We start from the raw sequence: 56,404 nt of genomic DNA on the forward strand, positions 1-56,404 counted from the left end.
CCCTGCTTGTGTCGGTTAGTGAAGGTTATCCCCGTGTGTCCCGCTTGAGCCTGACACTGAGGGCTTCGCTGTACATGGTGGCGGTGCGCTCGCTGCGACCGGCGGCGCGCAGGGTCAGGACGAAGGAGTCGACGCGGGGCTTCAGGGGTCCCGCGGCCATGTTCCGCGGTCCCCGGCGTACGCGCTTGGCGCCCGCAGGCGATTGCTCTCCAGGCGGCGAGGCTGTCAGCGGAGCGGTTCCGCCTAAAGACGTCCCAGGTCAGACATAGAAAGAGCCAGCGAGGGGACTTGAACCCCTAACCTATCGCTTACAAGGCGATTGCTCTGCCAATTGAGCTACGCTGGCGGGCGTCCGAGGCCGTCCGGCCTCGGAGCGTCCATCCGAATGGTACCGGTTCCTGAGCCGGGTGGCCTACTCGGCTTCGAGCCCGCGCCTGCGGGTGACCTCGTACAGCGACACTCCCGCCGCCACCGAGGCGTTGAGCGACTCCGCGCCGCCGATCGGGATGCTGGCCACCACGTCGCACGACTCGCGCACGAGCCGGGACAGGCCCTTGCCCTCGGACCCCACGACGACCACCAGCGGCCCCGTCGCCAGTTCCAGGTCCGGCAGCGGCGTGTCGCCCCCGGCGTCCAGGCCGACGACGAACAGCCCGGCCTTCTTGAAGCCCTCCAGCGCCCGGGTCAGGTTGGTGGCCTGCGCGACCGGGAGCCGGGCGAGGGTTCCCGCCGAGGTCTTCCACGCGGTCATGTTCACACCCGCCGACCGGCGCTCCGGAATCATCAGGCCGTGCGCGTCGAAGGCGGCCGCCGAACGCGCCACCGCCCCGAGGTTGTGCGGGTCGGTCACCCCGTCCAGCGCGACGATCAGCGGCGGCGTCTCCGACTCCAGCGCCCGCTCCAGCAGGTCCTCCGGCGCCCAGTAGCGGTATGGGCGCACCTGGAGCGCCATGCCCTGGTGGGCGGCGCCCGGCTGACCGTTGCTCTCACACCGCCGGTCCAGCTCGGCGCGGGTCACCTCGACGATCTCGACGCCCCGGTCTCCCGCGACGCGCGCGGCCTCGTTCACCCGCTCGTCCGGGTCCAGGCTGTTGACCAGGAAGAGGCGGCTGGCGGGCATGCCCGCGCGCAGCGCCTCCACGACCGGGTTGCGCCCCACCAGCAGATCGGAGTCGGCTGAGCGGCGCTGCGACCGGCCCCCCGCCTTCTGGTCACCGGTCGGCCGGGACCGCTTGGCCGCACGGGCCCGCTGCTTGCCCTCGTACCAGTGCCGCTGTTCGGCGGGCAGGGTGCCGCTCTTGCCCTCCAGCGCGCGCCGCCCCTTGCCGCCGCTGCCCTTGGTCGGGCCCTTCTTGCTCTTCTTCGCCGGCATGTCCGCCGCCTCCCCGTACGTTTCGCGAGCATGCCGGAAGCGCGTCGGCGTCCGGCGGATCGGCCACCAGCGGTGGCAAACCTCCAGACTAGCGCCGACGCGCCACCGTCCGGGTCATCCCCGCCTGAGGTCCCAGCGGGGCCCCTGCGGCGTGTCCTCCACCACGACGCCCGCCTCGGCGAGCCGGTCGCGGATCGCGTCGGCCGCCGCGTAGTCCTTCCGGCCCCGTGCCGCCTGCCGCTGTTCCAGTGCCACCGCCACCAGGGCGTCGACCACCTCGCGCAGCCCGCTGTCCCCGCCGGACCACTGCTCGCTGAGCGGGTCCACCCCGAGGACCTCCAGCATCGTGCGCAGCTCACCGGCGAGTTCGGCGACCTTGTCCGTGCCCCCGGCGGCCAGTGCCGTGTTGCCCTCGCGCACGTGCCCGTGCACGACGGCCAGCGCCTGGGGCACGCCGAGATCGTCGTCGAGCGCGGACGCGAACTCGGCGGGGACGGTGGCGGCGGGGACGATCTCGCCGACCACCTCGGCCGCGCGCGTCAGGAAGCCCTCGATCCGCTGGTAGGCGGCGGCCGCCTCCCGCAGCGCCTCCTCGGAGTAGTCGATCGCGGAGCGGTAGTGCGCCTGGCCGAGGTAGTAGCGCAGCTCCACCGGACGGACCTTCTGGACCATCTGCGGGATGAGGAGCGAGTTGCCGAGCGACTTGCTCATCTTCTCGCCACCGACCCGCAGCATCCCGTTGTGCAGCCAGTAGCGCGCGAACCCGTCGCCCGCGGCGCGGGACTGGGCGACCTCGTTCTCGTGGTGCGGGAAGATGAGGTCCAGCCCGCCGCCGTGGATGTCGAAGCTCGGGCCGAGGTACTTGGTGGCCATCGCCGAGCACTCCAGGTGCCAGCCCGGACGCCCGCGTCCCCACGGGGTCTCCCAGCTGGGCTCGCCCGGTTTGGCGCCCTTCCACAGCGCGAAGTCGCGCGGGTCGCGCTTGCCGCGGCCCTCCTCCGCGGAGTCCTCCATCTGGTCCGGCCGCTGGTTGGACAGCTCGCCGTAGGCGCCGTAGGAGGCCACGTCGAAGTACACGTCGCCGGAGCCGTCGTCGGCCGCGTAGGCGTGACCGGCGTCGATGAGGCGGCGCATGAGCTCGATCATCTCCGGCACATGGCCGGTCGCCCGCGGCTCGACGGTGGGCGGCAGGCAGCCGAGGATGTCGTAGGCATCGGTGAACGCCCGCTGGTTGCGCTCGCTCACCTTCCACCAGGGCACGCCCTCGGCGGCGGCGACGTTGATGATCTTGTCGTCGATGTCGGTGACGTTGCGGCAGAACGTGACGTCGTAGCCGAGGTAGGTCAGCCAGCGACGCAGGATGTCGAAGTTGAGGCCGGAGCGGATGTGGCCGATGTGCGGTGGTGCCTGCACCGTGGCACCACACAGGTACAGCGAGGCACACCCCTCGCGGAGGGGGACGAAGTCTCGGACCTGCCGGGCACTGGTGTCATAGAAGCGCAGACTCACGTTGTCAAGCGTAACCGCTTTCCCTTGGAGCGCGGATCACAAACCACCAACCACACCCCCGCTGGCTCTCCTCCCGGACAGACCCCAGAGCACATATGTGATGAGCCGTATTACGACCGCCCCGGTGTGAGATTTCCGGGCGCGGAAGCCCGTACCACACGGCGAACAGGGCGCCCGGGCGGCGTGTCCCCCACGCCACTCCGTCGGAGGGCGGCCGTGATCGGCCGGAATCTCGTGTTCGCGCCGGTTCCTCGACTACGCTGCGGTTGCGATGGCCCCTTACGACAAAGCCCCCGAGACAGGGACACGGAACGCCCGACCCGCGGGCCGCGGCGCGGGAGCCGGTGCTCTCGTCGGTGGCGCGCTGTTCGTCGGCCTCATCGCCGTCTGCGCCCTCGTCATCTCCTACCACGGTGTCTTCCGCTTCGCGGAGTACGGCGGACACCGGGGCAGCCTTCTGGCGCACGTGTTCCCGGTGACCTACACCCTGCTGCTGCTCATGGCGTTCTGGGTGAGCTACGTGCTGCGCGAGGCGCACCCCCGTGACCGGGTGTGGGTCGACCTCGTCCTCATCCCCCTGCTCATCCTCGTGGCGGCGACCGCCATGGTGCTGAGCAACCTCGGGCTGGTCGAGACCGTCCATCAGGGGGTCGCCAACGTCATCGTGGCGATCGCCCCGCTGGCGGCGCTGCTCATCGCCTTCCTGCTGTGGATGACCGTCCGCGCGCACATCCGCCGGCGCCGTCGCGCGACGCCCCCGCGCCCCCGGCCCTCGGCCGACCGGGCCACCGTGCTGCACGGTCGCGCGGTGTCACCGTCCGAGCTGGACGACACCGCAGCGGACGACGACCACCTCACGACCCGGCTGCTCGACTTCGGCCCCGCACCCGCCCGGAACAGCCGTGACGGAAGTGACGGCGCGCCGGGGCGCGACCGCACACCTCCGCCGCCGGAACCGGACGGTTCCGGGGACGAGGACCCCGAGTTCTCCGAGGTGCTCTCCGTCTCCCCCGCGGCGCCCGAGCCGGAACCGGAGGAGCCCTCCGCCGCCGACCGCCCCGGACCCGCCCCCGACCCGTTGCCCAGACGCACCCGGACCGGGACCAACCCGATCAAACGGGCGAGCGCCGAGGTCCCGGTCGTTCCGGGCGCCGCCGCGCCGCCGGTCGACCCCCGGGAGTCCGACGCCCCGGACGACGGGTTCGAGGACGACATCCCGACCGGGGACCCCGTCAGCGACGAGGCCGAGCCCCCGTCCACCACCGTGCGGGCGGCCGAACCGGGCATCCACGCGACGGGCGTCGTCCCGGACGTCCGGGACGACGCCCGGGACCGGGAAGCGACCGCTCCGGAGGCCGACTCCCCCCGACCGGAACCGGAACCCCTCCGCGCGGAACCCGAGGCCGGACCCCACGAACCCGAGGACTCCCCGATCCCGGACACCGCCCTGTGGGAACCGCCCGCCGACGACCCCGGCGGCGACGCGCTCACCGACTACGTCCCGCCGGTGTGGACCCCCCCGGAAGATGCCGGGCCGTCCCCGCTGGCCGAGGAGGTCGCGGAGGCGGACCCCGAACCCACCCCCGTGCTCGACCACGACACCGGCCCCGACGTCCGCGCGGCCTTCCGGGTCGGCTCCGTGCCCCCGGGCGCCGCCGCCCCCGAACCGGACGAGCCGGATCCGGAGTTCGCCCCGGACCCCGACCCGGAGTTCCCGCCGGAGCCCGCCCCGGACCCGGTTGCGGAACCCGAATCGGAGCCCGAGCCGGAGCCCGGCGCGGCGGAGCCGCCCGCCGATCCGGCCCCGACCGACGACGGACGCCGCCCGCCCCTGGCCAAGCGCCCGATGGTCCTCAAGCCGCGCCGACCGCCGATGCCCGATCTCACCGCCGGGCCGCCGTCGGGACGGGTGCGCAGCGAGCCGCTGCCTCCGGGGGACTGAGGGGCCGCCCGGAGGTCACACCCGCAGCCGTGCCGCGATCGGCAGGTGGTCGCTGTCCGTCCTGGGCAGCGCCCACGTCTCGGTCGGCGTCACCCCGCGGACCAGGACGTGGTCGATCCGCACCAGGGGGAACCCGGCGGGCCAGGTCGGACCCACCCCGTCGCCCCCGGCCCCCCGCACGGCGGCCAACCGTGAGGTGAGCGGCGTCATGGCCCGGTCGTCGGTGCTGCCGTTGAGGTCGCCCATCACCACGACCCGATCCAGCGGCTCCCGCGCGACCTCGTCCGCGAGTTCCACGATCCCCCGGTCCCGCAGTTCGGTGTCGAACCCGGTGCCGCCCATCCGGACCGACGCCAGGTGCACGACGTACACGGCGATCCCCCCGCCGGGCCCGTCCACCTCGGCGCGTATCGCCCGGTTCCACCCCAGCCCCAGGTCGAGCGAGCGCGCGTCCGTGATCGGGTACCGGCTCCACAGCCCGACGGTGCCCCACCGCTCGGAGTGCTCCAGTTCGGAGCCGAGGGCCCGGTCGTAGGACGCGCTCTTCTCCCAGGTGACCTCCTGGAGCGCGACCAGGTCGGGGTCGGCCGCGAGCACCCGCCGAACCGTCGCCCCCGGGTCGCCGTCGGCCGCGCCGATGTTGTGCGTGACGACCGTCAGGTTCGGTTCGACGTCCGAACCCGACGGCAGGTACAGGCGCCCGAACGACCCCGCCCACACGGCGGCGAGGAGCAGGACCGCCAGTCCGGCCGACGCCGAGCGCCGGAGCGCGGCGGCCACCGCGGTCACCGGGACCGCCAGTCCGAGCCACGGCAGGCCGGTCTCGAACAGGCTGCCCGCGTGACCGAGGGCGTTGGGCACCAGGGCGGGGACGGCCAGGAGGAGGGCGAGCAGTCCGGTGGCCCCGGCGAGGACCCGGCCGCGCCGCCAGGCCCCGGAGGCCCCGCGCGGCACCCCGATCCACCGGGGTCCGCCCGTCTCCCGTCCGGACCGTTCCGGTCGCGGTTCGGTCGGTCTCCGGTCGTCGACGTCCGTCATGGCCCTCCCCTGATCATGCCGCGGGTCGGTCCGCGCGGCGCTGGTCGTGGGGGATGGCCGCCGTGGCGGCGGGCGTGCCGGAGACTACCCGAGCCGGGGACGCTCCGTTCCGTGGGCCCGGTCCACCGGACACAGCACAGGGCCCGCGCCTCGGATCGGAGGCGCGGGCCCTGGGGCGGGCGTGGTTCAGTCCCGGGGCGCGCAGAGGGCCGTGGCCACGGCGGCGATGCCCTCGCCGCGCCCGGTCAGGCCCAGGCCGTCGGTCGTGGTGGCCGAGATGCTCACCGGCGCCCCGACGACCTCGGACAGCGTCTTCTCCGCCTCCTCGCGCCGCGGCGCGAACTTGGGGCGGTTGCTGATGATCTGGACGGACACGTTGCCGATCTCGAACCCGGCCGCGCGCACCCGCGCCACGGTCTCGGTGAGCAGGGCCGCGCCGGAGGCGCCGTGCCATCGGGGGTCGGAGGTGCCGAAGTTGGACCCGAGGTCCCCCAGGCCGCAGGCCGACAGCAGGGCGTCGCAGGCCGCGTGAGCGGCGACGTCACCGTCCGAATGACCGCTGACCCCGTCTTCTCCCGGCCATTCCAAACCGGCCAGGAAAAGTGTTCTTCCAGGAGAAAACGGATGGACGTCCGTTCCGACGCCCACCCGAGGCATATTCATCATGAATAAGGCGCTTCTTCGACCGGTGTCAGTTCGTCAGAACCTCGTCGAGGAGCGCTTCGGCCTTGTCCTCGTTGGTCTTTTCGGCCAGCGCGAGTTCACTGACGAGAATCTGTCGGGCCTTGGCGAGCATCCGCTTCTCACCGGCGGACAGCCCACGCTCCTTGTCCCGACGCCACAGGTCCCGGACCACCTCGGCGACCTTGTTGACGTCGCCGGACGCCAACTTCTCGAGGTTCGCCTTGTAACGCCTGGACCAGTTGGTGGGCTCCTCGGTGTGCGGCGCGCGCAGCACCTCGAAGACCTTGTCCAAGCCCTCCTGCCCCACCACGTCGCGAACGCCGACGTCCTCGGCGTTCTCAGCCGGCACACGCACCGTCAGATCGCCCTTGTCGACCCTCAGAACGAGGTAGGTTCTGTCCTCGCCCTTAATGGTGCGAGTCTCGATCGCTTCAATACGAGCAGCCCCATGATGGGGGTAGACAACAGTGTCGCCGACCTTGAAAGCCATGTGACAGGTACCCCTTCCGCTACCACAAGGATACCACGAATCTGTGACTTAACGTACCTATTAGGTTTGCGAACACGCAGGTCAAGCCACACTTTTCAGGGCTTGACAAAGTGTACCCGAGCCCTCTCGGGGGCCTGGTCAGGGCGTTCGCGAGGGCTCCCGAACCCCCACTGGCCAGGTGAACCACCGCCTCGCGCGCGGGGGGAGCGGGGAGGGACCGGAGGCCCCTCCCCGGGCCGTCCCGACGGCGCCGGAGCGACGGATGTCACGTTCCCGACACCGGTCGGCGCTCCCGGTCACCGCCGTCACCCGGGGTCACGACTCGGGGTCGTAGTCCTCGCGCTTCTCGCCGGTCACCATGTAGACGAGGTTGTCGGCGACGTGCACCGCGTGGTCACCGAACCGTTCGTAGAACCGCCCCACCAAGGTGACGTCCATGGTGGCCTCCACGCCGTACTCCCATCCCGGCGCGAGGATGCGCTGGAGGAGCTTGCGGCGCAGCCGGTCCATCCGGTCGTCGTCCTTGTCCAGCTCCAGCGCGGTGTCCGGGTCGCGCTCGGTGATGACCTCGCCCGCCTTGGTGACGAGCATCTCGGCCTGGTGACCCATCTCCAGCACGATCGACCGGACCGGCTTGGGGATGGCCGAGTCCGGGTGCCTGCGCCGCGCGATCTTGGCCAGGTGAACGGCGTGGTCGCCCATCCGCTCCAGGTCACCGCGCATGTACAGCGAGGTGATGATCGTCCGCAGGTCCGAGGCGACCGGCTGCTGCCGCGCCATCAGGCTGAAGGCGGTGTCCTCGATCTCCTGGTCCAGCCGGTTGATCTCCTCGTCACCGGAGATCACCTCCTGCGCGGCCGCGAGGTCGCTGTCCAGAAGGGCCGTCGTGGCGCGCGCGACCGCGTGTCTGGCCAGCCGCGTCATCTCGACGAGGCGTTCGCCCAGGCTGTCGAGGTCCTCGTGGTAGGTATCCCGCATATCGTCAATGCTCCCAGTGGTTTGTTGAAGAATCGGCCAAGTTTCGGTGAACGCTACGAGAAGCTCGGTTGTGTCTCCCACCCTGACCGGGTAAAGATCCGGTCCGCCCGTTTACGATCGAATCGTGCAAGGGGAACTTCTCGCCGCCGTGACCGGCATCGTCGGACTCGTGACGGGCGTCGTGGTCGGCGTCGTCGCCGGTCTCTACCTCCGTACCAGCTCATCCGAACGACGGGCTCCCGCGCCCGAGCGCCGCGACGGAGGCGCCCTCCCGCCCGGCATCGCCGAGGTCCTGGCGGCGCTCCCCTCGTCCGCGGTCATCCTGGACCCCGCCGACCGGGTCCTGCGCGCCTCGTCGGCCGCCCGGGCCTTCGGCATCGTCCGGGGCGAGGAGCTGGTGATAGGGGAACTCCTGGCCCTCGCCCGGCAGGTGCGCAGGGACGGGGTCATCCGGGAGACCGACATCGAGGTGGCCGTCCGCAAGTTCGGCCCCGACGCCACCTCCTTCGCCGTACGGGTGGCGCCACTGGGCGGTACCGGCCTCGTCCTGGTCCTGGCCGAGGACCAGACCGAACACCGCCGCGTCGAGGCGGTGCGCCGGGACTTCGTCGCGAACATCTCGCACGAGTTGAAGACCCCGGTGGGCGCTCTGTCCTTGTTGGCGGAAACCGTACAGGACGCCAGTGACGACCCCGATGCCGTCCGTCGCTTCACCGAGCGCATGCAGCAGGAGGCCGCCCGGTTGACGGCGGTCATCCAGGACCTGATCACGCTCTCCCGCATCCAGGGCGCCGAACCCATATCCGAACCCACCCAGGTGGACCTGGGCAACGTCGTGGAGGAGGCGCTCGACGCGGTGCGCATGCCCGCCGACGCCAAGGGGATCGAGCTGGTCGGCAGCGGCGCCGAGGGCGTCACCGTTCTGGGCGACGAGGGGCTGCTCGGCACCGCGCTGCGCAACCTGATCGCCAACGCCGTCGCCTACAGCCCGAAGAACACGCGGGTGGCGGTCTCGGTGGGGGTGTCCAGGTCGAGCGTGGACATCAGCGTCGCCGACCAGGGGATCGGCATCCCCCAGCAGGACCTGGAGAGGATCTTCGAGCGGTTCTACCGTGTGGACGCCGCTCGGAGCCGGGCCACCGGAGGTACCGGTCTGGGCCTGGCCATCGTCAAGCACATCATGACCCACCACCGTGGAGAAGTGACCGTGTGGAGCAAGGAGGGGTCGGGGTCGACGTTCACGCTGCGTCTGCCCAGACCCGAGAGCCGGGGGACCGAAGCCACCGGTAACACCGACCGTCAGGAGGCGGCACAGTGACGCGCGTACTCGTTGTCGAGGACGAGGAATCCTACAGCGACGCCCTCTCGTACATGCTGCGTAAGGAGGGTTTCGAGGTCGCGGTGGCCCCCACGGGCACCATCGCGCTGGAGACCTTCGACCGCACCGGAGCCGATCTGGTACTGCTCGACCTGATGCTGCCCGGTCTGTCGGGCACCGAGGTCTGCCGGACCCTGCGGCAGAAGTCGAGCGTTCCCGTGATCATGCTGACCGCCAAGGACTCCGAGATCGACAAGGTCGTCGGCCTGGAACTCGGCGCCGACGACTACGTGACCAAGCCCTTCTCCTCCCGGGAGCTGGTCGCGCGCATCCGGGCCGTCATCCGTCGTCACGAGACGAGCGACGGGACCGAGCCGCTGCCCGCGGCGCTGGAGGCCGGACCGGTCCGGATGGACGTCGAGCGCCACGTGGTGACCGTGCGCGGAGAGAACGTGCAGCTTCCGCTCAAGGAGTTCGAGCTGCTGGAGGTGCTCCTGCGCAACGCGGGTCGGGTCCTCACCCGGATGCAGCTCATCGACCGCGTCTGGGGCGCTGACTACGTCGGCGACACCAAGACCCTCGACGTGCACGTCAAGCGGCTGCGCGCCAAGATCGAGGAGGACCCCAGCAGCCCGCAGTACATCGTGACCGTGCGCGGTCTCGGGTACAAGTTCGAGCCGGTGACCGCGGGCGTCGAGTAGGGGCGCCCCGGGAGGGGCCGGCCGCGGGCGGGACCGTCACACGGACCGAAGCGCAGCGACGCCCCCGGGGGGCGTTCGGGCGCCGGCGGGGCTCTGCGGGACGAGTCGAGCCGCGGGCGAGGAACGAGCGGGGGCGCAGACGAAGAATCCCTGCCTTCGGGGCGCCCGAACACGGTCCGAACCGAAGCGGAGGACCGAAGGAAACACGGTCACCGGTCCCGGACCACGGTCGCCCCGCGGTCCGGGACCGCCTCGTGTTCGGTGCAGCCCACCCGGCAGCCGAGCAGCACCGAGGCGCCGCCCATCATCCCCAGTCCCACCAGGTGGCCGACGGTGTTGGCGCACAGGTCGGTCAGGCTCGCGCCGTGGCCCGCCGCGAGCGTGCACTGGAGCCCCTCGACGGTGGCGGAGACGATCGGCCCGAGGGCGACGCGGCCCCACGCCGAGATGAGGGTCGGGAAGGCCACCAGTCCGAGCGGGACGAAGAGCACGGCCTGGGCGAGGAGCCCGTCGGTGAGCGGGGTCGGCCGCTGCACGTGGCCGGGGTCGACGACCGCCACGTTGGCCGCGACCCCGTTCGAGGGCAGCGGGGCCTTGTCGAGGTGCTCCACCGCGGCCCACTCCCAGCCCGGTCCCAGGACGAGGACGGTGTAGGCGGACAGCACGGCGGCGACACCGAGGACACCCAGGGCCCGGGCGGCCCGGGGACGTACCAGCCAGAGCCAGGCGAGCGGCAGGGCGGGTATGGCGAGCGCCCCGAGGAGAAGAAGTGGGGCGGCACCCGTGTCGATATGCAGGACGGCATGCCAAACAGACGAGCCGTGCACTGTTCCCATCACCTTTCCGTGGCCTGTCGGCCCGTTTTCCGTCGACTTTCCCACCACCTCGGCGGGCGGTGCGGAACGGCCTTATCCGACACCGGGGGCCGTGCTGGCCGCCGTGCCGTTCAAACGTGTTCTCCGGGTATTGTCGGCGGAAAAGGAGAAGGTGACCACGACCGACCCTCCAGCCAGTCCCGAACGACCGTTCGTACTGCGGACACCCGTTCCGCGGTCACTCCCGGAGCGCCCGGGGGAACCGCCCCGACCAGGACGGAAATCGTCAACCACGGCACCATGCGAAGAGGAAACCGAAAACCGTGTAACAAATGACGACTCCCGCCATCAGAGGGCGATTCACAACGCAACTGTACGGACACCCTCTGCGATCGTCAATGTCCCACGGAAGTACTTTCTTCACTTCCCTGAAAAACGCACGTGAGCTGTGCTGAAAAACCCGGAGGAGAATCTTCCGGACGAACCCTCAGACCTCGACGATGACGGTGAAGGGCCCCTCGTTGGTCAGCGCCACCGACATCATGGCGCCGAACTGGCCCGTGGCCACCTCGGCGCCCAGGTCGCGCAGCTCCTTGACCACCGCGTCGACCAGCGGCTCGGCGACCGGCCCGGGGGCGGCCGCCTGCCACGTGGGGCGGCGGCCCTTGCGGGCGTCGCCGTAGAGCGTGAACTGGCTGACCACCAGGAGCGGGGCACCCACGTCCGAGCAGGACCGCTCCTGAGACAGGATCCGCAGCGTCCACAGCTTCTTCGCGAGCTTGCGCGCCTCCGCCTCGGTGTCGGTGTGGGTGACCCCCACCAGCGCCATCAGCCCGGGACGCGTGATCTCCCCGACCACCTCGCCGTCCACCGTCACCGACGCGTGCGACACCCGCTGCACGACCGCGCGCATGTTCCCTCCTCCTGACTCCTCGCCGCGGAGCCGCTCCCCCGCCGACGGACAGCCCCGACGATACGGCAGGCGCGGACCGGAACCGGCCCCGAGCGCTCCCCGCCCGGGGCCTCAGCGCCTGCGCTGGAACTGGTTGACCAGCCGCATCCGGCGGGCGTTGGTGATGATGCCGGTGAGGGTGACGGCGAACGTCCTGATGGAGTCGGAGAAGTCCTCGATCCGCCACTCGCGCGGCCCCGTGTACCACGCCAGACCGTCCCCGGTGAGCTCCTCGTCCGTCAGGTCGGTCAGCGCGGCCGAGGCCAGGATGTTGGCCCAGCGGTCGACGTCGTCGAAGATGACCGCGTACGGCAGGTAGCGCGAGTAGATCTCCACCCGCTCCCCCGGCCGCTCCGTCGCCGACCGCTGGCTGAGCAGGTAGTCCCGGAAGCCGATGGTGTGCGCGAGCACCGAACTGCCCAGTCGGGTCTTGGCGGGCATGTACTGCGCGGCGACCGTGACCGCGGCTCCGGCGATCACCACCGCCAGACCGGTGAACGCCGCCGTGGTGAACATGGCCAACAGCACGGTCAGCAGCACGCCGAGGGCGGTGATCACCATCCCCATGGTGCTCCAGCGTCCGCGCACCTGGTTCGGTGAGCGCGCGAACCACTTCAACCGCACCATGTCCCGGTACAGCTCCTCCCGGACCCGGTCCATGCGCGCGGGGAAGTCCGAGCACACGCGCGCCGTGCCCACCTGGGACAGGCGGACGGTGCGGCGCTCGGCGAACAGGGCGTCCAGCAGGAGCCACTCGTAGGGTCGGAGGCTGTCCTCGGGCGGCCCGTCCAGGCGCACCAGCCGCCAGTCGACCGACGTGAAGTGTTCGTGCGGCAGCTCCTCCAGCCGGATGTAGCCGCGTACGGCCAGATCGACGACCGCGCCCGTGAGGTCGGTGATGTCGACGGTCTCGTTGAAGAGGGTCCCGATCTGGCCGGGGTGGACGCCGTCCGGCGGCTCGAACCGCGCCCGCCCGTGCTCCCCCGTGGTCACCGGGGCCTGGTCGCCCCGGGCCGCCTCCTCGCGCAGGGCGCGCTCGTCCCGGCCGCGCACGCGGATCAGCACCACCAGTCCGCCCACCAGGACCAGCAGCAGGAGGCCGAAGACCCCGGCCGTCCAGGGGGTGACCTCGAAGGCCGAGGCCAGCGACCAGCGGCGTTCGAGGATCGGCTCCCCCGCGGCCGTGCCGGGCGGATAGGTGACGGCGATGTCCAGGCGGTCGCTGGGCCGCATGTCGGCCTGGAGGAAGTGCGCGAAGGCCAGGTCGTTCCCCATGTCCGAGGCGGTGCAGTACAGGGCGCTGCGCGGCTCCCCGGCCAGGCACGACAGCCCCTCCGGGGGCATCGGCGCGGTGACGGTCACGTCGGTGGACTGGACGGTGTGGCTGTAGGCTCCCACCGCCCGCCACTCCAGCTGGACCCCATGGGCGACCTGGCTGACCGCCCCGGTGACCCGGTAGCCGAGCACCACGGTCTCGGCTCCCCCGGTGTCGATGTGCACGTAGAGGGTGCCGTTGACCTTCTCCCTCTCGACCGCCAGCTCGGCGCCCGAACCGTCGACGGCGGTGATCCCGTGCACCTCGTAGACGCGGTCGTGGTCGGTGGTGTAGAGCATCGTCTCGGTGAGCGCCCGGGTGAAGGTCTCCGGCGCCCCTCCCTCGAAGGAGAGGGTCTCCTCGCCGTGCAGGACGCCGTCCTCGTCCAGGTCGAGGCGGATGTCGTTGGTGATCACCGTCTCGGCGGCCGAACTCCGGTCCGCGGGCGGGTCGGGGGTGCCTTGTACTGTTGGTGCCGGTGCCGCCGCCGTCACGGCTTGGGCCGCCTCCACGGACCCGACGACGGTGACCACCGTGAACAGCGAGGAGAACACGAGAGCGGCCGCCGCGAAAGCGACGGCCGGGCACCTGGAGCCGACCCACCACATGACGCGAGAGCCTATCCGGTCCCCCCGTTCCCCCCGTGCACTGACGTCCCTCCCCCCGGGTGACGACCGCCATCGCCGACGGGCGGTTCGGTGGTGAGCCCCGCCCCGACCGCCGGCCCCGGGTTCTGGTCCGAGCGGCCGGGATTCCTCCAGCGGCTGAGCGTGGGGGTGTCGTTCACGCTGTGCGTCGGGCTGGCCGCGGTCGGATTCACCGGTTTCCTCGCGATCTCGGAGATGCTCCCCTCCGCCGAGGCCGCCTGGTCGGTTCCGCACCCGCTCGGGGCGGGAGGCCAGGGCACCGGACCGGCGACGGCCGAGGTACCGCTGACCGACACCGGCTCCGACGTCCTCCGGGACAACCCGCTCTACGAGGTCGGCGAGCTGGGCGAGGTGACGTGCCACGCCCCCGGGCTGGACCCGGACGACCCCGAGTCCATGGAGGCGTTCGTCCACGCGATCGCCGACTGCCTGGACGAGGCGTGGAGCGGCTACTTCGCGGAGGCCGGGATGGAGTTCACCTCCCCCAACCGCGTCTACTGGTACGCGGAGGGGCACAGCCCGTGCGGCCCCTTCCCGAAGCGGGACACGGCGGCCTTCTACTGTCAGGCCAACCAGGGTCTGTACCTGGGGGTGGAGGACATCGTCACGGCCTCGGCCGGCACCGAGCGGCCGGAAGCCTACACCTTCCTGCTCAGCCACGAGTACGGCCACCACGTCCAGGGGCAGTCCCGCATGCTCGCGGAGTACCGGGCCGAGCGCGCCGGGACCGACCAGGAGACCGCCGACGAGCTGACCCGCCGCAACGAGCTCCAGGCCAACTGCCTCGGCGGGGTGTTCCTCGGCGCCTCGGGCTCCTCCCTGGGCTTCGGGGAGGAGGAGCGGGAGAACATCCTCGACGACGCCGCCCGGCGCAGCGACCACGGCGACGAGCACACGCACGGGCAGGAGTTCAACGGACGCCTGTGGACCGAGCACGGCATGGACCGGAAGGATCCGGCCGCGTGCAACACGTGGAAGGCCGACGAGGACCTGGTGCGGTGAACGGCGTGCCCGGCCCCGCCGAACAGCAGGCCAACCGCCGTGTGCTCGGCACGGTGGCAGCCCTGCTGGCCCTGCTCCTGGCACTGGCCGCGCTGTCCTGGTCCACCGCCGAGGACGGATCCGTGGCCGCGCCCGGACCGGGGGCGGAGGGCACCGACGCCGACGCGGCCGGGGCGCCCGACCGGTCCGGCGGCGACGGTTCCGCCACCGCGGACTCGGTCTCCCGGAACGCGGACCAGCGGCAGCGGCCGTCCGGGCACGCCGCCCTGGTCGCCAACCCCCTCTACGACACCGGTCGGCTCAGCCCGCTGCCGTGCCCGGTGCCCGAGCCGGAGGTGGACGCCCCGGAGTCGATGGAGACCTTCCTCCACCGGGTCGCGGACTGCCTGGACGACGCGTGGAGCACCCAGTTCGCGCGGGCCGGGATCCCCTTCGAACCGCCCTCGCGCGTGTTCTGGGAGGAGCCCGGGGTGAGCCCGTGCCGCGCCTACCCCTCCGCCGCGGGCGCCTTCTACTGCCGGGCCAGCCGGAGCATCTACATCGGCACCGCGGACGTGGTCGAGAAGTGGAACGGAGCGACGGAGAGCGTCGTGTACGCCTCCCTGCTCGCGCACGAGTACGCGCACCACGTCCAGGGCGAGTCCGGCCTGCTGGAGTACTACCACGAGCGGCGCCGCCAGGAGGAGGACCCCCTGGAGCGGAACTCCTGGACGCGGCGGAGCGAACTCCAGGCCAACTGTCTGGCGGGCGCCTTCCTCGGCTCGATCCGGGTGAGCTACCCGCTGGACGACGACGACCTCCGCGCGCTCCTGGACGACGCGGCGGCCACCGCCGACCGCGCGGACGGTGACGCGGAGGAACGGACCCACGGTTCGGCCGACAACGGCGTGTGGTGGACGCGCAGGGGATGGGAGGAGCAGACCGCGGGCGCGTGCAACACCTGGGGCACGGCGGACGAGTCACTCCTCCAGTAACGCTGTCACGTGAACACTCAGCGTGGCACGATGCTGATATGTCGGACGCAGCCGTACCCCCCGTCCCCCACCCCGTCCCGCCCGCGCCGCCGCCCGTACCGGGGCGGGGGACCGTTCCCCGCCCCGGACCCGCCGGCGCCGACGACGACGCCGGAGCGGAACGCGACCGCGTGGAGCTGCGCGTGCACGGCGTGGCCGGGGGACAGGCCGAGGAGCTCCTCGACGTCGAACCGGCCATGCGGGTGGCGGGCGACGGCCTCGCGGGGTTCTTCCGCTGGCGCGGCCCGCACGACACCGAGACCGTCCCGGGCGTACGTCGGGAGATCTTCGCCTGGGGGAACCTGACCTCGGGCAGCTCCTCCCGGGCCCTGTGGCTGCTGCTGCTCCCGTTCATGCTGCTCAACCTGGCGTACTGGACGCGTCCGGGGCGTGTGGACCGGAACCCGGGCGGCGTGCGCCAGATGGCCAACCACGTCTACGACGGCTCCGTCCGGCTGCTGGCGCTGTCCCTGACCGTGCTCATCACCCTGGCCGCCGCCGGGATCGGGATGGACCTCGTCGCGTGGCAGTGCACGGCCCAGGCCGAGACCTGCGTCCGCGCGCGCCCGTGGCTGGCCTTCCTGGCCGCCCCCGCCTCCCCGCTGTCGGCCCCGGGCACCGCCCTGCTGCTGGGCGCGCTGCTGCCGGTGGCCGTGGTCGTGGTGCTGTGGGTCCTGTCCCGGCGCACGGAGAGCGAGTACGAGGTGATCCGCGGGCCGGTCCCGCCGGTGACGAGCGACGCGGCACCGCTCAGCCGGCCCGGGTTCTGGCACAACGGGGAGATCCTGGCGCGGCTGCGGTCGGCGCACATCGCGATGGCCCTGGGCGCCGTGGCCCTCCTGCTGCTGGTTCCGACGCTGCGCCACGACCTGGCCGCGCGCGCCGTCGCGACCGGCCCCGGACCGGCGGCGTGGCTGGTCGGTGCGGTGCTGGCGGTGGTGTTGGGAGCGGTGATGACCGCGAGCACGGCGAGCGTCGCGGTCCCGGAGGGCGACACGAAGTGGAACGCGCGCGTCGACCGCGTCTGCCGGATGCTGCGGGACGCGGTGGTCGCCGTCGGCGCGGGTGTGGCGGTCTACACCGTCTGGCCGCGCCCGGGCTGGTCGGCCTCGGGCCGACTGCCGGGTGACGGGGCGATGCTCAACGCCCTGTTCACCGCCCAGGGGCTGCTGGTGCTGGTGCTGCTGGCGGCGTCGGTGGTGCTGTACGCGGCCGACCGGGCGCACGACCGGACGGCCATGCGGGGTGTGGCCGGGCCGGCGACCGCGGCCCTCGGCGCGCTGCTGGGCGGCGGCTTCTCCGCCGCCCTCGTCTACCAGGGGTCGCTGTGGCTCAGCGGGTGCGACCCGCTGGCGCCGAACGGATCGTCCTGTCTGGAGGTGGAGCCGCCGACGGCCTACTCGTGGCTCCAGCTCGCGTTCGCGCTGGAGGCGGTGATCGCGCTGGTCGTGGTGGCCGTGATCGCCCTGGAACTGCGGCGCGCCACCCGCGCCCACCTGCCGCAGGTCACCGAACAGTACGCCCGCAGCGTACGCGACCGCCGTACGTGGGAGATCGCCCGCGCGAGGGCGATCGGCCGGATGACCGAGGCCCTGCCGACCGTCATGGCGGCCCTCCTGGCCCCCGTGGCGCCGTTGGTGGTCCTGGCGCTGTACTCGGCCTTCTCCGGCGACGTCGTGGCGGGTCCGCGGTCTGCCGACGCCGCCGTGTCCGGCGGGATCGAGGGCCTCGCGCGGGAGACGGTGGCGGTGCTGGTCAGTCTGGGCGCCGTCCTGGGCGGCGCGGCCCTGCTGGGGGTCGCCTGGATCGGCCGCAGCGCCTACCGGGACCGGCCGACGCGCCAGGCGGTGGGCGCGCTGTGGGACGTGGGCACGTTCTGGCCGCGCGTGGCGCACCCCCTGGCCCCGCCCTCCTACGCGGAGCGGGCGGTGCCCCAGCTGACCGCGCGGGTGGCGAGGATGGCGCGGGACGGCACCGACGTGGTGCTGTCGGGGCACTCGCAGGGGTCGGTGCTGGCGGCGGCCACGGTCTGGCAGCTACCGGAGGACTGCGTGGGGCGGGTCGCGCTGCTCACGCACGGGTCGCCGCTCGACCGGCTCTACGCGCGCTACTTCCCCGCGTACTTCGGGCCGTACGCCTTCGCCGACCTGCGGCGCCGGGTGTCGGGCTGGCGGAACCTGTGGCGGGTCACCGACGCCATCGCCGATCCCGTGCGCACGATGGAGCGGTCCGTCGACGGGCCGGACGTGCCCGGGGTGATCGCCCCGGCCGAGCCGCTGCCGGACCCCCGGAGCTACGATCCGCCGCCGGGGGAGGCCCTGCGCCCGGAGATCCTGGGGCACAGCCGGTACACGGAGGACCCCGCCTACGCGGAGTCGGTGTGGAAGGTCCTCAACGACACCGACGACCGCCATCCGTGAGTCCGTGGGCGGGGGCGCGGGCGGTCCACCCGGCGCGAGCGGCCTACCAGGGGCCGTAGGGGCCGTTGCTGCGTCCGCCGCCCACGCCCTTGACCGCCGGGCGCACGTCCAGCAGGAAGACGAGGGTCGCGACCAGGCCGAGGATGACGAACATCCCGGTTCCGGAGAACACGGCCAGGAGGGAGAGGCCGGTGGCGGCGCCCGTGAGGATCAGCCAGAGCTTCTTGGTCTGCTTGTCCATCAACTCGAACGCCTGGGCGGGCGTGCGGATCGCCTCGATCAGCGCGTACAGACTGGCCACGAAGGTGACCAGGTAGATGGCCTGCCAGATCAGTCCGAACAAAACGCACACTCCCACGACGTGTCCCGGCGGGTGTTCCGCCCGCTCTCCACGGTAAACGCACCGACCGCGCCGATCGTGCCCGGCGCGGGTGTGGTGTTCGTCAGGCGGTGGTCGCGCGGATCTTCGGACTCCTCAGACCGGGATGTGCCACAGGCAGGTGACCACCGCGAGGAGGAAGGCCGAACCGCCCATGATGACCGCCCCCGCGTGGTACGGGAGCTCGTCGTCGGGGCGCAGGAGGCGGTTGACCCGGCGGAGTACCCCGGCCTGGGCGCTCTCGTCCAGGGCGGCCATCGCCCCAGCGGGGACCGGCGCGGGACCGGCGGCGCCGAAGCGCAGCAGCGCCATGGCGAGTTCACGGGCGGAGCTGGTCCGGCGGGCCTGGTCGTCGGCGCACATCTCGATGAGCAGGGCGACGCTCTCGTAGTACGTCCGGATCAGGGGGGCGCGCGGGAAGGCGCGCTTGAGCGAGGAGAACGGCAGCAGCACCAGGTCGTGGCGCTGGCGCAGGTGGGCGTGCTCGTGGGCGAGGACGGCGGCCAGCTCCCTGTTGTCGAGGACCGCCAGGGCTCCGGCGCTGATGACGACCTGGGAGCGCAGCACTCCGGGCAGGCAGTACGCGGCGGCGGCCGGGTGGTCGACCACGCGGGCGCCGGGCACGTCGGGGTGCTCGCTGGCCACGAGTTCGAGGAGGTCGTGGTGGCGGCGGCGCACGCGCACGACGTGCACGAAGGAGGAGACCAGTCCGTAGAAGAGGACGAGGGTGAGCGCGACGGCCAGGGTCACGGCCACGATGTGGCTGACGCCCTCCAGGCCGCGGGAGAGTTCGGTGAGCAGGAGCTGCCCGGTGACGATGTCGGTGGCCAGCGCGAGCAGACCCGCGGCGGCGCCGAGCTCGTAGGTGGACAGCCCGTAGGCGAGCAGCGCGCCGATGGTGGACACACCCCACGCCAGGCCCAGTGCCTGCCAGGTGATCACGGCGGTGTAGGGACCGCGCGAGGGCCACTTCGCCCGGTGGAGGGCCTCCATGCCGAGAACGCAGCCGACCGCGACGAGTGAGAGGAGGGCGGCACTGACCATTCGGACTAGTTCCTTGGCTGCTCGATTTCCGCGAGTGCGCGCCGGAGCGCTTCAGCCTCCTGGCCGTCCATGGACTGGACGAAGGCGGCCAGGGCGGCGTCACGGTCTCCCGTCTGCCCGAGAGCGTCGAACATCAGCTCGGACACGTACGCCTCACGGCTGGCTGCCGGACGGTACCGCCACGCGCGACCCTCACGTGCCCGGGTGACGACCTTCTTCTTGGCCAGCCGGTCGAGCACGGTCATGACGGTCGTGTGTGCGAGATCGCGCTCGGCGAGTGCCTTGCCGACCTCGCGAACCGTCATGGGTTCGTTCTGCGCCCACAGTACATCCATCACCGCGCGTTCGAGTTCGCCAAGCCGAGTCATACCGTCGAGTCTACCGGCGCTAGTACTACACAGTGTCGTACCCCCTGGTTAAATCCCGGTTACCCCTGGGCGCGGGGGTTCCGGCCCCCGCGTGCCGGCCCACGAGGATGGGGGCGGCCCCGGGAGGAGCCCCCAGGACCGGGAAGGAAACGAACATGGGTAACACAAGTCGCGTTCGCCTCAGTGTCATCAGGGGCGACATCACCGAGCAGCGGGTCGACGCGATCGTCAACGCGGCCAACAGCTCGCTCCTGGGCGGCGGCGGGGTCGACGGGGCCATCCACAGAAGGGGTGGCGAGGCCATCCTGGAGGAGTGCCGTCGGCTGCGCGCCTCGCACTACGGCGGCGGACTGCCGACCGGCCAGGCGGTGGCGACCACCGCCGGGCTGCTGCCGGCGCGCTGGGTGATCCACACGGTCGGCCCGGTGTACAGCGCGTCAGAGGACCGCAGCGCGCTGCTCGCGTCGTGCTTCACGGAGTCGCTGCGCGTGGCGCACGGGCTCGGCGCGGAGTCGGTGGCCTTCCCCGCGATCTCCACCGGGGTGTACCGCTGGCCGCTGGACGACGCGGCGCGGATCGCGGCGGAGGCGATCCACGGGGCACGGGCACGGGTGCCGGAGATCAGGCTCGTGCTCTTCGACGACCGCGCCCTGGCCGCCTTCCGCAGGGCCTTCGACACGACCTGACGCGTCCGCCGCCGGGTGGCCGGCGGCGGTCTCGACGCTCACCGCCCCGGGTCGGCGACCGGCGGCGGGTAGCCGTCCGGCGGTTCGGGCTCCCGCCAGGGCGTGAGCGCCCGTCCCCCCGGCAGGTCGCGCAGTTCGGGAACGTGGCGGCGGACGTAGTCGCCCTCCGGGTCGAACCGGCGGGCCTGGCGCAGCGGGTTGAAGGGGCGGTTCGGCCTGGTGTCGTTCCCGGTCCCGGCGACCCACTGCCAGTTCCCGTAGTCGTCGGCGACGTCCCCGTCCACGAGGTGGGCGTCGAAGTGGTCGGCGCCCGCCCGCCAGTGCACGCGCAGGGTCCGGGTGAGGAAGGCGGCGGCGATCATGCGGGCCCGGTTGTGCACGAACCCCTCCCGCAGGAGCTGGCGCATCCCCGCGTCCACGATCGGCACCCCGGTCCTGCCCCTCCGCCAGGCGTCGAGGGCGTCCGGGTCGGTGCGCCACTGCCGGCCCCGCGACCGGTAGTCGCGCTCGGGAAGTTCGGGAAAGGCGCGGACGACCTGGTGGTGGAAGTCCCGCCAGGCGAGCTGGCGGACGAACTCCTCGGCCCCCGGCCCCGCGTCCGCGGCCTCGGCTGCCTCGGCCACCTCCAGCGGTGACAGGCAGCCGAACCGCAGGTCGGCGGAGAGGCGCGAGGTGGCGGCGGCGGGCAGGTCGTCGCGGCGTTCCGCGTACCGGGTCAGCCCCCGGTCCAGCCAGGCGCGCAGCCGCTCGCGTGCCGCCGCCTCGCCTCCGGTCAGGCGGTCGGGCGCCGGGGCGCCCGTTCCCGCCTCGGCCAGGCCGGCGGGGATCGATCCGGGTTCGACGCCGCCGGGGAGGCGCATCCCGTCCGGGGCGGGCAGGACGGGCCTGCGCTCGTGCGCGGCCCAGGCGCGCCAGTAGGGGGTGAACACCCTGTAGTGGTCGCCGCCCGCGGGGGTGACCCCGCCCGGGGGGACCACCGTCAGTCCGGGGAGGGCGCGCACAGTCAGCCCCGATCCGCGCAACCGGTCCTCCCGGCGGGTCGCGCACCGGCTGACCCCCGCGGTCAGGAACACCGTGTCGGACCCGGTCAGCGCCGCCAGTTCCCGGACGCGCACAACCGTGTCCCCCTCACGGACGACCAGGTCACCGCCGCGCGCGCGAAGCCCGGCGCGCAGGTCGGCGAGCGCCTCGGCCAGGTAACCGCACCGGTTGCGGGCGGAGCGCGCCACGATCCGGGGGTCGACGACGAACACGGGCAGCACGGTGTCCGCGGCTCCGACGGCGGCCGTGAGCGCGGGATGGTCGTGGACGCGCAGGTCCTGGGTGAACAACACGATGACCGACGACACCCATCCTCCTCACCCGAGGCGACGAACCCCACACCGACAGTACTGTGATCTCGGTGGGGATCCGGTCGGATCCCGGGTAGGAAGACCGTATGCGACCAGCGCACGAGCCGACGACCGCCGCACGACCCCTGGTGGGGGTGTCGAGCTGCCTGCTCGGCGCGCCCGTCCGTTACAACGGGGGGCACTCCCGGTCGCGGTTCCTCACCGACGAACTCGACCGCCACGTGGACTGGCTCCCGGTGTGCCCGGAGGCGGAGATCGGCCTGGGCGTCCCGCGCCCGACCCTGCGGCTCCAGCGGCGCGACGGCGCCGACCGGGTGGTCTCCAGCAAGGACGGCGCCGACCACACCGACGACCTCGCCGCCGTGGCCGACCACCACGTCCTCCGGTTGTGCCGGGCGGACGGCTACATCCTCAAGAACAAGTCGCCCAGCTGCGGCCTGCTCGCCCTGCCGGTGTTCTCCCCCGAGGGGAACCGCGTCGGCGGCCGGGGGCGGGGCGCCTTCGCCGAACGGCTGACGCGGCTGCTGCCGGACCTGCCGGTCGAGGAGCAGGGCCGCCTGTCGGACGCCGCGCTGCGGGAGCACTTCGTCCAACGCGTCTTCGCGCACGCCCGGCTGCGGGCGTTGCTGGAGTCGGACTGGCGGCCGCGGGACCTCGTGGCCTTCCACACCCGACACAAGCTCCAGCTGATGTCGCACTCCACCGAGGGGTACCGGAGGACGGGGCGGATCGTCGCGCGGGCGGGGTCGGCCGACCGGGAGGAGACCGCCGCCGCCTACGCCTCGGCGTTCCACCGCGCGATGTCGGTCCGGACCACCCGGGGCAAGCACGCCAACACGCTCCAACACGCGTTCGGCCTGCTCAGTCCGCTCCTGGACGACGCACGCCGACACGATCTGCTGGCGGCGATCGAGGACTACCGCGCGGAACTGGCGCCGCTCAGCCTCCCCGTGACGCTCATCCGACACCACTGCGCGGCGGAGGACGTGGCCTGGGCGCGCGACCAGACCTACCTGTGCCCCTACCCGGACGATCTCCGGCTCCGGCACGCCCTGGCGGTCTGACGCCCGGGGCGCCCGTGTCCGGTGTGGGACCGCGGCCCCACGGGCACGACACTCGGCGCGGGACCCCAGGAACGGGGATCGTGGGGCTCAAGCGGCAATCTCCACACACAAAGCCCTCGGTCGACTACAGTGAGTCACATTCCGTATCGCTCCGCCCCGCTGGGAGCGGATATCGGTTGCCCCGACCCTGAGGTTTCGGTGTGTTCGCGTCTTTCTCCCGACGAGCCGTCGTGTTCGTCTCCTCGTGCACGGTCGTCGTCTCCGCCGCGGTCCTGGCCACCGCCCCGCCCGGAGGACTCCCCGAACGGATCGGCCAACACCTGTTCGGGGCCGACCCCGAGGCCGGTGTCGGTGAGGTCCGCTTCCCACCCGTCGAGGGGGTGACCACCCCGGCGCCGATCCCCGAACCCGGCCAGGTCGCCGTCTGCGACGAACCGGGCCGGGACGAGGTGGTCACCCTCCCCGACGCCGACGCCCTCGGGGGCGGGCGGCCGGTGTGGATCCGCCGCCCGCCCGGCCCGGACAGCGCCGACCGGCCCGTCCTGTACCTGCTGCACGGTTCCGCCTCCACCCACCGGACGCTGATGGACGAGGGCGTCGGCGACCTCCTGGACGAGCAGATGTGCCGCACGGGGGTCGAGTTCGTCATCGCGGCGCCCCACGGGCAGGTGGCGTCGGGGGTCACCACCGAGTGGGGCGACGCCGCGGACGGCTCCTTCGCCCTGGAGTCCTTCGTCACCGGCGCGGTGATCCGCGCGGTGGAGGGTGACCACATCCGGCCACGGGGGTTGCGCGCCCTCGGCGGTTTCTCCATGGGCGGCTACGGCGCCGCGGCCACCGCGCTGCGCAACCCCGACCTGTACGGCCAGGTGGCCAGTTGGGGCGGGTACTTCCGGGTGGACGACCCGGACGGGGTCTTCGGGGAGGACACGGCGGCCCACTCCCCCGACCGGCTGCTGGACTCCACGGAGGTGCGCGACCTCAGGTTCGTGCTCGTGGAGGGAGAGGAGGACCACACCCCGCTCCAGGAGGGGAGCATCCAGGGGGAGGCGGCACGCTTCGCCGACCTGCTCGCCGAACGCGGTATGACGGTCGCCACCCTCCACCCGCGCGGCGGCCACGACTTCCGGACCTGGACCCGCGCGTTCCCCGACACCGTCGACTTCCTGGTGTCGGGCTGGTCCGCGACCCCCTGAGCGGGGACTGCTCCATAGCAGGCCCCTCGGACATTCCGGTTGGGAACAGTGTGTACCTTCGTCGCTGTTGACGACAGCGGCTGTATACACGATCGGAGGGGACCACCGGTGTCCGGAAACGCTCCCGAGGGCGAACAGACGGCGGCCCCGTCCCGCGTCGCGACCGTCAGTCTGCACACCTCGCCGCTGGACCAACCGGGCACGGGCGACGCCGGCGGACTGAACGTGTACGTGGTCGAGGTGGCCCGGCGCATGGCCGAGCGGGGCGTGGCCGTGGACGTGTTCACCCGGGCCACCGGGCCGGACCTACCGCCGGTCGTCGAACTCGCCCCGGGGGTGAACGTCCGGCACGTGCCCGCCGGTCCCTACGGCCACCTGGACAAGAACGCGCTCGCCGACCACCTGTGTCCGTTCATCTTCGGGATGCTCCGCGCCGAGGCCCAGGGGGAACCGGGCCACTACGACCTCGTGCACGGCCACTACTGGCTCTCCGGCCGGGCGGGCGTCGTGGCCGCCCGCCGCTGGGGGGTGCCGTTCGTGCAGTCGATGCACACCATGGCCCGGGTCAAGAACGCGTTCCTGGCCGAGGGAGACACCCCGGAACCGGAGGCCCGGGTACGCGGTGAGGACCAGCTCGTGCGCCAGGCCGACCGGCTCATCGCCAACACCGACGACGAGGCGCACCAGCTCCGCGAGTACTACGGCGCCCGCGAGTCCCAGCTCAACGTCATCCCGCCCGGTGTCGACCTGGAGGTCTTCACGCCGGGGTCGCGGCACGACGCGCTGCGCCGGATCGGTCTGGCCCCCGAGACCGAACTCCTGCTCTTCGTGGGGCGCGTGCAGCGCCTCAAGGCCCCCGACGTGCTCATCCGCGCCGCCGCCCGGCTCCTGGACCGCGATCCCTCCCTGCGCTCGCGCCTGGTGGTCGGCGTGGTCGGCGGCCTCTCCGGCGCCGGAACGCGCGAACCCGGGCTGCTGACCGACCTGGCGCACTCCCTGGGCGTGGCCGACGTGGTCCGGCTCGAACCGCCGCAGGACCGCACGCGGTTGGCCGACTACTACCGTGCGGCCACGGCGACGGTCGTACCGTCCTACTCCGAGTCCTTCGGTCTGGTCGCGGTGGAGTCGCAGGCCTGCGGCACTCCGGTGGTGGCCGCGCGGGTGGGCGGCCTGACCACGGCGGTGGCGGACGGGTCCTCCGGCGTCCTGGTGGAGGGCCACGACCCCGACGACTACGCCGCGGAGCTGCACCGGCTGATCACCCAGCCCGCGTGGCGTGCCAAGCTGGCCCTGGCGGCCCCCCTGCACGCCGCCACACTGGGCTGGTCGCGGACGGTGGACGAACTGCTCGACGTGTACCGGTCGAGCATCGCCCCGAGCCCGTTGCCGCTGGCCGCCTGCCGGTGACGGACCGAAGGAGAGGATGGGACGTGGGAACGGATTCGACGCGCGAGGCCGCGGCCGGGGCGATCGCGGAGGCGGTGGCGGAGGCCGGGCTGGAGGTGGAGCGCCCGCGCGAGGGCTCCTTCCTCGTCACCCTGCCGGGAACGGCCAAGCTCAAGACACTGGTGTGGTTGGAGGTCGGACCGCACAGCCTGACCCTGACGTCGTTCTTCTGCCGCCAACCGGACGAGAACCACGCGGAGTTCTACCAGTGGCTGATGCGCCGGAACTGCGACATGTACGGGATGGCGTTCGCAGCCGACGAGGTCGGTGACGTGTACCTGCGCGGGCGGCTGCCGTTGGCGGGGATCACGCCGGACGAGGTCGACCGGCTGCTGGGGTGCGTGCTCACGTACACGGACGAGAACTTCAACGCGGCGCTGGAGCGCGGCTTCGCCTCGGCGATCCGCAAGGAGTGGCGCTGGCGGGCCGAGCGCGGCCACGACATGCGCAACCTCAAGGCGTTCGCACACCTGGCGGAGCCCGGCCACCACGGGTGAGGGCCGGGGTGGATACGCTTGGTGCCATGGGAACTCTGGTACTGCTGCGACACGGTGAGAGTGTCTGGAACGCGAAGGGCCTGTTCACCGGGTGGGTGGACGTGGACCTGTCCGCCACGGGCGAGGACGAGGCCCGCCGCGGCGGGGAGCTGCTGAAGGCGGCCGGGATCACCCCGGACATCCTGCACACCTCCCTCCTCAAGCGCGCCATCCGCACCGCGAACCTCGCGTTGGAGACCGCCGACCTGCACTGGCTGCCGGTCCGGCGTACCTGGCGCCTCAACGAGCGCCACTACGGCGCCCTCCAGGGCAAGGACAAGGCGCAGACGCGCGACGAGTACGGCGACGAGCAGTTCATGACCTGGCGCCGCTCCTACGACACCCCGCCGCCGCCGATCGCCGACGACGACCCCTACTCCCAGGCGGGTGACCCGCGCTACGCCGACCTCCCGCAGGAGTTGCTGCCGCGTACCGAGTGCCTCAAGGACGTCCTGGACCGGGCGCTGCCGTACTGGTACGACTCCATCGTTCCCGACCTGGCCGCGGGCAGGACGGTGCTGGTCGCCGCACACGGCAACTCGCTGCGCGCGCTGGTCAAGCACCTGGACGGGATCAGCGACGCAGACATCGCGGGGCTGAACATCCCCACCGGCATCCCGCTGCGCTACGACCTCGACGAGCACTTCAAGCCCACCAACCCGGGCGGTACCTACCTGGACCCGAAGGCCGCCGAGGCCGCCATCCAGGCCGTCGCCAACCAGGGCAAGAAGTAGGGCGTGCGGACGGACGCGCACGCCCGCTCGCCACGGGTGGCGTCCACCGCGCACGCCCCGGCCCACGCCTTCGGCGCCCGTGCCACCGGCGGTGGCGCGGGCGCCGTCGTGCGTGGTGGATCCGGGGCCGCCGGGGTGCGGGGCCGGGCGCCGGTTCAGTAGACGAGCGCCTGGACGCCGTCGCGCAGGGTCTCCTCGACGAACGTGGGCGCCCCGGCGATGCGCACCCCCTCGATCAGGTCCTCCTGCGCCAGGTTCCGCCGCGCGGCGCACTGCGTGCACACCGTGACCCGCCCCGCCGCGAGCACGGCGGACAGGAGTTCGGCGAGGGGGGCGGCGTGCGGGAGTTCGAAGTCGTCCGCGCGGCCGGGGACGGCGAACCACGCCGACTCCCCCGTCAGCCACAGCGAGACCTCCACACCGCTGGCCAGGGCCGCGGCGGCGACCGTGAACGCCTGGTTGCACCGCTCGGGGGCGTCCTCCCCCGCGGTGACCTTGATCACCATCGATCGAGTCATGGGGGCCAGCCTACTCAGATCCCGAGGACGACCAGCACCACGCCCGCCACGGCGCAGGCGGCGAGGGCGGTCGAGAAGGCGATCGCCTCCCGGCGCCGGGGGGAGAGGCGCACCGGCTGGTCGTCCACACCGAGTTCGACGGTGAGTCGGCCTCCCTCGGGGGCCGCGACCACCACCCGCCCCTCACGCACCTGGACCTCGCCGGTGACGCGGACGCGGGCACCGGCGCGGATCACCCACTCGCGGTACTCGAACTCGATGGTCTCGCCGCGGAAGACGCCCGAGATCCGTCCGCGCACCCGCGGCAGGAGGTCGTCGGCGGCGGCCGCCACACCGGGCTGGGGACGCCCCACCACGCGTTGCAGGCACAGCTCGGCGTCCCGGGGATCACTGCCGGCGGGATCGACGAAGACCCGCTCGGCGTCCCCGGACACGCCTTCGGCGACCAGGCCGAACAGCTCCTCGGAGCCGTACTCGGCGATGGGGTCGCAGGCCCGCTCCCGCACCGCGCTGTCGCCCCGGTCACGGGTGAGCGGCCAGTAGTGACGCAGCACCTCGTGGCCGTGCCACACGCACTCCGCCCCGGCCAGTCCGGAGGCGATGGGCCCGGCGGGGCCGGGGGCCGCGACGCCGGTCAGGGTGACCCGACGCCCGGTCCGCGCGGCCAGGGCGCTCGGGCGCAGACGGGCCAGGCCGCGCTGACGCAGCCAACGCCGCACGGCGATGACGGTCAGCGGGAGGAGGACCACCGCGGCGATGAGCAGCACCGAACCGATCACCAGTAACACGGGCCACCCTTTCGGAGAATGCGTCGGAGGTCGAGGGGCGCGGCGGGCGTGACACCCCGTGGCCACACCGCGTCGGTGACAATCTTTACCAGTTCTTCGGGAAACCGGGGCCAATTGGTCGTGACCGGACCGATGCGCGGGGGTGGCCGGGGCGGGCTGTCACCGCCACCCTCCGGACGCGGCTACGCTCGGGAGGCATGGACGCTGATGTACACCCCGATCTGGCGAAACTGTCCTTCCTGATCGGCCGTTGGGAAGGCGTCGGCGTCGCCGGGTACGCCGACGAGCCGGAGTTCCAGTTCGGCCAGGAGATCGAGTTCGCCCACACGGCGGGTCTGCCGTACCTGACCTTCTCCAGCAGGGCGTGGCGGATGAACCCCGACGGGACGCTGGGCGATCTGGTCACGGAGGAGCATGCCTACTGGCGTGCGCGCCCGGAACCCGCCAAGGACGACGAGGGCCCGGCCGAGGGCGAGCAGGTCATCCACCTGGAGGCGTTGTTCACGCACCCGGAGGGCTTCACCGAGGTGTACGTGGGCAACGTGTTCGCCAACCGGGTGGAGATGTCGACCGACGCGGTGGTGCACACCGAGACCGGGATCGACGCGACGGCCTCGCACCGGCTGTACGGCCTGTTCGGCGACGACCGGGAGACGCTGGGATACGCCTGGGACCTGGCCGCGCGCGGCCACAAGCTGCGTCCGTACATGTCGGCGCAGTTGAAGCGGGCCGACAAGAAGAAGTAGCAGATCCCGGGCCGTCTCCCGCCGGGGGGCGGGGCCGGGTGGACAAGCTCCGGCGGCCCGGGATCCGGGTGTCCGTCTGGTATTCGCTGCGAACGACGTCGCGCGATCACGCGGCGTCGTCCTAGCGGACGGCCACCTCGCCAGTCCTGGAATCAATCATTCTTCGGACCACCTCCTTTCTTGCGTGCCTCGACGGTACGTCGCCCGCGACGTGTGGGGCAAATGTTTTTTCTGCGAGCGTCATCGCAGGTCAAAGGCGTGTTTTCGGCGGGCTTCGCGGGACGGATAGTCTCGGCGGTATGACATCGCCGCTGTTGACCACACCGGGCGCCGTGACCGCCGAGTCGATCGACGCGGGCGTCGCCGCGCACTACGGCGACCCCGCCCACGAGGGCCGTGCCATCGAGCGCTCCGGCGCGTGGGTGGACCGGAGCAACCGGGGCGTGGTCCGGGTGAGCGGACCGGACCGCCTGGGGTGGCTGAATGACCTGACGAGCCAGCTCACCCGCGACCTGCCGCCCGGCTCCGCCACCGAGGCGCTGATCCTGGACACCCGGGGCCACCTGCGACACCACCTGTCTCTGCTGGACGACGGGGAGGCCACGTGGATCCACACCGAACCGGGGGACGGCCCGGGACTGGCCGCCTTCCTGGACTCGATGCGGTTCATGATGCGCGTCGAGGTGGCGGACCTGAGCGAGTCCCGCGCCGTGCTCACCGTGCTCGGCCCGGGCCGGGAGAAGGCGCTGGACGCGGTCAAAGAGAAGCTCGGTGACGTCCCCGTGCGCTCCACCGAGGGGGAGAGCGACCTGTTTCTGCCCGCCGAGCGCCTGGTCGAGACCGCCGAGGCGCTGACGGAGGCGGGTGTCCGCCCGGCGGGCATGTGGGCCTATGAGGCGCATCGGATCGCCGAGCACCGGGTCCGGCCGGGACTGGACACCGACGACCGCACGATCCCGCACGAGGTGGACTGGGTGGGCCGCGCGGTGCACCTGGAGAAGGGCTGCTACCCGGGCCAGGAGACGGTCGCCCGGGTGCACAACCTGGGCCGTCCGCCGCGCCGTCTGGTGCTGCTGCACCTGGACGGTACCGCTGAGCGGCTGCCGGAGGTGGGTGCGGCGATCGAGCTGGAGGGACGTGCCGTGGGCCGGGTGGGTTCGTCGGCCCGCCACCACGAGCTGGGGCCGATCGCCCTGGGTGTGGTGAAGCGGGCCGCGCCGACCGACGCCGACCTCGTGGTCGAGGGCATCGCGGCGGGTCAGGAGGTCGTGGTGGACCCGGACACCGGCGCCAACGCCCAGATCGACCTGCGCCGCCGCCCCCGGTAGCGGCCGGAGGTGGTCCGCGCGGCGCGGGGTCGCCGCCGTCGACCCTGGCGCCCGGTTCGCCGCCGTCCGGGCACCCTGCCGTGTGAGCACCCGACAGCCCCCGCGACGGACGGTCGCGGGGGCTGTCGGGTCACCGGGGGCGCGCCGCCCACCTTCGGCGTCAGCTGTTCAGGGCCGCGGCGAGGCGCTCCTCGTGCAGGCGCTCGCCCCAGGACGGAGGCAGCTGGGGCAACTGGCCCACACGCCAGCGCAGCAGCAGGTCGGCCAGCGCCGGGTTGCGCGGCAGCGCCGGGCCGTGCAGGTAGGTGCCCAGGACCTGCCCCTGGTAGGCGCCCTCGGTACGGTCGTCGTTGCCGATGCCGCGCACCGTGGTGGACAGCGGGCGGGCGGACGGGCCGATGGCCGTGCGGCCCTGGTGGTTCTCGAAGCCGGTGATGCGTCCCACCCCGAGGGAGGGGTCGACGTCGGCGACGATCTCGCCGACGGCGCGGGTCTGGCCGCGGCCGCTGCGGATGTCGAGGATGCCGACACCGGGCAGCGGGTTGGCCTCGTCGTCGCCGTAGCTCTCACCGATGATCTGGTACCCGGCGCAGACCGCGAAGACGCAGGCGCCCCGGGCGGCGGCGCGGGCCAGGCCGCCGTCGGCGCGCAGCCGCTCGGCCGCCAGGATCTGGGGGCGGTCCTCACCGCCGCCGAGCAGGTAGATGTCGCCCTGCTCGGGCACCGGGTCGCTGGAGTGGACGTGCACGATCTCGGTGGGGATGCCGCGCAGCTCGGCGCGGCGCCGCAGGATGAGGGCGTTGCCCTGGTCGCCGTAGGTGCTCAGCAGGTCGGGGTAGATCCACACGATCCGCAGGGCGCTGCTGGTGTCCGTCATGAGTTACTCCCCTACTGGACGCGGCCGTAGGCCGTGCGGATCTGCTGGAAGGCGGTGTAGTTGGCGATGACGTCGACCTTGGTGATGTCGGGCTGCTCCGCCTTGAGGCGGCCCAGGACCTCGTCGACGCGGTCGGCGGTCTCGAAGGCCACGCCGTCGGTCTCCAGGCGCAGCGCGAGGTCGGTGCGGCGCTCGCCCATCACGAACACGCGGCGTCCGCGCAGCACCGTGTAGTCGACGTCCCACAGCCACGACGTGTCCTTGCCGTCGGGGACCTGCGCGTTGACGGAGAGGATCACCGGGACCCGGGGCGGGTCGAGGACGGCGAAGGACTCCAGCCACCCGGCGGGGTTCTTGGCGAGCAGCAGCCGCACCTCCACGCCCATCGTGACCACGGAGGTGTAGCGGCCCGCGACGGAGGTGATCTCGCGCAGCCGCTCGACGGCGCGGACCGGGTGGATGCCGTACCCGGCGGCGGTGGCGGCGGCGATGGCCGCGTTGGAGCGGTTGGCGTCACCGGGCAGGTTGAGCTGGAGCCGGACGCGCTGGCCGTCGGGGCACACGAGCGAGTCGGTCTCGTTCTCCACCCCCCAGGTCGTCTGCGGCCGGGTCAGGCCGCACTCCGGGCACTCCCAGTGCGGGTCGACGTCGCGCTTGAGGTGGCCGCCGCACTCCGGGCAGCACCAGGAGTCCTCCTTCCAGCGCTGGCCCGCCGACACCCAGGTGGCGTTCGGCGCGCCCAGCCCCGCCCAGGCGACGAGCGGGTCGTCGGCGTTGGCGATGACGTGGGTGTTGGTCTCGCCGAGGGCGGTGCGCCACTTCTTGGCGAGGAGGTTGATCTCCGAGGCGCGGTCCATCTGGTCGCGGCTCAGGTTCATCAGGACGACGAAGGCGGGGTTGGTCGCCCGCAGGACCTGCGGAAGGTACTTCTCGTCGACCTCCAGCACGCCGTTGACGGCGGAGGTGTTGTGGGACAGCGCGGTGATGTGCCCGGTGGGCATGTTCGCGCCGAACTCGTTGGTGGCCACGTCGCCGAGCTCGCGCAGGGCCTGCGAGATGAGCTTGGTGGTGGTCGTCTTGCCGTTGGTGGCGCTGACCAGGGCCAGGCGGCGCCCCTGGGCGAGCTTGGCGAGCAGGTCGGGCTCGACCTTGAGCGCGACCCGGCCACCGATCACGGAACCGTCTCCGCGTCCGGTCGCGCGCGACAGACTGGCCGCACTCCTACCCAGTACCGATGCCAGTTGGGCGCGCAGGGGAAGCTCGCTCATCAATTCTCCAGGTCGCTGGATCGCCCGCGCCGGTGTCTGATGGTCGCGGGTGACGTGTCGGGCCAAGACTATTGTCCACCTCCGGTCAGACCCGCCAGTCCAGGCGCTCGGGCGGCGGTCCCAGGTTGGGCGGCACCCGTTCGGGACTCTCCCCGTCGATGACCGCTTCGCGGCGCGGGGGATCGGGCGGGCTCGGCGCCGTCTCCCGTTCGGCCCGAGGACGGTCGGTGGCCGCGGTCCGCCGCCGACGGCGGTCGGGATCGCCCGGCTCGGCGGCCCGTTCGTCCGCGCCGGACACCGCGCCCGCGCCGTGACCGGTGGTACGGGAGTCCGCCACCGTGGCCAGAGTGGCTGTGGACAGGGTGAGAATACCCGGGTTGGTGTCGGTGAGAACAGGCCCCTCGTCGCCCAGGACCAGCGCCGCCGTGCACGGCAGCCGCCGCAGCGACCCGGCATCCAGGCCGAGGGGGCGCGACGGCCCCCCGCCCTCCGCGCCGACCCCGGCGGGCTCGTCGATCTCCGCGGCCTGCGCGGTCGCCCTCCCCCACGCCGTGGCCGATCTCACATGGCGGACGAGGTCGAGGGGGGAGATCCCGGAGGCGGAGTCCCTGATCATCGCGCCCGACTCGGTGTGCGGGGAGGGGAAGAACCGGTCGTCGGCCTCCGCCTCGGCCTCCGGGTCCGGATGGGGCTCGGTGACCGCCGTCCCGACCGCCTCACCGATGACCTCGCTCAGCCGGTGCACCTCGACCCCGGTGTCCGGACGGGCGGCCACCCCCGGCACCGAGGCCACCGCGCGGGCGACCGTGTCCGCCGCCCCGCCGCGCTGGCGCATGACCACCGGCAGGCAGGCGGGGTCGGAGAACCGGGCGAGGGCGGCCGGGACCGGGGTGCGGAACATGAGCACGACCTCCACGCCTCCGTCGGCGGCGGCGCGCAGGATCTGGTCGACCTCACCCTCGGGCAGGGTCTCGGCCCCGCAGACCACGACCGTGCGGGTGCGGTCCGGACGCGCCCGGCGCCGCTCCCGCCGGGGCGGCTCCGCTCCCCCGCGCGGCCCGTCCTCCAGCAGTTCGCTGAGCGCGGCCACCGCGTAGGTGCCGTACACCCGGGCCGCGACCTCGCCGGAGGCCCTGTCCGTGGAGATGATCTTGACCTGCGCGTACGTGCCGTCCTCGGCCCGGGTCCCGACCGCCTCGAAGGGGCTCAGCCGCCGTTCCAGCTCCCAGGCCCGTTCCCAGGCTCCGGGGGTGTCGGCGCAGCGCGCCCGCACCCGGGCCCGCTGGTCGGCGGACAGCCGCGCCAGCGCCGGGTCGTCCCCGGCCTCGTCGCCCTCCGGTGTGCACAGGGCGCGCAGACCGCCGATGAGCTCCGCGATCCCGGCGCGCGGCCCGAGCACCTCCAGCAGGCGGAGGAGGAGGGTCTCGTCCGCGTCGGCCTCCTCGGGCGTCCCCGACGCGGCGGCGACCGCGGACAGCACGCGGGCGCGCTGCCCCGCGTCGAGGTTGGTTCCGAGCGTCATCCGGGGCAGGTCGGCGGGGAGCACCCACCGGCGCGGGGCCACGGCGCACCGCCGGGCGAGCCGGACCAGCTCCCGGGCGACCGCCCTGCCGGTGAGGTCGACGACGGTGAGGTCTCCGCCCTCCCGCAGCCGTGCGACGCCGACCGTGGTGAGCAGGGCGGACCACCCTGCGTCGGTGCCGCCGACCACGACGACGGACCCCCGGTCGGCCGGGACGGTGACCCCGTACCAGTGCGGTTGCGCCTCGTAGGCGCGGCTCGCGGCCCGCCACTCGGTGTACCGCCGGGCGTGCTCGCGCTGGCGCTCGCGCAGGAGGCGGTCGCGCTCCGCCCGCTCGGCCGCGAGTCTCTCCCCGGCCTCGGCCAGGCGTTCCGCGATGACCTGACGGCTCTGCACCAGCGCGAAGCCCACCGGGGCGGCGACGGCCGCGCAGGCGAACACCCCGCCCAGGGCCAGCGCGGCGGGAAGGATCCGCTGCGACCACAGGACGAGGAAGAGGACGGCGAGCAGGACCAGTCCGCCCAGCACCGCGTACAGGGGACGGTTGGTCCGGGCCTCACCGGCGCGTTGGTCGGCGATCCACTCCTCGCTGAGGGTCCGCTGTTCGTCGGGCGCCGGTCGGCGCGGCGCGGGGCCGGGGTGCGGGAGGAGCACGGCGTGCCGCCAACCGAGGTAGGTCCTCCCGTCCCCTCCTCGGGGTGAGCCGTCTGACGACCGTGGGTTGGGCACCGTCCGAACACCTCCTGACCGGCCTCGGTGAGGGCTCCGGGCGTGCCCGGGGTGGGGCATGAGGCCGTCACCAGCCCGCCGAACCAAGTCAAGCAGGCCGCGCCACGGCCTGCCAGCCTCTCCGTCCCGCCTGTGGACAACCGGCGTGCCGCGGTCCCCGCACGGTCCCCCGGACACGGCGGAGCGCCGGCCCCGACGGTCGCGATCGTCGGGGCCGGCGCTCCGCGCACGCGCTGGCCGTGTCCGTGGGCCGGGCCGTGGGTCAGGCCCGCACCTGGAGGTCGATGACCTTGCCGACCTCGGCGGTCACCGGGTACTCCCCGGTGAAGCCCTGGGAGGCCAGGACCCGCACCTTCCAGGCTCCGTCGGCCGCGAAGAAGCGGAAGGTGCCCTCGTCTCCGGTGGCCACCTCGCCCACGAAGTCGTCGTTCTCGTTCAGGAGTCGGGCGTAGGCGCCGCGCAGGGGCTTGCCGTCACGGGTCACCGTGCCCTGGATGACCGCCTGGTCACCCGCGTCAACGTCGGCGAGGGCCACGCCCCCGACCGGAGCTCCGCAGCTGTCGCTCACTTGGCCTCCGCCTCTCCGAGCTCGACCGGAACGCCCACCAGGGAGCCGTACTCGGTCCAGGATCCGTCGTAGTTCTTCACGTTCTCCAGCCCGATGATCTCGTGCAGGGCGAACCAGGTGTGCGAGGAGCGCTCGCCGATACGGCAGTAGGCGATGATCTCCTTGTCGAGGTCCACACCGGCCTCGGTGTAGAGCTCACGCAGCTCCTCGGCCGTCTTGAACGTGCCGTCCTCGTTGGCGGTCTTCGCCCACGGGATGTTGCGCGCGGTCGGGATGTGACCGGGGCGCTGGGAGGTCTCCTGCGGCAGGTGCGCCGGAGCCAGCAGCTTGCCGGTGAACTCGTCGGGCGAGCGGACGTCGACCAGGTCCTTGGCGCCGATCGCGGCGACGACCTCGTCGCGGAAGGCGCGGATGGAGTGGTCCTGCTCCTTGGCCGTGTACTGGGTGGCGGGCCGCTCCGGGACCTCCTTGACCAGCTCGCGGGAGTCGAGCTCCCACTTCTTCCGGCCGCCGTCCAGGAGACGGACGTTCTCGTGGCCGTAGAGCTTGAAGTACCAGTAGGCGTAGGCGGCGAACCAGTTGTTGTTGCCGCCGTACAGGATCACCTGGTCGTCGTTGGAGATGCCCTTGGCGGACAGCAGCTTCTCGAACCCGGTGCGGTCGACGAAGTCGCGGCGGACCGGGTCCTGGAGGTCCTGTTTCCAGTCGATCTTGACGGCGCCGCGGATGTGCCCCCCGTCGTAGGCGGACGTGTCCTCGTCGACCTCGACGAGAACCACGTTGTCATCGTCCAGGTGAGCCTCCACCCAGTCGGCGTCCACAAGGACGTCGGAGCGGCTCATGGGGAACCTCCTGTGATTCGTGATGCGGTGTCGCGTGTGCTGGTCGGAACCCTCCGGGCGTACGGGCCCGGGGGCGGGGGTCAGACGATCAGTGTGCGGGCGGACGCGGCGTCCCCGGCCCCGGCACGGCCGGCCGGGGGCGTCGGGGCGCGGTGCGCCGGCCGGTGCTCCGGGTTCGCTCCCGCCCGGCTCCGGTCCGGACCCCGGCGGGTACCGGGTACGGCGGCGGAGTCACGGGCGGCGGGGAGGGAGGGTGCCCGGGCGGCGGAGCGCCGCCCGACAGGGCCGACCTGCATGGCGTGGAGTCCCCTACTGCGTGCACGGAGAACGGACCGGTCGCACGGAGGGGGCGGGGGCCGGGAGGCCCGTCCGCCCTAGGGACACAGACAGAGCGCGGCGGCGACGTGGCAGTAGTCCACTGCCCGTCGCTTCGTCAGAAACGCGCTCGTCAAGGAAGTCACGTCGTAGACGCTACAGGCCGGCCGAGGTGTTTGTCACGGGTGGGCTGGATCACAGCAGGTCGCGTGGGTCCCGCGGGAGCGGCCGGGCGGCGCGCTCTCAGCGGATCGCCGAGCCGAGCGCGGCGATCACGTCGGCCTTGCGGGGCTGGCCGCCTGCGCCGCGCACGACCCGGCCGGAGGCGTCCAGGACGAGGACGGTGGGGGTGCCCCGCACCCCCAGGCGGCGTACGAGGTCGAGCCTGGACTCGGCGTCCACCTCCACGTGCGCCACCCCCTCGACCATGCCCGCGACCTCGTCGAGGACGCGGCGGGTGGCCCGGCACGGCTGGCAGAAGGCCGTGGAGAACTGCACGAGCGTGGCCCGCTCGCCCGGCTCGGCCCCCAGGTCCTCGCGGCCGAGGACCTGGCCCTCCCAGGGACGCGCGACGTCGTCGCGGGCGGTGCTCCGTCGGTCGTGGTCGTCCACGGGTCCCTCCAGGTGTGGGGTGGCCGGGCCTGACTTCCCGGAACGGTCCCTCCAGGGCTTCCGGTTCGGGCGCCGGGAGGGTTCTCATGGCTGGGGCCGCGCCGCGGACGTCCGTTGAGGACGGTGGGGGCGACGGGCGGGCCGAGGCGAGGCGAAAGGACCGGAACACGCGCGGCCCCGGTCAGGCGGCCCCGGAACCCATCAGCGGGACGTCCTGGCCCACGCCGGTGATCCGCAGGCCGTTGGGGGTGGCCTCCATGTCGGTGACGGTCAGCCCGAAGGGGAGTTCGGGGGCCTGGACGCTGAAGCTGAGCATGCCCTCGACCATGCCGCCGACGTCGATCGGGGTCTCGCCCAGCTGCACGTCCACGGGGGTGAGCCGGACGGTGTCGCCCTCGACGGTGAACTCGCCGCCCGCCGAGACGGACGTGCTCAGGCCCAGCTCCGGAAGGGCCAGCTCGCCCCTGATCCGCGGCTCCCCGCCCTCGGTCGTGACCGTCATGCCCTCGGGCAGGTGGGCGCTGAAGTAGGAGTAGGGGACCACGAAGGACCCGTCGACCTGACCGGCGACGACGTCGGGCTGGTCGAGCAGCTCGGACAGGGGCGCCCGGACGTCGCTCGCGGACGCCTCGATCTGCTCGACGGTCACCCCGGCCATCGCGGCGCTGTCCGCGGTGATCGTGATCCTCGAATAGTCACCGGTGACGGCCTGCGGGAGGAACGCCCACCCCTCGATGGCCACGTCCGGTTCCTCGGCCATGTCCAGCCGCTGGGCCATGCGCTGCGCGACCATGCCCTCCGCGACGCCGCGCAGCGCCACGTCCGCGACCACCACCACGACTCCGAGGAGCAACAACAGGACGACGAGGAACTTACGCATGAGTCCCAGCACACTTTCTTTCGCTCAGGCGCGCCTGTCGGCCGGTTCGTCCCGCCGGTCTAGGTCACACGCCATCGGCACCCGACGGGGCCGGTCATGAAAAACCTGTAGGGAAGGGTACTTCACCCGGAATGCGACGTCGTGGGCCTGGTGAGGGTTCTCCGACATCCGCCGACGACACCGGTTCGAGACCTTCCGCGGCGGGGCGCCGCGCGGTGTCCCGGGCTGGCGGGGGTCAGGGTGTGTCCGGCGGACACCCTAGCGGGGCATCAGCATCGCGGCGAGGCCGTCGCTGGCCGAGGCGCCGGAGAGGGAGAGTTCGATCACGTTGGTGGCGACCACGTGGGCGGCGCTCAACCGGGCGAACTCCAGGGTGTGCGGCTGCCGCTCGTGCTCCTCTCGGGCGAGCTCGTCCCGGTAGATGGCGTAGACGATCCGCTGGAGGGGGGCGTTGGGCACCGTGTGGCACGCGAAGAGGAGGGTGTCCGGCTCCTGGTGGGCGACCTGTTCGACGACGGCGTCGGCGATCTGGTCGAATCCGTGCTCCCGTCCCTCGGTGAGGGTGTAGATCGTGATGACCCCGCGCAGCCGGGACTGCTGGCGCGACAGCGGAGCGTCCTGGTGGTCGTCTACGGGCACGGGGCTGCGACGCCTGCGGCGCACGGGTTCCTCCTGGGGTTCGGCGTGGGACTCGAAGGGCTCGTCGGCGTCGTCGTAGTCGTCGTAGGGGCCCTCGTCGTAGGAGTCCCCGCCATCGTAGGGGTCCTCGTCGTCGTAGGGGTCCTCATCCTCGAACCGGTCGCGGCGGTGCGGTCTCACGGCCAGCGCGGAGGCGCCCCACAGGGCGGCGACGGCGCCGAGCATCAGCAGCGGCCCCAGGGCGCCGAGCCCCGTGCGGCCGACGAGCACGCTGAGCACGGCGGCCAGGGCGACCAGGCCGAGCGCCGTCAGGTCCGGGACGCGGTCGCCGCGGTCGGGACGGCGCAGGACGCCGACGACCGCGCAGACGAGGAGGACCAGGACCAGGAGGTGGGTCGCGCCGACGACGCCCCGGGGGATGATGTCGTAGTGGTCGGCGAAGGCCGGGTAGGAGCGTTCGAACTGGGTCCGCACCCGGTCGACGGACAGAACCACCAGCGGAACGATGGTGAAGGCGCTGAGGAACAGGCGTGAGGTGAACCGGCCGCGCGGGGAGCGGGCGCCGTACTCGACCGCGCCCCAGGCCATGTACAGCGGGCCCAGGAGGCTGACGCCGATCTGGTACAGCCGGAAGGTGAGCGCGCCGAAGTCGAGGATCGCGCCGAGCACGGCGGCGCTGAGGCCGACGGCGAGACCGAGGGCGGCGACCAGCCAGCCGACCCGGGCGATACTGGGGCGGCGCTGAGCGTACGCGGCGAGGGCCGCCGTGGCGCTCCAGGCCACCAACGCGCTTGTGAATGCCAGTCCTACCGTCACCATCCCGACAATGATGCTGCACGTTCACGGGTGGATGTGCACGTCACGGCGGCGGAGGGGGCCAGTGTGGAGGAAGATCCCGCAGAGTGGGGGCACAACCCGCCCATCCCGATGTGACCTTCATCACCCGGATTGTGCTGGGGGGTCAGGGGCCGCACACGACTCACCGGTGCCCGTAGGCTCGAATCAGCGGGGAGCGTCACCCCGGACATCGGAGGGCCGCCTCCCCAGCCGAGCCAGGAGACAACCGTGCCGTACGACGCGCCGTGCCCGCCCTCGGGGGGACGGGGAGCCGCCTTCTTCGACGTGGACAACACCCTGATGCGGGGCGCGTCGATCTACCACTTCGCACGGGGACTGGCGGCCCGGGACCTGTTCACCACGCGCGACCTGCTGCGGTTCGCCTGGGGGCAGACGGTGTTCCGGGTGACCGGCGCCGAGCAGCCCGACCACATCAACGCGGCGCGCGAGGCCGCACTGGCGTTCGTCGCCGGGCACGACGTGGGCGACCTGGTCGCGCTCTGCGAGGAGATCTACGACGACTCGATGGCCGGCCGCATCTGGGAGGGGACCCGCCGACTCGTCCAGCGCCACCTGGACGCCGGGCAACCCGTGTGGCTGGTGACGGCCACGCCGGTCGAGCTGGCCCAGATCATCCGCAGGCGCCTGGGACTGACCGGGGCGCTGGGCACGGAGGCCGAGAGCATCGACGGTGTGTACACGGGGCGACTCAACGGCGACCTGATGCACGGGCCCGCCAAGGCGGTGGCGGTGCGCGCCCTCGCGCGGAGGGAGGGGTGGGACCTCGCGGCCTGCTCGGCCTACAGCGACTCCTCCAACGACCTTCCGCTGCTGTCCCTGGTCGGCCACCCGCACGCGGTCAACCCCGACGGCGACCTGCGCAGGTACGCGCGCACGCACCAGTGGCCGGTGCACGACTTCCGCAGACGCAGAAAGGCGCTGAAGGTGGCCGTGCCCGCGGCCGTGGCGGGCGCCGTCGCCGGTGGCGCGGCGGTGCGGGCGGTCCGGCACCGACGCCGGGCCTAGGGCGTGTCCCGCGGACACACACCCTGCTGCGCCACGCCCCGGCACCACTCTCGCGACGTTCCCATCAGTCGACAGCCGACCCCGTGAGGGCGGCGGGCGACGGGCGGGCCGAGGTGAAGCGGAGGCCCGCGGAAGGCACGGCGCCTCAGCGGCCCAGCGTCGCCCGGGCGAGGGCGAGCACGTGGACGGGGCGCAGCCCGGACCCGCGCGGGGGCTGGGCGCAGGCGCGGGACGAGGCGTAGGACTCGAAGGCCTGCGCCGAGCTGTAGGAGGGCGACCAGCGCAGAACGCGCTCCAGGGGGGCGGTGTCCCAGCGGGAGGCGTCCAGGCTGGCGCGGACGGCACGGGCGGCGTTGGCGCTCGCGTAGGCGATCCGACCGTTCCTGGCCAGGCCGCGCAGCATCCTGAGCCCGGAGGCGGGCACCGGGAGACGTTGGCCGCCGACCCTGTGCAGGCAGTGGGAGAGCGGCACGGAGTCCTTGCCCGCGACGTCGAAGAAGCCCGTCTCCTCGCTCAACGCCATCCGCATGAGCGCCTCGGCCCCGTCGTCCTCGTGGAGGAAGCGGACACGCGGGTCGTGGCCGAGCACGGTGGGGACGACACGGGAGTCGAGATAACGGGTGAGGGGGGTGTCCGTGGAGGGGCCGATGAGGTTGGCGAACCGCAGGACCGCCACGGACAGGTCGGGGCGGCGGCGCTGGAGACCCCGGGTGTGCCGTTCGACCTCGGCCGCGTCGTCGGCGTCGAGGGTGGCGCTGGAGCGCACCACGAGCCGCCGTACGGACGCGGAGCGCTGGGCGGCGGCCAGGACCCGCATCGTGCCCAGCAGGTGGTCCTCCCGGTGGGGGCCGCGGTCGGCGTCGAGCCCCAGGTGGAGGACGAGGTCGGCGCCGGAGTCGGCGACGATCTGGGGAAGGCTCTCGTCGTGCAGGTCGACGTGGGCGTACTCCCGATGGGAACCGCCGTCGTCGGACGCCTCCCGCCCCTCCGGGGAGTAGGTCGACCACCCCGTACCGGAGGGCGGGGCGGAGTCCGCCCCGACGACCCGGCGTACGCCGGGCACCCCCGTCAGGGCCTGCGCGACCCTGGCTGCCATGGGGCTGGAGACCCCTGTGACGAGTACGACACGAGCCATGGCGACACGTTCCTTGGAAGACGGGAGCCGAGATTCCGGGAGGTCAACGGCCCTTCACGCGAAGGTGAAGCGAAGGCCGCGACCCGTGAACCACAACAGTGGCCCGCCCGGAAAATTCCTGCGCGCCGCTCGGCACCACGCAGGAGGATGGTGTCTCCGCGTCCGAGGGCGCGCTCTGGGCCCGCCCACGCCCGCGGAGAGACGACGTTCGCCGCGACCGGTCCTACTTCTTGTTGCGACGCGCCACACGCGTGCGCTTGAGCAGCTTGCGGTGCTTCTTCTTCGCCATCCGCTTGCGGCGCTTCTTGATGACGGAACCCATGGGATCACCTTCTCGCTGACTAGAGTGGCCGGACATGCCGCACCAGTGGGCGGTGCCTACCGGCATGGAGCTCGGATGCGGTCGCCGTGCCCGCGGGGCACCGACCGGTGCCGGGCACGGGGTGGCCCGTGCGGCCGGGGCGAACCCCGGTGAGGCCGCCGCCTGAGGCGTACGCCCACCGCACCCGAAGCTCCAGCTTACCGGTACGGGCACGCGGTCAGGGTCACGCCCCCGGAAGAGCCATGCCGTCCGTGTACAGCTCGGCGGCCGGTTCGGCGTAGCTGACGCTGGCCAGCCGCTGGTCGGCGAAGGTCAGCGAGGTGACGCTGGCCAGGTTGCACTCGCGTCGGTCCGGGCGGTGCCAGAGGCGTTTGTTCTCGGCGGCCCGGCGGGCCACCCAGATCGGCAACTGGTGGCTCACGCACACCGCCTCCCGTCCCCACGCGGCCTGGCGGGCGGTCTTGATGGCCTCGACCATGCGGGCGACGATCTGGGTGTACGGCTCCCCCCAGGACGGGCGGAACGGGTTGTACAGGCGCCGGACCACCCGGGGGTCGCGCACCGACCGGGCCGACAGCGCCATGCCCTGGAACCGGTTGGCGGACTCGATGAGCCGGTCGTCCAGGGTGACGGGCAGGTCGAGCCGCTTCTGGAGCGGGACCGCGGTCTCCTGGGTGCGGTCCAGGGGTGAGGAGAACAGGGCGGCCACGTCGTGTCCCTCGAACCACTCCGCGGCCAGTTCGGCCATCTGCTGGCCCCGGTCGCTGAGATGGAAGTCGGGCAGTCTGCCGTACAGGATCCTGTCGGGATTGTACACCTCGCCGTGGCGCAGCAGGTGCACGACGGTGGTCGTCGTCATCGTGGTCGTCCTTTACGTGCTGAACTCGTGGGCGCGCCGGGCTAGCCCTGGGCCTCCGCCGCGGCACGGGCCGCGCGGGGCAGCGCCGAGACCACGCGGTCGATCGCGGCGTCGTCGTGGGCGGAGGAGAAGAACCACGCCTCGAAGGCCGCGGGCGGCAGGTAGACGCCCTGGTCGAGCATGGCGTGGAAGAAGGCGGCGTACGCCGCGGTGTCGGTGGTGCGCGCGGTGTCGAAGTCGTGGACGTCCTGGTCGGTGAAGAACACCGTGAAGAGGTTGCCGCCGCCCTGGACGCGGTGCGGGACACCGGCCTCGCTGAGCGCCTTGGAGACCTCGGACTCGACCTGCGCCGAGACGCGGTCGATGTGGGCGTAGACCGCGGGGGTGGCGCCGCGCAGCGTGGCGACCCCGGCGGCGGTGGCCAGCGGGTTCCCGGAGAGGGTGCCCGCCTGGTAGACGGGGCCCTCCGGGGCAAGGCGGTCCATGACGTCGGCGCGCCCGCCGAAGGCGGCGGCGGGCAGACCGCCGCCCATGACCTTGCCGAAGGTCATGAGGTCGGGGGCGACGCCCTCCAGGCCGTACCAGCCGGACTCGCTGACGCGGAAGCCGGTGAGCACCTCGTCGAGGATGAGGAGGGCGCCGTTGGCGTGCGCGATCTCCTTGAGGCGGGCGTTGAACCCGGCCTTGGGCGGAACGACGCCCATGTTGGCGGGACAGGCCTCGGCGATGACGCAGGCGATGTCGTCGCCGTGCTCGGCGAAGGCGCGCTCGACGGCGTCGAGGTCGTTGTAGGGCAGCACGAGGGTGTCGGCGGCGCTGGCGCCGGTCACGCCCGGGGAGTCGGGGAGGGCGAAGGTGGCCAGGCCCGATCCGGCGGCGGCCAGGAGGGCGTCCACGTGGCCGTGGTAGTTGCCCGCGAACTTGACGATCTTGCCGCGCCCGGTGAAGCCGCGCGCGAGGCGGATCGCGGACATGGTGGCCTCGGTGCCCGAGTTGACCAGGCGGACCTTCTCCACGGGGGTGCGCTCGACGATGAGTTCGGCGAGCTCGACCTCGCCGGGGGTGGGCGCGCCGTAGGAGGTCCCGGCGTCGACCGCGGAGTGGAGGGCCGCGACGACGGAGGGCTCCGCGTGGCCGAGGATGAGCGGCCCCCAGGAGCACACGAGATCGACGTACCGGCGTCCCTCGCTGTCGGTGAGGTAGGGACCCTCGCCCTTGACGAAGAAGGGCGGGGTGCCGCCGACGGCGCCGAAGGCGCGCACGGGCGAGTTCACCCCGCCGGGGACGACGGCGGCGGCACGCTGGAAGAGCTCTGCGGAAGTCTGTTGAATACCCACGTCACCAGTGTGTCAGCTGTGTCCGGTCCGGTGACCGTGACCCGCCCCGTACCAGGTCCGGCGACGCCGGGGCTCAGGGGCGCAGGAGGGATCGGACCAGGAGGTGGACTCGGGTTCCGGGGTCGCCGTCGGGGTGGAGCCGCTCCGCGCGTTCGCAGGCGTCCTTGAGGCCGTGCGCGAAGTCACGGAAGTGCGTGCCGCCCTTGTCCCAGGTGCGGAGGGCCGCTTTGAGGGCCCGTTCCGCCCTGCCCCCGGTGACCAGGGGCGCCCGGTGGTCCCGGAGGTGGAGGAGCAGCCAGGTCTCGAAGGTGGGGGTGGAGGGAGCGGTCTTGACTCCGTCGCGCTCGGCCGAGGCCACGAGGTGGGAGACGTCGTCCCCGTCGGTGTCGAAGACCGCCCAGACCTCGGTGTACTCGTCGCTCCTGGCCCGGACGGCGCTCCGCACGACGACCTCGCGTTGGGGGTGCTTGGCCCGCTTTGCGTGGACGGTGTGCAGGTTCACGTCCGGATGCCGCTTCATCGTGTCGAAGTAGCGCTTCTCCGTCTCCCCCTCGCAGACGACGAGGTAGACGTCCCGCTCCTCCCGCCGGGGTCGGCGGCGGCGGAGGTCGGTCTCCTTCTCCCGTCTGCGTCGCCTGCTCATGTGGCGACCGTCTCTGACCGCTCGTCCCGCCTGCGCAGGGCGTCCCGGAACAGTTCGTCGTCCACGTCCGGGACGGCTCCGTAACGGCCGGTGAGGTAGCGCCGGGCCCGGTTGTCGTCGGAGCGCGGCTTGAAGTCGCTGAGCGGGTAGAGGGTGGTCGCCCCCTCGTCGCCCTTCTCCACGAACCAGATGTGGTCGCGTTTGAGGACCTCCTCGCCGCGGATCCGACCGAGGAGGGCGGCGTCGTGGCTGGTGAAGACGAGTTGGGCGCCCTTGGGGTTGTGCCGCTCGTCCCGGAAGAGGGAGATGATCCGCGCCGAGAGGTAGGGGTGCAGGCTGGCGTCGATCTCGTCGATGACGAAGACACCGCCGGTCTCCAGGACCCGCTGCGCCTCGAACCCGACGGCGGCCAGGGTGCGCGTGCCCAGAGACTCCTCGCCCCACACGAGCGGCTGAACGTCCCCCTCACCCTCATGGTGGAACAGGAGTATCGGTCCAGCTGTACTCGTGTAGGGATCCATGACTGGGAGCAAGTAGCCAAGGGGCTTCCCCGAACCCGTGGCCGTGTGGACGACGACGTCATCCCCCCCGCGTGACCGGTGGGCCTCGTCGACGGCAAGCGCCCCTCCCACCCGACGTTTGAGGAACCTCACGAAATCCGAACCCCGGGAATCGTCCTCGAGCAACTCCACGCTTCGGACTCCGGTACCGGCGGACACCAGCAGATCACCCAGTATCCGCATGTGCTCCTCCGTGGCTTCACCGTCCCGCAACCACCTCGGCGGCTCAGGACCCCGTTCCGCCGCGAACACCACGTCCTTCGTGAACCACTGGTGAACGGGCAGCACCGCCTCCTGTTTGGCCTGGGCCGCGACGGTGAGGAAGAGCACGTTGGGCGCCGTGATCCCTTCGACCTGCCGGAGGTCCGACGACACGCCGTCCCCGAAGCCGAACTCGGCCCCCTCCCTCTCGAACACCACGCGTTTACGCCGCTTGGGGTAGGCGTACAGCCACTCCTCGGCCACGTGTTCGTCGTCGACGGAGAAACCGTACATGTGGCGCACACCGTCGAGCATGAGGTCCACCACGAAGGTCGACGGCTCCTGACGTGAGTGCGAGTCCAACTCGAAGGGGTGCCTCCGCATCCCCCCACCCGGCTCGTTCACTCGGAAGGACCACTGGACGGTGTTCCTCATGAACGAGAGCGCGTCGAGGACGTTCGACTTGCCCGAGGCGTTGGCTCCGAAGATCCCCGCGACGGTGGTGGCCTCCCAGTCGGCCTCCTCGGGTCGGGCGTCGTCGTAGACCGGAGTGAGGAGGAGTTGCTGCTCCTCGCGGATGGACTTGTGGTTCTCCACGCGGAAACTCAGTAGCATGACGGACCTCCCCCTCATGAACAGACGGCTTCGAGGCTTCTCGTGTGGAAAACCCACGCACCTGAAGTATGCCAACTCAGGGTTGGCATAAACGCGCGCCCGGGTCCGACGGTCGGAGCCGGGCACACGGCGCCGGGTGGGAACTCAGACACCCGCCAACGTCCGGTCGCGGGACTCGTCGTCGGACGCCGGGCGCGGTCCCCGCTCGGTGCTCAGCAGCGGGCGCAGCGGGTCGATCCGCGCGAGCCGTTCCACGAGCGCGGTCAACGGGCGGGCCAGGGCGAGGGAGACCACCGTGGCCACGAGCGCGCCGACGAGGAGGCCGACGGTCACGTCGTGGGGGTAGTGGACGCCGACGACGACGCGGGAGAACGCTTCGACGGCCGCGAAGACGGCGACCACGACGGCGATGCGGCGCCAGGCGATGATGAGGGCGGCGGCGCAGGCGCCCGCGATGGCGGCGTGGTTGCTCGGGAAGGACCAGTCACCGGCGGGCGGGCAGGCGGCGACGGCGGGTAGGTCGGGCATCGCCTGGCAGGGGCGCTGCTGCTCGACCACCTCCTTGAGCGAACCGTTGACCAGGTAGGCGATGACCGTGGCGACGGGGGCGAACAGCGCCAGGCCGACCGTGCGGGCGTCGACGGAGCGCGCCCTCCACCATGAGGCGACGAACAGCAGCGCGAACACGCCGAGGAACAGCTCGGTGCCCACGTCGAAGGCGTACTGCGCCCAGGGGTCGAGTTCCGCGACCGCGCCGACCACGGCCCGCGACCATCCGGCGCTGATGGCGAGGATCTCCGAGACCATCTCTCTCCATAGGGGTCGATCGGGGAAGAACCGCAACGCTTGGGGGAAAGCTGGACAGCCGAAAAGCGACCAACAGGTGACGGGATTCCCACGGGAGGATGAATGGAAGGCCCTCATCCTGCCATCGACAACGACCGGTTCGCGCCCTCCACGGCGTGACATCGACGAAGGAGTCAGGTGATCCCGACCAAAGACGGTGACCTACCGGTGAGTAGCTTTGGTGGCGTACACCTTTCTCCACCTACTGGAGTCGGCATGACCACGAACTTCACCACCGCGGACCTCATCGACGACCACGGCGACACCCTGCGCAGCTGCTCCACGCAGTTCCGGCGGTTCGGCGGCCGCGCCCGTTTCTCCGGTCCCATCCGCACCGTCAGGTGCCATGAGGACAACGGCCTGGTCAAGCAGCTCCTCAACACCCCCGGCGACGGCGCGGTGCTGGTCGTGGACGGCGGCGGCTCCCTGCGTTCGGCCCTGATGGGCGACATGATCGCCGAGGCGGCCGTGGCCAACGGCTGGGCGGGGGTGGTGATCCACGGCGCCGTCCGCGACACCGTCGCGCTGGGCGGGCTCGACCTGGGGGTGAAGGCCCTGGGCTCCAACCCGCGCAAGTCCGCCAAGGACGCCGCCGGCCGGCTGGACGTCCCGGTCACCTTCGGGGACGTCACCTTCGTGCCGGGCGAGTGGCTCTACAGCGACGAGGACGGGATCGTCGTCAACGCCGAACGCGTGTAGACAGCGGAGCGGGGCGCCGGGTACGGCGCCCGGCGCCCCGCGCGAACCGGCCCCGCACGACCGCACCCGCCTGCCCCTCGGGGGGCGACGGGCGCGACCGGGCCCGAGCCGGGCGTCCGGCCCGCGTCACCCCTCAGGGCACGGACACCGACGCCAGGATCGCGTCGAGGTCGGCGGTGGTGACCTCGTCCTCGGTGGACGCGCTCGACTCGTTGACTATCAGGGACAGCACCGTGAAGTTCAGCGCCCCCGTGTCGACGACCAGCATGGAACCGTCCAGCGACGCCGAGAACCGCAGATCGAGCCGCGTGGCGTCGGGGCTCCCGGGAACCTCGTAGGGCTCGGCGGCGTCCTCGTCCCACTCGTTGAAGCGTCCGAGGAGAACGCGGTAGGCGTTCGCCGTGTCCACGCTGTCCAGCTGCACGTTGTTGGCCGCGCTGAGGGTCACGCTGGCGTAGGCGACGATCGTGCCGTCGGTCCGGGTCAGCGCGTACACGGTCTCGGGCCCGTTCCTCGTCATGGACATGTCCTCGGGCAGGGACTCCAGCGGCTCCCATCCGGCGGGGAGGTCGAACGCGATGCCTTCGGCCTCCACCGTCGGGCCGTCCAGGGCCACGGCGCCGGGCCCGGCGGAGCCGTCCGCCGCCTCGGCGGCCGTGTCGGCGCCGTCCGCGACGGCCGGTGACTCGTCAGCGCGGTTCTCCCGCACCGCCTCCGACGACGGCGCGATGCCCGCCCCGGCCCGGACCGCGCCGAACACGAACCCGCCGCCGGCGGCGGCCAGGAGCACGACGAGCGCCCCACCGGTGAGGAGCCACGTCGGCGCCGGACGTCGGCCTCGGGGGCGCGGCCGGTCCGGCGCCCCCGGCGGCCGCGTAGCGCCGGGCGCGGGCGGAGGAGGGGTAGCGGGCGGTGGTGCGGCCCCCGCACGGGGTGGCTGGGTGTACGGGGGCGGGGGAGGAGGGGTCTTTCCGTTCACCCGGACGAACCTACGCCATGACCCGCCTCCTCCCCACTCCGGTCGGGTCAGCGGCCGTTCCTGGCGAACTCCTCGCTCGCGTCCGACAGGATGTCGAGCACCGCGATCGGGTCCGGCAGCGGGACCGATCCCCCCTCGTCGTAGGGGGCCCGGATCCAGGTCACCCGGCCGCCGGAGGGCAGCACCGACGGCGCGCCCAGGACGAAGCTGTCGCGGCAGTGCCACCGCAGGCCGGGGGTCTCCTCCACCGTCTCGGGGACGCAGTCCAGGTGGCACGACCACCACTCGTCCTCGTCGGCCGACGAGCGCGTCGCCACGAAGAACAGGTACCGCGACGACTCCACCGCCGCGACCGGCCCCGCCGGGACACCGGCGTGGCTCATCCGCGCCAGCGCCATCACACCGGCCTCGCGCGGCACGTCGAACACGTCGAAGACCCGCCCGGTCGGCAGGATCACGTTCGCGTCGGGGGAGGCGGTCCACCAGCGGCGGATGGCGTCGGTGTCGGTGCTCGCCTCCACGCCCCACGCCATGGTGACCGGATGCGCCGCGGGGTCAGGGCAGCCCATCCGGTCGCAGGTGCACGCCCGGTCCGCACCGGGCGCGGTCCCGCGCACGACCGGCCAGCCCAGCCGTGCGTAGCGGAGCGCGGACTCCATCATGTTCTCGGTCGTGTGCCGCCTTCTGCGTCGATACAGCACACCTGCCATGGAGCCCCCCGGTGGTCGTACGTGTCCAGACGCGGCCGGTGGCTGGTGACCCGACGCCCGGCGGCCGCGACCGGAGACGAAGGGGCCCGGTCCCTCACCGCAGCAGGCGTGCCGCCTCGGTCGCCCAGTACGTGAGGATCTGCTCGGCCCCCGCCCTGCGGTAGGAGGTGAGCGTCTCGACGATGACGCGCTCACGGTCGAGCCAACCGCGCTCCGCCGCCGCCTCGATCATCGCGTATTCGCCGCTGACCTGGTAGGCCGACACGGGTACCGGCGAGGACTCGGCGACCTTGGCGACGATGTCGAGGTAGGCCAGTCCCGGTTTGACCATCACCATGTCGGCGCCCTCGGCGACGTCCAGGGCCACCTCGCGCAGCGCCTCGCGCGCGTTGGCGGGGTCCTGCTGGTAGCCGGAGCGGTCCCCGAACCGGGGCGCGCCCTCGGCCGCCTCCCGGAACGGGCCGTAGAAGGCGGACGCGTACTTGGCGGCGTAGGCGAGGATCGGCACCCCGGTGTGCCCGGCGCCGTCGAGACCGGCGCGGATCGCCGCGACCTGACCGTCCATCATCCCGCTCGGCGCGACGACGGCGGCGCCCGCCTCGGCCTGGGCCGCCGCGATGGACGCGTACCGCTCCAGGGTCAGGTCGTTGTCCACCTGCCCGTCGGTCATCAGCGGGCCGCAGTGGCCGTGCGAGGTGTACTCGCACAGGCACAGGTCCGCCATGACCACGATGTCGACGCCGACCTCGGCCGACAGGTCCCGCAGGGCCACCTGCACGATCCCGTCCGGGTCGTCGGCCGCCGAGCCGCGCTCGTCCTTGTGCGCGGGGATGCCGAAGAGCATCAGGGCGCCGACGCCCGCCTCGGCCGCGGCGACGGCGGCCTCGCGCAGACTGTCGCGCGTGTGCTGCACCTGGCCGGGCATGGAGGAGATCGGCGCCGGTTCGGTGAGCCCCTCCTTGACGAACATCGGCAGGATGAGGTTCTCCGGAAGCACGCGGGTCTCCGCGACGAGGCGGCGCAGCGCGGCGCCCCGGCGCAGTCGGCGCGGTCGGGCCGCGGGGAACTCGGCGTCGTGGCCGGAGAGGGTCATGTGGGGACTCCCGGATGGTCGGCGGTGGTGGGCGGCTCAGAGCTTGCGGCGGCGGCCGCGGCGCTTCTGGCTCGGCTTCAGGACGGGCTTGCCCGCCTCGATCGCCTCACGCCGCTTGGCGGCACCGTACTCCGAAAGCGCCTCCACGAGGGCCGAAACGGAGGGTTTGGCCGCGACGACGTCGACGCGCAGACCGAACTCGATCGCGGTCTTCTCCGTCTCCGGGCCGATGACGGCGATGACGGTCGTGTTGTGCGGCTTGCCCGCGATGCCGACGAGGTTGCGCACCGTGGAGGAGGAGGTGAACAGCACGGCGTCGAACCCGCCGCCCTTGATCGCCTCGCGGATCGGCGCGGGCGGCGGGGCGGCGCGCACCGTGCGGTAGGCCGTGACGTCGTCGACCTCCCACCCGAGGTCGGTGAGCCCCGCCGACAGGGTTTCGGTGGCGATGTCGGCGCGCGGCAGCAGGACCCGCTCGATGGGGTCGATCTCGGCGTCGTAGGGCGGCCACACCGACACGAGTCCGGCGCTGGACTGCACGTCGTCGGGCGGCAGCAGGTCGGGCTGGATCCCGAAGTCCCGCACGGCCCTGGCCGTGGCGTCCCCGACGGCGGCGACCTTCACCCCGGCGAAGGCGCGCGCGTCGAGCCCGTAGGACTCCAGCCGCTCGCGGATCGCCCGGACCGCGTTGACCGAGGTGAACGCCACCCACTGGTACCGGCCGGTGACCAGACCCCGGACCGCGCGCTCCATCTGCTGCGGGGTGCGCGGCGGCTCCACGGAGATCGTGGGGACCTCCTCGGGCACGGCGCCGTGGCCGCGCAGCTGCTCGGACAGGGCGGCGGCCTGCTCCTTGGTGCGCGGCACGAGAACGCGCCAGCCGAACAGCGACTGGGTCTCGTACCACGACAGCTCACTCTGGCGGCTCACGGGCGCCCCGACGATCATCAGGGCGGGGGCGGTGAGGTGGTGGCCCTTGGCGTCCTTGGCCTTGAGCTCGGCGACCAGCCGGTTGAGCGTCGAGGTGACCGTGGTCTGCCGGGTGGTGCCGCCCGCGCGCACGACCGCCACGGGTGTCGTCGGCGGGCGCCCGCCCGCGATGAGGGTCTTGCACAGCACGTCGATCCCGGGCCCCTGGTGCGCGGTGGTCTCCCCGGGCGGCGCGTCGGCGCCCAGGACGACCAGCGTGGCGTCGCTCGCCGCCGCCTCGTGCCAGTCGACCTCCGCGCCGCCGTGGTCGCGCGCGTTGAGCACGCGCACCTCGGGGTTGCCGTCGCCCAGCAGGGGGATGCCCGCGAAGGTCGGGACGGAGGTCACCGCGGAGATGCCCGGGACCACGTCGACGTCGATCCCGGCCTGGTGGCAGGCGGCGACCAGTTCGCCGCCCCGGCACCCGAAGAAGGGGTCGCCGGAGTACAGGCGCACCACGCGCTGGCCCTCGCGGGCGCGTGTGACGGCGAGGGCGTTGACGTCGCCGCCGCACTCGTCGGCCTGGATCACGGACACGTCGTCGGAGCAGTGCGCGAGCAGCCCCTCGCGGAAACCGGCGAGCTCCTCCCGGGCCGGTTCGTTGAGGGTGATGACCACGTCGGCGCGGCGCAGCATGTCGGCGCCGCGCAGCGTCAGCAGGTCGGCGCTGCCGGGGCCGGAACCGACCAGCGCCACGTGTCCGGACCGCGTTGCGGTGCGCGATTCCTCGGGCTGGGGGTTGGCGTTGGCGTTCACGTACTGGCTCCTCGTGTGTGGGTCGCCTGTCCCCGGAGGCGGCGGGGTCCGGGGCTGTGGCGGTGCGGCGGGACCGTGCGTGCGGGCGTCCCGCCGGCTGGCTCCTACTGGGTCTCGTCCCTCTCGGTGAAGGCCGCGGCGACGATGCCGTCGGCGCCCTCGGCGATCATCTCCCGTGCCAGGTCCCGGCCGAGATCGGCGGCGGTGGCCAGGTCCTCGGGCGAGTCGAGGTCGATCACCCGCTCCCGGCGCACGGCGGCGGAGCCGTCGGTGGCGACCACGGCGGCGCGCAGCCGAAGCCGACCGTCGCCGTACTGGGCGTAGGCGCCGACCGGCGCGGCGCACCCCGCCTCCAGTTCGGCCAGCACGGTCCGCTCCGCGACGACCTCGGCCCGGGTGGGCGCGTGGTCGACGGCGGCGAGGTGGGCCAGGTCTCCCTCAGCGCGTTCGGTGGCGCACTCGACGGCGAGGGCGCCCTGGCCGGGCGCGGGCAGGACCTGTTCGGGTTCGAAGACCTCGGTGACGTCGTCGAGGCGGCCGACCCTGCCGAGCCCGGCGTAGGCCAGGACCACGGCGTCGACCTCACCGGCGGCGATCTTGCCCAGGCGGGTCTCGGCGTTGCCGCGGATGGGAACGAAGGCGAGGTCGGGGCGGAGCGCGGCGAGCTGGGCGGCACGGCGCGGCGAGCCGGTGCCCACGCGCGCACCCGACGGCAGGTCGGCGAGCTTGAGGCCGTCGCGGGCGCACAGGGCGTCGCGCGGGTCGTCGCGCTCGGGGACGGCCACGAGCGCGAGACCGTCCACCGGGGCCGTGGGCAGGTCCTTGAGCGAGTGGACGGCGAAGTCGATGTTTCCGGCGCCGAGTTCGTCGCGCAGGGCGTTGACGAACACGCCGGTGCCGCCGAGCTGGGTCAGCTGGGCCTTGGTGACGTCGCCGAAGCTGGTGATGAGCACCAGCTCGACCGCCTGCCCGGTGCGCTCGGTGATCGCGTCCGCGACCATCTGGGACTGGGTGGTCGCCATCGTGCTGCGGCGGGTGCCGAGCCTGGCGGTGGTACCGGTCATGCCTTCTCCTGTGCGGAGCGCTCCGCGTGGGTCGGGCCCGTGGGCGTGGCGAGCGCCCCGGGGGCCTGGGGATCGAGGTCGAACAGTTCTCTGAGGGCCGCCTCGTAGGACTCACCGTCCGGCGCCTTGGCCAGCTCCTTGACGCGCACGGTGGGCCGGTGCAGGAGCTTGTCGGCGACCCGGCGCATGGCGCGGGTGATCTCCTCGCGCGCCTTGGGGCCGAGGTCGTCGGGCAGGCGGCCGTGCAGGCGGGTCAGCTCGGCCTCGACGACGTCCTGCGCCTGGGCGCGCAGGGCGACCACGGTCGGGGTCACCTGGTTGGCGCGGCGGACGGCGCCGAACTCGGCGACCTCCTCCTCCACGATCCCCCGGACGAGGGTGAGGGAGCCGGAGCGGTCGGTGTCGCCGCCGGTCCCGCCGGCGGCCGCCTGGCGCAGGTCCTCGATGTCGACCAGGCGTGCCCCGGGCAGGTCCCGGACGGCGGGGTCGATGTCGCGCGGCAGGGCGAGGTCGAGGAAGACCAGGGGTCTGTCGCGCCCCTCGGCGGCCGGGGCGACGGCGTCGGCGGCGAGCACGAGCCCCTGGGCTCCGGTGCAGGAGATGACCAGGTCGACGTCGGTGAGGGCGGCGGCGGCCTCGTCGAAGGGCACCGCGTGGGCGTCGACGGTGTCGTAGGCCTCGGTGAGGCACTCGGCGAGGCGGGCGGCGCGCTCGTGGGTGCGGTTGGCGACCACCACGCGGCTGGCGCCCTGGCGGGCGACGGTGTTGGCGGACAGGGCGCTCATGGAGCCCGCGCCGAGGACGAGGACGCGGACACCGGCCAGCGACGCGGGGGCGGGCCGGGCGACCTCGGCGTCGGAGGCGGTGCCGGGTTCCGCGGGGGCGGCGGTGGCGCCGGACATGGGGCAGCCCGCGGGGGCGACGGCGCCCTCGGCGGGGGTGGTGCGGTCGACGGTGACCTCGGCGGGTTCCGCCGCGGTCGCGCCGAGGTGGCGCAGGGCCTCGGTGAGTCCGAAGCTGACCATGTCGGCTCCGGCGTGGTCGAGGTGGGTCTCGGTGTGGGCGCGCTTGCCCACGCGCAGGGCGCGCTGGCCGAGGTCGTTGAGCACCCGGCCGACGGTGGCGTGCTCCTGGCCCTCCTTGAGGGCGTCGCGGACCTGGCCGAGGATCTGGCCCTCGCCGACGACCATGGAGTCCAGGCCGCAGGTGACGGAGAAGAGGTGCTGGACGGCGCGGTCCTCGTAGTGCACGTACAGGTGCTCGGAGAGTTCGCCGAGCGGGACGCCGGTGTGCCAGGAGAGGAGTTCGGTGATGGCCGCGACCCCGCCGTGGAAGGTCGCGACGTCGGCGTAGACCTCCGTGCGGTTGCAGGTGGAGACCACCATGACCTCGTTCACGGAGTCGGAGCCGAGCATGTCGCCGACCACCCGGGTCCGCGTCTCCCCGTTCAGTGCGACGCGTTCGAGCAGCGCCACCGGAGAACTCCGGTGGCTCAACCCCACGGCCAGGACACTCATCCGATCTCTCCCATGCGTCCTCTGCGGGCCTACACAGCTTCTCTCCATCCTCGGGCACGGGGCGCCGTCCTGTGTGCGGACCCTCCCGAGACGCGGCGCACGCTCGCTCATCGCCGCCGCTCATGCAGGCCTCACGGCCTTGGTGTCGGTCTCACGTCAGTTCCAGTCCCGCCGCCCGCGCGTCGCGGCCGTCGCCGTCGGCCCTGCGCTGCGCGTGGAAGGCCAGGATCTGGAGTTCGATGGACAAGTCGACCTTACGCACATCGACCCCGTCCGGCACATTGAGCACCACTGGCGCGAAGTTGAGGATGCTGGTCACCCCGGCCTCGACGAACCGGCTCGCCACGCCCTGGGCGGACGCCGCCGGTGTCGCGATGACCCCGATGGACACGCCCCTGGAGCGCACAACCTCCTCCAGGCTGTCAATATGCCGCACCTGGATGGACGCCACGCTCTGCCCGACCACCCCGGGGTCGGCGTCGAGCAGGGCCGCGATGCGGAACCCGCGCGACCCGAAGCCCCCGTAGTTGGCCAGTGCGCGCCCCAGGTTGCCGATGCCGACGATGGCCACGGCCCAGTCCTGGGTGAGACCAAGCTCACGCGATATCTGGTACACGAGGTACTCGACCTCGTACCCCACACCGCGCGTCCCGTACGACCCGAGATGGGACAGGTCCTTGCGGAGTTTGGCGGAGTTCACACCGGCGGCCGTGGCGAGCGCCTCGGAGGAGACGGTGAGGATCCCGCGGTCCTGGAGCGCCTGGAGCGCGCGGAGGTAGACCGGCAGTCGGGCGACGGTGGCTTCGGGGATTCCCCTGTCCCGGGGTCGAGGTGGACGACTGGTCACAGGCGGGCGCTCCTGAGCGGCTGTGGTGCGGACGGGGTGTGGGCCGTGAGCGGCGCGCCGTGGGGGCCGGTGCGTCGTCCTTCCCCGACTGGTCTGTGCCCCACAGATTACGCGCTTGTGAAAGCGCGCACAAAGTGGGGTGGCCTGTGACGCGGGTTTCATAAGTTCCCATCCGCCGCGGACGCGGACGCCGCGGGGAGGAACGGGGTCTCCACCGAGTTCCCTCACCGGAGGTCACGGCGGAGGGCGGTGGTACGGGGAGGCGGACTCCGCGTCGCGCGCCCCCTCCCCGCCCTCTTCGGAGAAAAGCTCCCGCGGCCTCGGAACCGGTATGGCCGAGACCCCCCATTCCAGACGTCCACGGAGAATCCGATGGGAAGATTTGTGCCTCCTGCCCGTATTCTCCCGGAAAGTCGCACCCGTTCTCTCACCGATCGGCGCGGGAACGGCTCACGCGCGCAGCGCGGAGGGATTCACCGCCTTCGTCGACCTCCACCCCTCGGGGACGGTTCACGCGCGCAGCGCGGAGCGCAGTCGGCCCTCCGAGACCCGCCAGAAGTCGTGTCGGCGCCCGTCCACGAAGGTCACCGGAATCTTGTCCCAGTACTCCTCGCGCTCGGCCCCGCCCACCTCGTCGAGCCGCACCTCGGCCCGGGTCGCTCCGAGGTCGTCGGTGACCCGCTCGACGACCGCCCACGCCTCCTCGCACAGGTGGCATTCCGGCTTGCCGAGAACGACGACGCGCGCGCGCCGCGC

55 protein-coding genes and 1 tRNA gene (1 of these 56 cut by a window edge) are annotated in these 56,404 nt (G+C 72.6%); 16 read left to right on the plus strand and 40 right to left on the minus strand.

Annotated features, from left to right (window positions below):
• Window positions 1-25: 25 nt before the first annotated feature.
• From DVR05_RS27730 to cysS, 4 genes are all read right to left on the minus strand, one after another.
• Complete coding sequence (locus tag DVR05_RS27730) at window positions 26-160, minus strand: hypothetical protein (RefSeq protein ID WP_255423052.1); 135 nt, start codon at window positions 158-160, stop codon at window positions 26-28.
• Between the two features lie 113 nt (window positions 161-273).
• Window positions 274-346 (minus strand) — tRNA-Thr (locus tag DVR05_RS10355).
• 66 nt (window positions 347-412) lie between these two features.
• Window positions 413-1,372, minus strand: a complete 960-nt coding sequence (gene rlmB / locus DVR05_RS10360) for a 23S rRNA (guanosine(2251)-2'-O)-methyltransferase RlmB (protein WP_116245641.1) — start codon at window positions 1,370-1,372, stop codon at window positions 413-415.
• Between the two features lie 114 nt (window positions 1,373-1,486).
• The gene (cysS, locus tag DVR05_RS10365; RefSeq protein ID WP_116245642.1) at window positions 1,487-2,881 is read right to left on the minus strand and encodes a cysteine--tRNA ligase; all 1,395 of its coding nucleotides are present in this window, start codon (window positions 2,879-2,881) and stop codon (window positions 1,487-1,489) included.
• A gap of 271 nt (window positions 2,882-3,152) precedes the next feature.
• On the opposite strand from cysS, the gene DVR05_RS10370 reads away from it, so the two are divergent.
• On the plus strand, window positions 3,153-4,823 hold the full coding sequence (locus DVR05_RS10370; RefSeq protein ID WP_116245643.1) for a DUF2637 domain-containing protein: 1,671 nt from the start codon (window positions 3,153-3,155) through the stop codon (window positions 4,821-4,823).
• Window positions 4,824-4,838: 15 nt separating this feature from the next.
• Here the strand turns inward: DVR05_RS10370 and DVR05_RS10375 are convergent, their stop codons facing one another.
• The 4 genes from DVR05_RS10375 to phoU form a co-directional block, all read right to left on the minus strand.
• Entirely contained in the window at window positions 4,839-5,861 is a 1,023-nt protein-coding gene (locus DVR05_RS10375; protein WP_116245644.1) for an endonuclease/exonuclease/phosphatase family protein, read from the minus strand.
• A 186-nt stretch (window positions 5,862-6,047) separates the two neighbouring features.
• Window positions 6,048-6,518, minus strand: a complete 471-nt coding sequence (ispF, locus tag DVR05_RS10380) for a 2-C-methyl-D-erythritol 2,4-cyclodiphosphate synthase (protein ID WP_198659132.1) — start codon at window positions 6,516-6,518, stop codon at window positions 6,048-6,050.
• 34 nt (window positions 6,519-6,552) lie between these two features.
• Window positions 6,553-7,035 carry a CarD family transcriptional regulator gene (locus DVR05_RS10385; RefSeq protein ID WP_026122741.1) on the minus strand — a complete coding sequence of 161 codons (483 nt, stop codon included), beginning with the start codon at window positions 7,033-7,035 and terminating at the stop codon, window positions 6,553-6,555.
• 315 nt (window positions 7,036-7,350) lie between these two features.
• On the minus strand, window positions 7,351-8,013 hold the full coding sequence (phoU, locus tag DVR05_RS10390) for a phosphate signaling complex protein PhoU (RefSeq protein ID WP_116245646.1): 663 nt from the start codon (window positions 8,011-8,013) through the stop codon (window positions 7,351-7,353).
• A 124-nt stretch (window positions 8,014-8,137) separates the two neighbouring features.
• On the opposite strand from phoU, the gene DVR05_RS10395 reads away from it, so the two are divergent.
• Window positions 8,138-9,331 carry a sensor histidine kinase gene (locus DVR05_RS10395; RefSeq protein ID WP_369974517.1) on the plus strand — a complete coding sequence of 398 codons (1,194 nt, stop codon included), beginning with the start codon at window positions 8,138-8,140 and terminating at the stop codon, window positions 9,329-9,331.
• The gene (locus tag DVR05_RS10400; protein ID WP_116245648.1) at window positions 9,328-10,032 is read left to right on the plus strand and encodes a response regulator transcription factor; all 705 of its coding nucleotides are present in this window, start codon (window positions 9,328-9,330) and stop codon (window positions 10,030-10,032) included. Before DVR05_RS10395 ends, DVR05_RS10400 begins: the two co-directional genes overlap by 4 nt.
• Window positions 10,033-10,241: 209 nt before the next feature.
• Here the strand turns inward: DVR05_RS10400 and DVR05_RS10405 are convergent, their stop codons facing one another.
• From DVR05_RS10405 to DVR05_RS10415, 3 genes are all read right to left on the minus strand, one after another.
• A complete protein-coding gene (locus tag DVR05_RS10405) occupies window positions 10,242-10,868 on the minus strand; it encodes a VanZ family protein (RefSeq protein WP_116245649.1) in 627 nt (208 codons plus the stop codon).
• Window positions 10,869-11,334: 466 nt separating this feature from the next.
• Entirely contained in the window at window positions 11,335-11,760 is a 426-nt protein-coding gene (gene dtd, locus DVR05_RS10410; protein ID WP_116245650.1) for a D-aminoacyl-tRNA deacylase, read from the minus strand.
• Window positions 11,761-11,871: 111 nt separating this feature from the next.
• On the minus strand, window positions 11,872-13,722 hold the full coding sequence (locus DVR05_RS10415) for a DUF2207 domain-containing protein (RefSeq protein WP_116245651.1): 1,851 nt from the start codon (window positions 13,720-13,722) through the stop codon (window positions 11,872-11,874).
• Window positions 13,723-13,878: 156 nt separating this feature from the next.
• Here DVR05_RS10415 and DVR05_RS10420 point away from each other — a divergent pair, with 156 nt between their 5' ends.
• From DVR05_RS10420 to DVR05_RS10430, 3 genes are read left to right on the plus strand one after another with little or no spacing between them, the layout of a single operon-like run.
• Window positions 13,879-14,763, plus strand: a complete 885-nt coding sequence (locus tag DVR05_RS10420) for a neutral zinc metallopeptidase (protein ID WP_116245742.1) — start codon at window positions 13,879-13,881, stop codon at window positions 14,761-14,763.
• On the plus strand, window positions 14,760-15,737 hold the full coding sequence (locus tag DVR05_RS10425) for a neutral zinc metallopeptidase (protein WP_232832072.1): 978 nt from the start codon (window positions 14,760-14,762) through the stop codon (window positions 15,735-15,737). The genes DVR05_RS10420 and DVR05_RS10425 overlap by 4 nt, the downstream gene beginning before the upstream one ends.
• A gap of 38 nt (window positions 15,738-15,775) precedes the next feature.
• Window positions 15,776-18,196 (plus strand): hypothetical protein, encoded by a 2,421-nt coding sequence (locus DVR05_RS10430; protein ID WP_232832073.1) that lies wholly within the window; start codon window positions 15,776-15,778, stop codon window positions 18,194-18,196.
• A 43-nt stretch (window positions 18,197-18,239) separates the two neighbouring features.
• On the opposite strand, the gene DVR05_RS10435 is transcribed toward DVR05_RS10430, so the two are convergent.
• From DVR05_RS10435 to DVR05_RS10445, 3 genes are all read right to left on the minus strand, one after another.
• Window positions 18,240-18,539 carry a DUF2516 family protein gene (locus DVR05_RS10435; RefSeq protein ID WP_116245652.1) on the minus strand — a complete coding sequence of 100 codons (300 nt, stop codon included), beginning with the start codon at window positions 18,537-18,539 and terminating at the stop codon, window positions 18,240-18,242.
• A 132-nt stretch (window positions 18,540-18,671) separates the two neighbouring features.
• Entirely contained in the window at window positions 18,672-19,619 is a 948-nt protein-coding gene (locus DVR05_RS10440; protein ID WP_116245653.1) for a M56 family metallopeptidase, read from the minus strand.
• A 5-nt stretch (window positions 19,620-19,624) separates the two neighbouring features.
• The gene (locus DVR05_RS10445) at window positions 19,625-19,987 is read right to left on the minus strand and encodes a BlaI/MecI/CopY family transcriptional regulator (protein WP_083924217.1); all 363 of its coding nucleotides are present in this window, start codon (window positions 19,985-19,987) and stop codon (window positions 19,625-19,627) included.
• A gap of 155 nt (window positions 19,988-20,142) precedes the next feature.
• Between DVR05_RS10445 and DVR05_RS10450 the strand changes: the two genes are divergently transcribed.
• Window positions 20,143-20,673, plus strand: a complete 531-nt coding sequence (locus DVR05_RS10450) for an O-acetyl-ADP-ribose deacetylase (protein WP_116245654.1) — start codon at window positions 20,143-20,145, stop codon at window positions 20,671-20,673.
• Window positions 20,674-20,711: 38 nt separating this feature from the next.
• Here DVR05_RS10450 and DVR05_RS10455 read toward each other — a convergent pair whose 3' ends face one another.
• Window positions 20,712-22,022 carry a deoxyribodipyrimidine photo-lyase gene (locus DVR05_RS10455; protein WP_116245655.1) on the minus strand — a complete coding sequence of 437 codons (1,311 nt, stop codon included), beginning with the start codon at window positions 22,020-22,022 and terminating at the stop codon, window positions 20,712-20,714.
• Window positions 22,023-22,111: 89 nt separating this feature from the next.
• Here DVR05_RS10455 and DVR05_RS10460 point away from each other — a divergent pair, with 89 nt between their 5' ends.
• The 5 genes from DVR05_RS10460 to DVR05_RS10480 all read left to right on the plus strand — a co-directional run bounded on the left by DVR05_RS10460 (window position 22,112) and on the right by DVR05_RS10480 (window position 27,001).
• On the plus strand, window positions 22,112-23,089 hold the full coding sequence (locus DVR05_RS10460; protein ID WP_116245656.1) for a DUF523 and DUF1722 domain-containing protein: 978 nt from the start codon (window positions 22,112-22,114) through the stop codon (window positions 23,087-23,089).
• A 200-nt stretch (window positions 23,090-23,289) separates the two neighbouring features.
• Window positions 23,290-24,285 carry an esterase family protein gene (locus tag DVR05_RS10465; protein WP_116245657.1) on the plus strand — a complete coding sequence of 332 codons (996 nt, stop codon included), beginning with the start codon at window positions 23,290-23,292 and terminating at the stop codon, window positions 24,283-24,285.
• A 108-nt stretch (window positions 24,286-24,393) separates the two neighbouring features.
• Complete coding sequence (mshA, locus tag DVR05_RS10470; protein WP_116245658.1) at window positions 24,394-25,692, plus strand: D-inositol-3-phosphate glycosyltransferase; 1,299 nt, start codon at window positions 24,394-24,396, stop codon at window positions 25,690-25,692.
• Between the two features lie 23 nt (window positions 25,693-25,715).
• Window positions 25,716-26,228, plus strand: coding sequence for a YbjN domain-containing protein (locus tag DVR05_RS10475; protein ID WP_116245659.1), 513 nt, complete (start codon window positions 25,716-25,718; stop codon window positions 26,226-26,228).
• Window positions 26,229-26,254: 26 nt separating this feature from the next.
• On the plus strand, window positions 26,255-27,001 hold the full coding sequence (locus tag DVR05_RS10480) for a phosphoglyceromutase (RefSeq protein ID WP_116245660.1): 747 nt from the start codon (window positions 26,255-26,257) through the stop codon (window positions 26,999-27,001).
• A gap of 155 nt (window positions 27,002-27,156) precedes the next feature.
• On the opposite strand, the gene DVR05_RS10485 is transcribed toward DVR05_RS10480, so the two are convergent.
• Window positions 27,157-27,519, minus strand: a complete 363-nt coding sequence (locus DVR05_RS10485; protein WP_116245661.1) for a DsrE family protein — start codon at window positions 27,517-27,519, stop codon at window positions 27,157-27,159.
• A gap of 14 nt (window positions 27,520-27,533) precedes the next feature.
• Entirely contained in the window at window positions 27,534-28,307 is a 774-nt protein-coding gene (locus DVR05_RS10490; protein ID WP_116245662.1) for a GIDE domain-containing protein, read from the minus strand.
• A 197-nt stretch (window positions 28,308-28,504) separates the two neighbouring features.
• On the opposite strand from DVR05_RS10490, the gene DVR05_RS10495 reads away from it, so the two are divergent.
• Entirely contained in the window at window positions 28,505-29,053 is a 549-nt protein-coding gene (locus DVR05_RS10495; protein WP_116245663.1) for an FABP family protein, read from the plus strand.
• Between the two features lie 299 nt (window positions 29,054-29,352).
• Window positions 29,353-30,381 (plus strand): folate-binding protein YgfZ, encoded by a 1,029-nt coding sequence (locus DVR05_RS10500; RefSeq protein WP_116245664.1) that lies wholly within the window; start codon window positions 29,353-29,355, stop codon window positions 30,379-30,381.
• A gap of 160 nt (window positions 30,382-30,541) precedes the next feature.
• Here the strand turns inward: DVR05_RS10500 and DVR05_RS10505 are convergent, their stop codons facing one another.
• From DVR05_RS10505 to DVR05_RS10540, 8 genes are all read right to left on the minus strand, one after another.
• The gene (locus DVR05_RS10505) at window positions 30,542-31,258 is read right to left on the minus strand and encodes a type 1 glutamine amidotransferase (RefSeq protein ID WP_116245665.1); all 717 of its coding nucleotides are present in this window, start codon (window positions 31,256-31,258) and stop codon (window positions 30,542-30,544) included.
• 11 nt (window positions 31,259-31,269) lie between these two features.
• Window positions 31,270-32,526, minus strand: a complete 1,257-nt coding sequence (locus tag DVR05_RS10510; protein WP_116245666.1) for a MurT ligase domain-containing protein — start codon at window positions 32,524-32,526, stop codon at window positions 31,270-31,272.
• Window positions 32,527-32,611: 85 nt separating this feature from the next.
• Window positions 32,612-34,777 carry a hypothetical protein gene (locus DVR05_RS10515; protein ID WP_232832074.1) on the minus strand — a complete coding sequence of 722 codons (2,166 nt, stop codon included), beginning with the start codon at window positions 34,775-34,777 and terminating at the stop codon, window positions 32,612-32,614.
• A gap of 262 nt (window positions 34,778-35,039) precedes the next feature.
• On the minus strand, window positions 35,040-35,345 hold the full coding sequence (locus tag DVR05_RS10520; protein ID WP_116245668.1) for a DUF1416 domain-containing protein: 306 nt from the start codon (window positions 35,343-35,345) through the stop codon (window positions 35,040-35,042).
• Window positions 35,342-36,187, minus strand: a complete 846-nt coding sequence (locus tag DVR05_RS10525; protein WP_116245669.1) for a sulfurtransferase — start codon at window positions 36,185-36,187, stop codon at window positions 35,342-35,344. Before DVR05_RS10525 ends, DVR05_RS10520 begins: the two co-directional genes overlap by 4 nt.
• Before the next feature lie 558 nt (window positions 36,188-36,745).
• A complete protein-coding gene (locus DVR05_RS10530) occupies window positions 36,746-37,033 on the minus strand; it encodes a thioredoxin family protein (RefSeq protein WP_232832078.1) in 288 nt (95 codons plus the stop codon).
• 262 nt (window positions 37,034-37,295) lie between these two features.
• Window positions 37,296-37,994: a DUF2993 domain-containing protein gene (locus DVR05_RS10535; protein WP_116245745.1), complete on the minus strand. Its 699-nt coding sequence runs from the start codon at window positions 37,992-37,994 to the stop codon at window positions 37,296-37,298.
• Window positions 37,995-38,252: 258 nt separating this feature from the next.
• Complete coding sequence (locus tag DVR05_RS10540) at window positions 38,253-39,452, minus strand: hypothetical protein (RefSeq protein WP_198659126.1); 1,200 nt, start codon at window positions 39,450-39,452, stop codon at window positions 38,253-38,255.
• Between the two features lie 246 nt (window positions 39,453-39,698).
• Between DVR05_RS10540 and DVR05_RS10545 the strand changes: the two genes are divergently transcribed.
• On the plus strand, window positions 39,699-40,496 hold the full coding sequence (locus DVR05_RS10545) for an HAD family phosphatase (RefSeq protein ID WP_116245672.1): 798 nt from the start codon (window positions 39,699-39,701) through the stop codon (window positions 40,494-40,496).
• Window positions 40,497-40,641: 145 nt separating this feature from the next.
• Here the strand turns inward: DVR05_RS10545 and DVR05_RS10550 are convergent, their stop codons facing one another.
• The 7 genes from DVR05_RS10550 to DVR05_RS10580 form a co-directional block, all read right to left on the minus strand.
• Complete coding sequence (locus DVR05_RS10550) at window positions 40,642-41,631, minus strand: epimerase (RefSeq protein ID WP_116245673.1); 990 nt, start codon at window positions 41,629-41,631, stop codon at window positions 40,642-40,644.
• Window positions 41,632-41,854: 223 nt separating this feature from the next.
• The gene (locus DVR05_RS10555; protein WP_013155353.1) at window positions 41,855-41,953 is read right to left on the minus strand and encodes a 30S ribosomal protein bS22; all 99 of its coding nucleotides are present in this window, start codon (window positions 41,951-41,953) and stop codon (window positions 41,855-41,857) included.
• A 223-nt stretch (window positions 41,954-42,176) separates the two neighbouring features.
• Window positions 42,177-42,812 (minus strand): histidine phosphatase family protein, encoded by a 636-nt coding sequence (locus DVR05_RS10560; RefSeq protein WP_116245674.1) that lies wholly within the window; start codon window positions 42,810-42,812, stop codon window positions 42,177-42,179.
• 41 nt (window positions 42,813-42,853) lie between these two features.
• Window positions 42,854-44,149, minus strand: coding sequence for a glutamate-1-semialdehyde 2,1-aminomutase (gene hemL / locus DVR05_RS10565; RefSeq protein ID WP_116245675.1), 1,296 nt, complete (start codon window positions 44,147-44,149; stop codon window positions 42,854-42,856).
• 73 nt (window positions 44,150-44,222) lie between these two features.
• On the minus strand, window positions 44,223-44,792 hold the full coding sequence (locus tag DVR05_RS10570; RefSeq protein ID WP_116245676.1) for an RloB family protein: 570 nt from the start codon (window positions 44,790-44,792) through the stop codon (window positions 44,223-44,225).
• Entirely contained in the window at window positions 44,789-46,168 is a 1,380-nt protein-coding gene (locus DVR05_RS10575) for an ATP/GTP-binding protein (RefSeq protein WP_116245677.1), read from the minus strand. Before DVR05_RS10575 ends, DVR05_RS10570 begins: the two co-directional genes overlap by 4 nt.
• 144 nt (window positions 46,169-46,312) lie before the next feature.
• Window positions 46,313-46,975, minus strand: a complete 663-nt coding sequence (locus DVR05_RS10580) for a phosphatase PAP2 family protein (RefSeq protein WP_116245678.1) — start codon at window positions 46,973-46,975, stop codon at window positions 46,313-46,315.
• A 255-nt stretch (window positions 46,976-47,230) separates the two neighbouring features.
• On the opposite strand from DVR05_RS10580, the gene rraA reads away from it, so the two are divergent.
• Window positions 47,231-47,713 (plus strand): ribonuclease E activity regulator RraA, encoded by a 483-nt coding sequence (gene rraA / locus DVR05_RS10585; protein ID WP_116245679.1) that lies wholly within the window; start codon window positions 47,231-47,233, stop codon window positions 47,711-47,713.
• Between the two features lie 133 nt (window positions 47,714-47,846).
• On the opposite strand, the gene DVR05_RS10590 is transcribed toward rraA, so the two are convergent.
• The 8 genes from DVR05_RS10590 to DVR05_RS10625 form a co-directional block, all read right to left on the minus strand.
• A complete protein-coding gene (locus DVR05_RS10590) occupies window positions 47,847-48,503 on the minus strand; it encodes a hypothetical protein (protein WP_116245680.1) in 657 nt (218 codons plus the stop codon).
• A 236-nt stretch (window positions 48,504-48,739) separates the two neighbouring features.
• Window positions 48,740-49,354 carry a bifunctional DNA primase/polymerase gene (locus DVR05_RS10595; protein ID WP_198659127.1) on the minus strand — a complete coding sequence of 205 codons (615 nt, stop codon included), beginning with the start codon at window positions 49,352-49,354 and terminating at the stop codon, window positions 48,740-48,742.
• Between the two features lie 142 nt (window positions 49,355-49,496).
• A complete protein-coding gene (gene hemB / locus DVR05_RS10600) occupies window positions 49,497-50,495 on the minus strand; it encodes a porphobilinogen synthase (protein WP_116245682.1) in 999 nt (332 codons plus the stop codon).
• A 36-nt stretch (window positions 50,496-50,531) separates the two neighbouring features.
• Entirely contained in the window at window positions 50,532-52,220 is a 1,689-nt protein-coding gene (locus tag DVR05_RS10605) for a uroporphyrinogen-III synthase (protein ID WP_116245683.1), read from the minus strand.
• 104 nt (window positions 52,221-52,324) lie between these two features.
• A complete protein-coding gene (gene hemC, locus DVR05_RS10610) occupies window positions 52,325-53,284 on the minus strand; it encodes a hydroxymethylbilane synthase (RefSeq protein ID WP_116245684.1) in 960 nt (319 codons plus the stop codon).
• Complete coding sequence (locus DVR05_RS10615; RefSeq protein ID WP_116245685.1) at window positions 53,281-54,801, minus strand: glutamyl-tRNA reductase; 1,521 nt, start codon at window positions 54,799-54,801, stop codon at window positions 53,281-53,283. The genes hemC and DVR05_RS10615 overlap by 4 nt, the downstream gene beginning before the upstream one ends.
• 151 nt (window positions 54,802-54,952) lie before the next feature.
• The gene (locus DVR05_RS10620) at window positions 54,953-55,648 is read right to left on the minus strand and encodes a redox-sensing transcriptional repressor Rex (RefSeq protein ID WP_116245686.1); all 696 of its coding nucleotides are present in this window, start codon (window positions 55,646-55,648) and stop codon (window positions 54,953-54,955) included.
• A 510-nt stretch (window positions 55,649-56,158) separates the two neighbouring features.
• On the minus strand, window positions 56,159-56,404 hold the 3' portion of the coding sequence (locus DVR05_RS10625) for a glutaredoxin family protein (protein WP_116245687.1). It continues 21 nt past the right edge of the window; only the last 246 of its 267 coding nucleotides appear in the window; its start codon lies off the right edge, out of view; the stop codon is at window positions 56,159-56,161.

The sequence above is a fragment of the Nocardiopsis sp. FIRDI 009 genome (assembly GCF_003386285.1).
GTDB lineage: Bacteria > Actinomycetota > Actinomycetes > Streptosporangiales > Streptosporangiaceae > Nocardiopsis.

Excerpts from the sequence above, each read along its gene's own strand:
- DVR05_RS27730 (WP_255423052.1), bottom strand. The coding sequence starts at position 160 with ATGGCCGCGGGACCCCTGAAGCCCCGCGTCGACTCCTTCGTCCTGACC.
- rlmB (WP_116245641.1), bottom strand. The coding sequence starts at position 1,372 with ATGCCGGCGAAGAAGAGCAAGAAGGGCCCGACCAAGGGCAGCGGCGGC.
- DVR05_RS10370 (WP_116245643.1), top strand. The coding sequence starts at position 3,153 with ATGGCCCCTTACGACAAAGCCCCCGAGACAGGGACACGGAACGCCCGA.
- DVR05_RS10375 (WP_116245644.1), bottom strand. The coding sequence starts at position 5,861 with ATGACGGACGTCGACGACCGGAGACCGACCGAACCGCGACCGGAACGG.
- ispF (WP_198659132.1), bottom strand. The coding sequence starts at position 6,518 with ATGCCTCGGGTGGGCGTCGGAACGGACGTCCATCCGTTTTCTCCTGGA.
- DVR05_RS10385 (WP_026122741.1), bottom strand. The coding sequence starts at position 7,035 with ATGGCTTTCAAGGTCGGCGACACTGTTGTCTACCCCCATCATGGGGCT.
- phoU (WP_116245646.1), bottom strand. The coding sequence starts at position 8,013 with ATGCGGGATACCTACCACGAGGACCTCGACAGCCTGGGCGAACGCCTC.
- DVR05_RS10405 (WP_116245649.1), bottom strand. The coding sequence starts at position 10,868 with ATGGGAACAGTGCACGGCTCGTCTGTTTGGCATGCCGTCCTGCATATC.
- dtd (WP_116245650.1), bottom strand. The coding sequence starts at position 11,760 with ATGCGCGCGGTCGTGCAGCGGGTGTCGCACGCGTCGGTGACGGTGGAC.
- DVR05_RS10415 (WP_116245651.1), bottom strand. The coding sequence starts at position 13,722 with ATGTGGTGGGTCGGCTCCAGGTGCCCGGCCGTCGCTTTCGCGGCGGCC.
- DVR05_RS10430 (WP_232832073.1), top strand. The coding sequence starts at position 15,776 with ATGTCGGACGCAGCCGTACCCCCCGTCCCCCACCCCGTCCCGCCCGCG.
- DVR05_RS10440 (WP_116245653.1), bottom strand. The coding sequence starts at position 19,619 with ATGGTCAGTGCCGCCCTCCTCTCACTCGTCGCGGTCGGCTGCGTTCTC.
- DVR05_RS10445 (WP_083924217.1), bottom strand. The coding sequence starts at position 19,987 with ATGACTCGGCTTGGCGAACTCGAACGCGCGGTGATGGATGTACTGTGG.
- DVR05_RS10450 (WP_116245654.1), top strand. The coding sequence starts at position 20,143 with ATGGGTAACACAAGTCGCGTTCGCCTCAGTGTCATCAGGGGCGACATC.
- DVR05_RS10460 (WP_116245656.1), top strand. The coding sequence starts at position 22,112 with ATGCGACCAGCGCACGAGCCGACGACCGCCGCACGACCCCTGGTGGGG.
- DVR05_RS10480 (WP_116245660.1), top strand. The coding sequence starts at position 26,255 with ATGGGAACTCTGGTACTGCTGCGACACGGTGAGAGTGTCTGGAACGCG.
- DVR05_RS10485 (WP_116245661.1), bottom strand. The coding sequence starts at position 27,519 with ATGACTCGATCGATGGTGATCAAGGTCACCGCGGGGGAGGACGCCCCC.
- DVR05_RS10495 (WP_116245663.1), top strand. The coding sequence starts at position 28,505 with ATGGACGCTGATGTACACCCCGATCTGGCGAAACTGTCCTTCCTGATC.
- DVR05_RS10500 (WP_116245664.1), top strand. The coding sequence starts at position 29,353 with ATGACATCGCCGCTGTTGACCACACCGGGCGCCGTGACCGCCGAGTCG.
- DVR05_RS10505 (WP_116245665.1), bottom strand. The coding sequence starts at position 31,258 with ATGACGGACACCAGCAGCGCCCTGCGGATCGTGTGGATCTACCCCGAC.
- DVR05_RS10510 (WP_116245666.1), bottom strand. The coding sequence starts at position 32,526 with ATGAGCGAGCTTCCCCTGCGCGCCCAACTGGCATCGGTACTGGGTAGG.
- DVR05_RS10525 (WP_116245669.1), bottom strand. The coding sequence starts at position 36,187 with ATGAGCCGCTCCGACGTCCTTGTGGACGCCGACTGGGTGGAGGCTCAC.
- DVR05_RS10535 (WP_116245745.1), bottom strand. The coding sequence starts at position 37,994 with ATGCGTAAGTTCCTCGTCGTCCTGTTGTTGCTCCTCGGAGTCGTGGTG.
- DVR05_RS10540 (WP_198659126.1), bottom strand. The coding sequence starts at position 39,452 with ATGGTGACGGTAGGACTGGCATTCACAAGCGCGTTGGTGGCCTGGAGC.
- DVR05_RS10550 (WP_116245673.1), bottom strand. The coding sequence starts at position 41,631 with ATGGCTCGTGTCGTACTCGTCACAGGGGTCTCCAGCCCCATGGCAGCC.
- DVR05_RS10555 (WP_013155353.1), bottom strand. The coding sequence starts at position 41,953 with ATGGGTTCCGTCATCAAGAAGCGCCGCAAGCGGATGGCGAAGAAGAAG.
- DVR05_RS10560 (WP_116245674.1), bottom strand. The coding sequence starts at position 42,812 with ATGACGACGACCACCGTCGTGCACCTGCTGCGCCACGGCGAGGTGTAC.
- DVR05_RS10570 (WP_116245676.1), bottom strand. The coding sequence starts at position 44,792 with ATGAGCAGGCGACGCAGACGGGAGAAGGAGACCGACCTCCGCCGCCGC.
- DVR05_RS10575 (WP_116245677.1), bottom strand. The coding sequence starts at position 46,168 with ATGCTACTGAGTTTCCGCGTGGAGAACCACAAGTCCATCCGCGAGGAG.
- DVR05_RS10580 (WP_116245678.1), bottom strand. The coding sequence starts at position 46,975 with ATGGTCTCGGAGATCCTCGCCATCAGCGCCGGATGGTCGCGGGCCGTG.
- rraA (WP_116245679.1), top strand. The coding sequence starts at position 47,231 with ATGACCACGAACTTCACCACCGCGGACCTCATCGACGACCACGGCGAC.
- DVR05_RS10595 (WP_198659127.1), bottom strand. The coding sequence starts at position 49,354 with ATGATGGAGTCCGCGCTCCGCTACGCACGGCTGGGCTGGCCGGTCGTG.
- hemB (WP_116245682.1), bottom strand. The coding sequence starts at position 50,495 with ATGACCCTCTCCGGCCACGACGCCGAGTTCCCCGCGGCCCGACCGCGC.
- hemC (WP_116245684.1), bottom strand. The coding sequence starts at position 53,284 with ATGACCGGTACCACCGCCAGGCTCGGCACCCGCCGCAGCACGATGGCG.
- DVR05_RS10615 (WP_116245685.1), bottom strand. The coding sequence starts at position 54,801 with ATGAGTGTCCTGGCCGTGGGGTTGAGCCACCGGAGTTCTCCGGTGGCG.